This window comes from Lactiplantibacillus sp. 3062 (assembly GCF_055413545.1).
Genome location: NZ_JBVAYE010000012.1, coordinates 1 through 57,671, shown reverse-complemented (window position 1 = coordinate 57,671; position 57,671 = coordinate 1). Strand labels below are relative to the sequence as shown.

Here is a 57,671-nt window from a genome sequence, read left to right as displayed (position 1 = left end):
TGTTATGATTCCCGATTGACAAAGGTTAATTGGCACGGTTTAACGACGATGCTAAACCAAACGTTGTGAACGTCAGTATAGACAAACCCGCTCAAATAGTGCATATTTGAGCGGGTTTGTCGCGTTAGTCTTAATAGTGAACTTGAAAATTAGTCGGTTGCGTTGCGTTGACGACGGGATGTTGCGCAAAGTAGTCGGCAATTAATACGGTCATATCAGTAGGTAAGCGCCGGATAATCTTAGCTGTTTGATACATTGGGTAATTCCCACCGCCATCAGCGCGGTAATGATTCAGAGTGACCGTTAATTTTTGGTCAGCGGTGACTGGGGCCCCATGATAATCGAGTTGAACGACACGTTGACCAAAAGGTTTGGTAAGGTCGAAAGTATAGTCGATGCCACTGTAAATATCATAGACATAGTGGCGCAACTTAGGGTGCATGAACTCGGGATTGACCCGAACGTGACCGTCTTGGAGGAGAAAGTAACTCGCACAACGTTCAAGAGCGGCGCGTAAATCAGCACCAGTAATGGCTTCAACGGCAAGTTTGTTTGGGTAGACGTAACTGTTCATGACTTCCCGCATCGTCACGTGTTGTTTGAGGCCTGGTACGTCGTCATTAAATAATGCTGTTGCGGCAATATCGGTACCGGTTGCGGCCATTTCAACGCGATTAATAAAATCGATGTAAGGATGATTATGCAGCCGTGCTTGAAGATGATCGTGTACGAGCATATTGCCGTTAATTTGGCCAAGTGGTGTGTCTAACCAGTCTTCCATCTGGTCATTGATTGGTCCAACTAGTTGCATTACCTGGGTATTGGGGGTGGCATCTGCGACCGGATAGATTTCCGGATGACTGGTCGTCACTTGATGACTGCGGTCGAGCTCAAGGGTAATCATAGCAACATTAGTACCTTTCATACCAGGTTGTGTCACGGGAACACCGTGAACTGTAACGGCTAATTGTCGATGCTGGTGGCCAGTAATCATGGCATCAATGCCGGGTACTTCAGCTAATAGTGCGGAACCTCGGTTTTCACCATTCATGCGTTCGGTTGGACGGTCAGTTTGGGGATCGCGTTCAAGACCACCGTGGTAGGCGATGACAACGACGTCAGCCAGTTGGCGCAATTTGGGCACCCAATGTTTAGCAGTTGCAACCACGTCCTCAAAGTGCAGGCCGGCAATGTGATGTGGTTGTTCCCAGTGGGCAACGAATTGCGTCGTTAGACCCAAAATTGCCACTTTAACTCCGGCGCGTTCCAGAATTGTGTATGGTTTGGAGAATAAGGTGCGGTGCAGGTCATCATGAATATTAGCGGCCAGCATCGGATATTGGCGGCTTGATTCACACAGGTCGAGGTAGTCGAGCCCGTAGTTGAATTCATGGTTACCGAAAATACCGGCTTGAACGTGGTTGCAATTTGCAAGGCGCGAGTATAACGGTGCAGCTTCTTGGTGGTGGCGAGCAATGAAATAGGTCAACGGTGATCCCTGTACGTAGTCGCCATTATCAATCACGATTGGCCAGACATCAGCCGTATCTTCACGTGACAGTTGATGAATAACAGTAGCGGCACGACTAAGACTAAATGGTGCGATGTTATCACGACGACTGTAGTCAGTTGGCGCGAGGTAACCGTGCACATCACTAGTTGAGATTAATTTGATTTTCATAACGTGCCTCCAAGGAATATTTGTGTTCTATTATAACAATATTCATGGCTGGTAACTTGATTTTAGTCATAAATTGAACAGTTTTTTGATGATGACCTGTGGTTAATGTTTAATGGCTGCTTTAATTGTACGTTCTAATCTTCACGACTTTTTCACAATTTGTACGTAAAACGACAAAATGTTTCCGCTATCATTAATAGTGACGAATGACAACGATAATCGAATTACGGAGGAATAAACGATGCAGAATTATCAGAATGCACCATTCAAACCTACCCCCGAGTCCGGTTTAACGACCACAGCGGTGACGACCCAGCTAACTAAATTCGGCAAAAATGAATTAGTAGCTGCGCGCCCCGTACCGTTATGGCGTAAAATTTGGCAACATATGAGCGACGTTTCATCGCTAGTGTTATTATTTGCAGTTGGTTTAGCCACGTACTTGGCTCTTGCCCAGAATGGGGGCTGGACAAAGACCATTGTGATTGGCGCCATTTTAGTTATTAATGTCTGTATTGGTTTGTACCAAGAAGCTTCCGCAGAAAAGTCGTTGGCGGCACTGAAGTCAATGAGTTTACCCACAGCTAATGTTCGACGGGATGGGAAGGTACAAACGATTGCGGCACCAGAAATCGTTCCCGGTGATTTAGTGCTACTAAAAGCGGGTGACCAGGTTCCAGCCGATGCGGTCGTGTTAGAGGCCACGAACTTAGCCGTTGATGAGGCAGTTTTGACAGGTGAAAGTGAAGCTGTTGAAAAAAGTATTTATCAGGACACCGGTGAGTTGGATGATAACTGTCAAGTGTATGCGGGAACGGCCGTCACAGCCGGTACTGCATTGATTCAGGTCTTAACGACCGGAATGGCCACAGAGTTAGGTCAAATTGCAGGTTTGTTGAACAAGACGAAGCAACGGGCCACGCCATTACAGGGGCGGCTTAATCGGCTATCAAGCTGGTTAACGACATTTGCCGTCTTAGGTGGTATTACGATTTTTGCGCTGAGTGTTTGGGTGCAAAACCAAGGTTTGGCCGATAGCTTGATGATTGGGGTTTCATTAGCGGTCGCGGCCGTGCCAGAGACTCTGCCGATCATCGTGACCATTAGTCTTTCACACGGTGTTCGACGGATGGCAGACAGAAATGCCATCATGCGCCGAGTTAGTGCCGTTGAAACGATTGGGAGTGTCGATGTAATCGCGTCTGACAAGACCGGAACCTTGACGCAAAATCGAATGACAATTACAAAGTATTGGACGCCGACCACGGGCATTATGACGACCGAACATCCCTTGCCATCAGCGGGACAAACATTGATGCGTTACTTAGGATTAGCGACGAATGCCGAGATCAACCACGTTGACGGTGAAGAACAAGCTATTGGGGACGCAACGGAATTAGCCGTTATTCGTTGGCTGGCTCAGTATGATTTAGATCGGCCCAGCTTGGAGGCGCAGACCCCACGAATTGCGGAAGACCCGTTTGACTCAACTAAGAAGATGATGACGACGGTGCATGAATTAGCGCATGGTCGACGGTTAGTTATCGTCAAAGGGGCTTGGGATCGGTTACCACTGAAGCCTGACCAAGCTAGCCTAGCTGCTGGACAAGTGGCCCATGATGAATTTGGGCAGGCGGCGCTGCGCGTTTTAGCTGTTGGCTATCGCATCATTCCCGCGGATGTCCAAACTACTGACTGGGACGACCTGACAGCTGACCTCCAATTGGCAGGATTGATTGGTTTGATTGATCCACCACGACCAGAAGTGATTCCGGCCATTCGAGCAGCCAAACAGGCGGGTATTTTTCCAGTTATGATCACGGGAGATCATTTGGTTACTGCGAAGGCTATCGCTGAGGAAATTGGCATTTTAACCCCTGGGCTGCAAGCAATTAGCGGTGATGAGTTACGCCAATTGAGCGATGAAGAATTGACGGCTCAAATCGATCAGATTGCAGTGTACGCCCGAGTGTCGCCGAGTGACAAAATTAGAATCGTTCAGGCTTGGCAAAGTCTTGGTAAGACGGTTGCGATGACCGGTGATGGTGTCAACGATGCGCCGGCATTGAAAGCGGCGGATGTTGGCATTGCAATGGGAATTACGGGTACCGAAGTATCTAAAGAAGCCGCTGACATGGTGTTAACGGATGATAATTTTGCGACGATCATGGCAGCAGTTAAGGAAGGTCGGACAGTTTATCAGAATATCATTAAAGCCGTTGAATTCTTGGTAGGTGTCAACTTTGCACAAATCTTCTTGATGGTTGGTGCAGTCCTCTTCGGTTGGGGGGCGCCACTGTTAGCAGAACAATTGCTGATTATTAACGTACTTGCTGATGGGATTCCAGGATTCTTTATTAGCCAAGAGCCAGGTGAACCCCAAGCTATGCAACAACCACCAGTATCCAATGACGAAAGTATTTTAGCTCGGGGCCTTGGTCAACGGTTGTTTATCCGGGCAGCTACTTTTACCGTACTAACCCTCGGAATTTACGCGTTTGGCCGCTTTGGCTTAACAAATGGTGAAGCCCCAGTCGGGATGACGATGGTCTTTCTAGTATTGGCATTAGGATCAATGATCGACATCTATGCAATTAAGGATCGCCGACCACTCAGCTGGTCAAGCATGATGCGTAATCCAATGCTGAACCGAGGATTGCTGTTAGGAATTCTGGTGGTCTTGGCAATTGCAGTGATACCACCGTTCCGTAGTTTCTTTAGCTTAGTGACACTACCAGCGTTAGGGTGGTTAACGGTGCTAGTAGCTACGCTGATTCCAACATTCGTGCTGGAATTGAATAAGCGCTGGCAGGCGCGGCGACAGTCACGATTAGTCGTGAATACTGCTGAATAAGGATGATCAATTCAAGTTAGTTAAAATGCTGCTTACAAACGTTATTCGTTTGCAAGCAGCATTTTTTCGTGTCATTAAGTTGTGTGCCTAAAATACTGGCCGGTGAGCGGGCTTAGAACGTAAGTCATCACAATTGTAGGCAGATAATTCTTTCAGACCATCTTTACTAGCATCGAAATAGGCCGTTAATCCTTGGGCAATCATTAAATTGAGTTCTTTATTCGCATCAAACTGAACGATGATGACGGGTGTCTTTTCAGCCACGGCCGCACCGATTTCAAACATTGTGCCAGAATCTGGCTCATTGGTTGCACTAGTCATGTCGAAGTCAAGAATGGCAACAACGACATCGGCCCGATGAACTTGACGCATATCGGATGCGTAGACGTATTGTTGCCAAGCACGGCTACCAAAAGGTTCTTCTTCAAATTGATGTTCTTCTGGGATGAAGATACCATCGGGGTTGATCGTCGGGTTAGCCAACAGCGCCGACTTCACTTGTTGGATGCGTTCCTTCTGAGCCTCGTCAAAAAACGGTGCAGCTAGGTAAACGTTATTCATAATGATTTCCTTTCTGGATAACAAAATTTGGATAAGCCTATTTTAGCGGAAATATGGGGTGGCTTTCAAGCCTTGATTTGGCGTGAATCATTATTAAAAGATCCTTATTTTGAAAGTTCAAAAATAGCCAGCTTAGGCCCGCTGGAAAAAGTTCGAATCAGCGTAAACTTGTTTAGTTGGTTGGTCCTACACCGACTTCCAGGCATTTCTGCCAATTGCCGGAACGTGGTGGGCACAGATTTGAGCCGAAAAATCACGTCTCAAATACTGGCCTTTCACTAACCAAGCACAAGACGCTTGCTAAGTGAAATTTCACCACTGGGCATTGTCAGAAACGCCTTCCAGTCGGGAGAGTATTCGAATGGCAGACGAAGCTGTACTTAACTTTTGATGAATTTGCCGTTGCTTTTCGTAAACGGTAATTTTGTTAATCAACTGTCAAACTGAAAATGATATTGAGGTAGCTCATTAATCCTGAATCGGCATAGTAAGATTCAAACTCCTGACAGAGTGCCTAGTGCACCCTAACCCTTTGTCTTTGTTTAATATCAAAATAGTCAACGATAAATTGTGCTAAGTTAAGTGGCCGTTCATCAGCCATTCGAGTGGCTTCCCGAAACGTGTTCGGTGCCACTAAAGCCTGTGCTTGCTACGCCAATGGATTAATGCCAAAACCGCATTAATCCGTTGGCTAGGCAATGCTCGGCTTCAACCCGTGGCCCCTCGCAGGCTTGAGACTGGAGGGGCTGGGTGACAATGCTCAGTAGCCAAATTATTCTTAGTCGGAAGTGGTCTGCTTCCGGCTTAGAATAAGGCTCAAATCGACGTCGGCTTACGTTCCAGTAATTGTCACCCAGCCCCGGAGGTCGGAATAGGACGATCATTGCTGACGAACAGCAATCCAAAAATAAGCATCTTTTAATAATTTTTGAAGCGAATAATAATTAGCAGAGTGGGTATATAGATTATAATTCTATTTATAATAAGGTAACAATTAGATATTGTTGAATTGAAATCTAAATTGGGCTAAATTAAATAGGGTAGTGAGGAGGATTGGATGATGGAGGAAATTGGATCAACTAGTAACTATTTACTTTCGTGGGAAGAGTTGCCCGCGGTGCCCGTTTATATGGAACAGTTGTTGCAACTTGTTAATGAAACAATTCAGCCGCTGGGGTTACCTGCCGTAACGAAGACGATGATTAATAGTTACGTGAAACAACATTTTTTCAGTCGGCCGGTTGGACATCGGTATACCCGGAATCAGATTGTGGCGGTACTAGTCGTTTCAATTTTGAAGACTGATTTTTCATTACCAGTAATTAGTAAAGCGATTTTGCAAATTCGTGATTCGCGTCAGATTGAGCTGCGGTACCAGCAATTTCGGCAAGCATTCGAGTCTACGCTTGCTGGACAACCGGTCGTCTTGTCGACGGTTGACCCGTTAGCACGGGCAATTCAATTAGCAGCTCAAACGGTGGCGGCACATTTATTAACGATCCGAGCGCTTAACGAATTGGTAGATTGAGTTGAGATAGGCACATAATTGAGAATAGCGTTTGATAATATCGCTATGGCTGCTTGTAGCGTATTCGAATTAAAGCGAATTAGGCTTAGCAGATATGATTAGGTATGAAAGAGAGAAAGAGAATATGACAACACGCAAAAAATGGACAATTGCGCTCATTGCATTCTTGACCGTGATCGTCATTGGGGTCGCGGGCGGTAGTTTTTATTTATATCACTTTGCATTTGAACCCACCCCGAAAGTTTTGAACCATAGTTCTAGTAAGAGTAAAAGTAAGTTGAAGCAGAACCAAGCGTGGCTGAAACGGGTCAACAAGCAGACCTGGCATGAGACGTCCGCAACGGATCATTTGAAGTTAGTTGCGGACTATGTACCAGCTGCGCACCGAACCACCAAAACGATTATTGTGGCGCATGGTTACATGGGTAACAAGGAGCAGATGGCGAGCTATATTCGATTGTGGCATCGCCAAGGATATAATGTGCTGGCGCCGGATGATCGTGGCAATGGTCAGAGTCAGGGGGATTACTATGGTTTTGGTTGGCCTGACCGGTTGGACTATCTAAAGTGGACGCGACAGGTGATTCGCCGCGTAGGCCAAAATAGTCAGATTGGACTCTTTGGCGTTTCAATGGGTGGTGCGACTGTCATGATGATGAGTGGCGAGAAACTCCCATCACAAGTTAAAGCGATTATTGAAGATTGTGGCTATACCAGTGTTGGTGATGAATTGGGGTATGAGTTGAATCAACTATATCACTTACCGAAGTTTCCACTGCTGTATACGGCAAGCTGGGTAGCTCAAGCGAAGGCTCACTTCAACTTTATGACGGCTAGTTCAGTAAACCAGCTCAAGAAGAATAAGTTGCCAATCTTCTTTATTCATGGTGCTAAGGATACTTTTGTCCCCACGAAGATGGTATATCAGAACTACCGCGCTACGACGGTCAAGTCAAAGCAATTATGGGTGGCTCCAGGAGCTGGTCACGCGGAATCATACACGCGTTATCCGCAACTATATCAACAAAAAGTAAGCCAGTTCATGGCAAAATATTTGAAGTAAGAGCTAACGGAATAGAATAACTAATAAAGGTCACCAAGCAACGATTGCTGATTGGTGACCTTTATTATGGTTAAAATATGCTAGTCGGATTCCTGTTTGTCAGCCGGTCCGCGTCCTGGTCCGATCTCCGGGACTAAGCTGATAGCTTTTGAACTTGATAAATAGCGCGGTTAATCAACCGAGTGTTTTGCAAATGGGTGCCGCATACTTGGTATAAAGATCAGTACGCCGATGAAGTTGAGCAGTAATGACAAGGCGGTGAAGATAAAGACACCGTTGTAATCGAACCAGCCGGAGACGGCGCCACCAAGTAAGGAGCCGAGCATGCTGCCAGCCGCTTGGAAAGATTGATTCCAACTGAAAATAGTGCCTGTTAACTCGCGGGGTGTATTTTTGGATAATAATGTTTGCACCGTTGGAAAGAGGGCCCCGTCAGAGATCCCAATCATGAAGCGCAAGAGCCCTAATGTCCACACACTGGAGACGAAGCCTTGTGGAAAGTACATCAGGATGGCAAAGACGAAACCAAAGACAAGGATACGGTCAGCCCCCCGGTGATCACCGAGCCGTCCGAGTCGCGGCGCCGATAATAGCGTCGAAATTCCGGGTAGAGCGGCAATGATTCCAGCAACGACGGTGATTGGGCCGACGTTATGCATCAGTTCTTTGACATATAGACTAATAATGGGCGTGATGGAATTATTCCCCATTTGAATAATCATCGTGGAGACGAGCAGTGTGATAATCAACGTTGGATTTTTAAATTGGCTGAGTAGACCGCCGTCACGTTTAGCAATCGGCGCGTCGCTGGGTTTAAAGCTTTCGTGGACGAGTGTCAGACTCAATACGAAGACGATCAGTAGCAAAATTCCGGTGATAATGAAAGTCAAACGAATAGAGAAAACTTGGGCGAGTACGCCACCGAGAATCGGGCCGATCAAGTTACCAGACACGTAGCCAGTTGTTAGGATACCGATTGCGGTCCCACTACTTTCCTTGGGAGTTTCGGTGGCGATTAGGGCGCTAGCATTGGGAATGTAGCCGGCACACAGGCCTTGTAAGAACCGAAGTAGAATGAGTATCCAAATGTTATGGACAAATCCCATCGCACCGATAACAAAGGCCATCCCAAGCGAAGAACGCAGCAGCATGATTTTGCGACCACGCCGGTCAGCGAGTTTACCCCATAATGGTGAGACAACAGCGACGACAAAAAAAGTCACTGCGTATGTAATACCACTATACATCGTGAGTTCGTTTTTGGAGAAATCCCCCATTTGACCAACGTATAATGATAAGAATGGCATGACTTCAGAAAATCCCATTCCGGCGATAAATGTTCCTAGCCAGAGAACAGCGAGATTCCGGCGCCAGCCTGTCAATGCGCCCTTCACAATCTGTCACTTCCTTAATTAACTTATTAAGATTATTTTAATGCGAATTTAAGTTTTGTGCAATTAACTAACTTAGTTAAATAGACTTGACCAAGCGTCACTAAAAAAACTACAATGGAAAACATTGTAGAAAGGGTGAACGATGTGCAGCAAGAGTCAAAGTATCAAATAGAAATGGTGGCGCCTAAGCACCGACACATGTCTAATTGGGACATGTTTGCAACTTGGATTGGCGCCAATGCCAATAATGGCACGTGGTACGTTGGTGGTGTATTGGCTGCGTGTGGTTTATTGACGGCGCTTAAAGTGATTGTAGCATCGTCCACGCTATCGTATTTATGTTTATCGTTAGTCGGCTTCATGGGGTATAAGACCGGGGCGGCGACGATGAGCTTGATTCGTGGTTCCTTTGGTGTGCGGGGCAGTTACGTTCCGTCCTTTGTGAACTTGACCCAGTATATTGGCTGGACAGCGGTAAACACGTTCATTGCAGCAACTTCTGTCAGCTATTTATTACACGATCTAGTTGGCTGGCCAGTCTATGGTAAACCCGGTGGGGCTAAAGGACTGATCCTCGGAATTATTGTCATGAGTGTGTTGCATTTATTGAGTGTTTCGGTCGGTCAACGGTCGGTTCAGATGATTGAACGTTTAGGTATTATTCTTGTCATCTTATTTGTTTTATGGGAGACGGTCGTCGTGTTCCAGACGGTCTCAGTGCATGATTTGTTAACGTGGCAGGCGCCGACACATTTACATATGACGGCGGGGGCTGGGATGGATACGCTAGCGGCGTTCAATTTGTCTTGGGTGACAGCGGGTGCTGATTTTACGCGGTTTACGCGCAAAAAGAGTGGCGCGACTGGCATGCCATTTTTAGGGGCCTTTACCGGCTTGTTCTGGTTCGCCTTTATCGGGCTTGCCGCGACGATCAGTATCGCGATTACTTCTGGAACTTATGATCCTAATAACTCTGACCCGAGTACCATTGCGAGTCGACTAGGCTTGGGGGTATTAGCACTACTGGTGATTGTCTTAACGAGTATGACGGCGAACGCGGTAAACTTATTGGCGGCTGGTTCGGCGCTGTCGAATATCTTCCCACGGATTCGGTTACGACCAGCACTGTGGGCCGTGACAATCATTGCCACGTTAGTCACACTGATTCCATTAATCATGGGGAGTTTTTTAGCTGCATTCACGGCGTTCCTAGATTATATTGGGATGGTGCTTGGACCGATGATCAGCGTGATGTTAGTCGATTACTATTGGCGGCATCGTCAGCACTATGATATCAACGAACTGGCGAGCTCTAAGGGGCAGTATTGGTATCATCATGGGGTGAACTGGATTGCGCTATTATGTTGGGTACTAGGTGTGGCCATCTTCTTGTTATTGAAGCACGTTGTTTGGATTGCGACGGTGACTGGTGCAACTTTCATTGACATGGCGCTTATCGGGGTCATTTACGTGGCTTTAATGCGAATTTTCTACCCGTTACCTGCCAAACGTGTCTAATTGGATTACAATAGATAAGTAAACGAAATTAGAACGAGGGGTGTCATGATGTTTAAATTAACTGAGATCGATGACGTATTAAATAATTTAGGTGACCACGCAGACTTTGCCACGATTGCCAAAAAAGAAGCCGATTTGGGCGTTCAACATTTTCAATATGATGTTGCTACTGGTGCCACAACTTACTTTGGTGAGAACGGTTATCTCGTGGAACGGCGGACGAATGGCTTAGCAGTCCGGGTCGCTCGTGAAGAAGATGCCGCGGCAGTTGAACAAATCGCGAAGCAATATATTGCTGGCCAGCTGGCTCTAGCAGACGCTGTCAAGCAGTTTGCCAAGGCTGGGTGTCAAGCTTGGACTGCTAACTTAAAACGCCACATCGTCGATTTTAGCGGCGATGAAGGTAAAATCATGGCAGCTGTAACATTCTAAATCAATAATAAAGTGCAAAAATGCAGACTAACCACTTTTAACCGGGTAGCCTGCATTTTTGCGTTCCATTAAGTTTAATAGCCAGCTTGATGATATTGCTTGCTTAACTGGCGTTCTAAGCTAAGTAAAGTCAGCGGACTTAGCCGACGTAACTGATCAGAGTGATAGCGCATGACTAATTGTTCGGGACTATTGATTGTAATACTAGTGACGCCGTTTAGGCCTTGAAAAGCGCTTTGAATGGCCTGCTGGAGCTCGGGATGTTGGGGCCAGACAGGGGAGGTCAGCATAACTAGACCATGTTCAGGATGTTGATACGTGATCTGATATTTGTTGAGATAACGTTGAAACATGTCTTCTGGGTTCATGAGCAATTCCTCCTCGGATTGGTTACTAGTAACGGTGAGCCGCAGTTTAGTTTATAACCCAAACCAGACGACCCAAACAAAAAAGCCAGCCAGGCACAATAGCGCAATACCAATGAGTGCCCAGATCGTACCGTTCAGCTTTTTGGTGTGGTGATAGTAGTAAATACTGAGTATGCCACACAGTATGGCAAGAATGATGCTGGTGCCAATAATTAAACCAATTGTCAATTCCATAAATTACTTTCGACTCCTCATATTATCATTTTAATTGTGCATTAAAATGCGATAAAGTGCAATTATTTATCAGGATTCTTAGTGTGGTAAGAACGCTAAGCATTGCATGGTGACTGAGTAGTCTTGGGTGGCTTGCTGATGAGAAGCCACCCAAGACTACTTCAATGATAATCGATCGTAAAATAAAAAAACTAGGCTGCTTATGATTAACAGCGCTAGTTTTGATTAATGACAGTTAGTTAGTCGTTTTTTTAGACAAACGGGTTGCAAGCAACAAACCGGCGAGCGCTAAAATAAACGTAAAGTAGAACCCGTAATGGGCACCGTTGACGAACGCGCTAGAAGCTTGATGACCCCCATTGGCGTAGTAAGAAGCTTGGCCAATGCCTAATAAGCTCGTTGCAATTGCGGTTGAAATGGCACCAACGACTTGCTGTAGTGTGTTCATGATTGTACTACCATCGGCGGCAATTGGTCCCGTTAAGGAATTTAAACCATGCGTCTGTGAAGGGGACATCGCTAATGGCGCCCCAATCATTAAGATAACGTGGGCCAAAATAACGTACCACGTTGCACTCTGCGTGGTTGTCAGTGCCAACATGAGGGCACCAACCATTGAAATCAAGAACCCCAGCATTGCTGGAGTGCGGGCGCCAATCGAGTCATATAAGCGACCCGAGACGGCCGATACAATTGCGTTCATCAAGCCACCGGGTAACATGATGACCCCAGTCAAGGCAACGGGAATCAACAGCCCCTTTTGAATGTACATTGGGAGTAAATACATGGCTGATAAGATAATCCCAAAGTTAATCATAACGAGGCAAGCGCCAACCCGAAAACCAGGGATAGCAAATGTCTTAAGGTTCAGAATTGGCGATTCCATGGTGAGTTGTCGATGGGCATACCAAGCCAGAATAACCAGTCCCAAAATTAAGGCACCTAGTACAGCGGGCGACCCCCAACCTTGATCACTAGCAAGACTAACGCCAACAACAAGGCTACCAAAGCCAACCATTGAAAGTAAAATGGATAAGAAGTCCACTTTCGGCCGGGTTACTTTCGCAATGTTTTTAAGTGAAGTGACGGCAAAGATAAAGGCAATAATCAAGAATGGGATAAAGAGCCAAAAAATCCACCGCCATGAAGCTAGTCCTAAGATGGCTCCAGCAATCGTTGGACCCACGGCCGGTGCGAACATGATGACTAAACCGACCATCCCCATAGCTGCCCCTAATTTGTAGGGTGGAAAAATCTGCATAGCCACGGTAAACATGAGTGGTAAGATCAGGCCAGTTGCGATACCTTGAATCATTCGACCGAATAATAACACGCCAAAGCCAGGCGCTGAAGCCGAAATAATCGCACCAACGGCGAAGTCAATCAGGGCAAATAAAATCACTTGGCGGGTCGTAAACCATTTGGTAATTAAGCTTGAAAGTGGAAGGACAATCCCAATCATAAGCATGTAACCGGTTACTAGCCATTGCACAGTTGCCGTTGACACGTGTGGCTGAGCCATCAATTGGGGGAGGGCAATGTTCAGTGATGTTTCACTAAACATCCCAACAAAACCACCAATTAACATCCCCATCATGGCTAGCATGGGATGGGCAACGGGAACGCGGGCCCGTTGTTTAGCTTGCGGGCTACTTTGTACTGAATCCATTATATTGTTCACACTCACTTTCCTGAATACAATGGGTTAGCATACCAGAAAATTATTTTTTTCGTAAGTGTTTTTTCTGAAAAAAGAGGATTGATTTACGGTAGTTTGAAAACCATCACTCAACTAGTACGTCTGTGACTGCAATTGTCGGCAGTTTCATTGAGCGAGAAAGGTAGCACGTAATGGTTGTTAAAATAGTGTTTTTGTATGTAAATAGGCCACCTCAGTGTCAAACTAAGGTGGCCTATTATAGGTGGTTGCTAAGCAAAATCAGGTCTGCAGGCGGATCAGTTATGTTCAACAATCGTTATGTTTTCATCCAAGCACGATGGTTACACTTTAGCTTCGAATTGGTGTCCACATTGGGGGCAAGTTATCCGAACGCGACCATGATGACGCGGAATCCGAATCCGTTGGTGACACTGTGAACAGCGGAAAAAGCGGTATTGCCAATGCTGCTTGACCTGGTATTTTAAACGGCTGAATGGGCGAATAATCGGTGACCAAAAGCGCTGAAAGCCGCGATTGATCGCAACTTGCTGATAAATCTTTTTAGAGAACAAACGCCAGTAACTAATACCGATGAGCATCACGGCAATTAAGAGTAGCCACCCGGTGCGAATGAAAAAACTGATGACGATCAATAGTAAAGCGAGATTGTTTAAAAAGCGGTTTAACGTATCGTTTTGACCGTACCGCCCACGCATCCATGATCGTAGTCGCTGTAATAGTTTTGAGTTTGGTTTCAAATGCTGAACCCCCGTCACTAAAATAATTAATATTTAGTAGCATAACATAGTTTTTCAACAGATAAATAATACCTGTTTGTGACACTAACGGTGTATACTTAAGCATATTACAGTAAATAGAGGGAAAAACATGTCAACACAATCACAAATCACGCAAACGCAGGTTCTCGATGCTATCAGCCGTGCGGCACTGATGTTGGAGCGCCAAGACGCAGCGCAAAGCGGGTTACAACTGTTGCTCAATGAATTTCGGCGGAGTTTATTGCAGACGAGCGGACAGGCCGCCACGACGGTATTGTATCACGGCAAAATCAAGAGTTACCTATTACAACATCCGAGCAATTATCCAGATAGCGTCGCGGCGTTATCATCATTATTAGATCATTTTGTTGCGGCTCAGTAATTAGGGCCGTTTTTTTGCGCCAATCAAGTTATTAACCTAACTAGTGATGATTTGGGTAGTGGTTAATGGCAGTCAATGTTGTTATTAGAAAGAAAATTGCGCTATGCTAGATGGTGAACCATGCGAGAGTGATAGTTGCTTTTTTACGTTTACGGTTGTAAACTACAGTTAATTTAATTCGAAGGGTGGTCAAACCATTGGAAGCACAAACTAAAATTGAAATCAGTGATGCCGAATGGGAAGTCATGCGGGTTGCTTGGACGTTGGGCAATGTCACGAGTAGTCAGGTCGCTGAAATCATGGCGGATAAGATGGGATGGAAGACAGCAACGGTCAAGACACTGCTTGGACGGCTCGTCAAAAAAGGTGCATTACGTGCTGAAAAGAATGGTCGAGCGTTCAATTATTATCCAATGGTTGAGGAACAGCCATCGATGGATGAAGCCGTGGACACCCTCTTCGGTCATTTATGTCAGATGCGCGTTGGTCAAACGCTGGTGGACCTTGTTAACCAAACGGAATTGAGTCAAACGGATATCGCCGCCTTACAGGCAGTATTGGCTGAAAAAGCCAAGGATGCGCCAGAAATGGTGGACTGCGATTGTGTGCCGGGGACGCGGTGTTAATGTGGTTATAAACGAATATTGAAGTAACACTGAGTGTCATGTTTGGATTTTCTTAATCTGAACATGACATTTTTTGAGGAGAATGATTTTAAAGATACTTGGCTAACTGATCATGGGGCATTCGTGCAGGCCTTAATCGGAACCATCAGTTATAGTGCGTCTAATGGAAGGGACTTACTTTCAAGATAGGATACTCAGGAAACAGATGAATGGCGACAAAAAGTCAAGAAAGTGTTTTTCTTGACTTTTATCGTCTACAATCGTAAACTTTAGCCATAAATTACAGATGTAGACAATCCGACTAGGGGAGGTCGCTATTATGAAAGACATGGATATGCAACACATGGCGCACCATGATTCAAATGACATGGGCGATATGGATATGGGTAACGGTGAGATGATGCACATGGGCAATCTCAAGTTGAAGTTTTGGGTAGCGTTAGTTCTGACGATTCCGATTATCATTATGAGTCCGATGATGGGGGTCAATTTACCATTTCAAATCGTTTTTCGGCCATGGTCCGATTATATCGTCGCAATTTTAGGCACAATCCTGTTTCTATACGGTGGGCAACCGTTTTTCAGCGGTGCCAAGGCGGAGGTCAAAAATCATAAGCCTGCCATGATGACGTTGATTACAATGGGTATCAGTGTGGCGTACGTTTACAGTATCTATGCTGTGGTTGCCAATGACTTGTTAAATGCAAAACCAATGGTGACCGATTTCTTCTGGGAACTAGCGACTTTGATCGTCATCATGTTGTTAGGCCACTGGATCGAGATGAATACGGTCATGAATGCGGGATCGGCGGTAGATAAACTAGCAAAACTGTTACCAAGTACGGCACATAAGTTAGTTGATGGGCAGGTCCATGACGTGGCAATTGCTGATCTAGCTAATGGTGATCAAGTTCAGGTCCGGGCTGGTGAACAAATTCCAGCTGACGGCACAGTGTTAAATGGTGCGACTAGTGTGAATGAAGCGATGGTTACTGGTGAAGCTAAGTTAGTTGAAAAACGCGCTAAGGATCAAGTTGTGGGTGGTTCAGTCAATGGTGATGGGACGTTTGAGATGAAAGTCACCGGGACTGGTGAATCCGGATACTTAGCCCAAGTCATGAAGTTAGTCAGTGACGCACAGGCGGCCAAATCGTCGCAAGAAAATATGGCGGATAAAGTGGCCGGACTCTTGTTCTACGCTGCCTTGACCGTTGCAATCGTTGCCTTTATCGTCTGGTTACTCGTGGGCAATCTGGCGTTAGCACTATCAATTGCGGTGACAGTGCTCGTGATTGCTTGTCCTCACGCTTTAGGATTGGCAATTCCATTGGTAGTGGCACGGAGTACGGCGATTGCGGCCAGCCACGGGTTACTGATTCGTAATCGGGATGCGATGGAACAAGTCAAAAAGTTGAACTACGCGTTGATGGATAAGACCGGGACATTGACAGCTGGTAACTTTAAGGTCGCTGATTATCAAAGTAGCGCCGACCGGCTAACTGCGGACGCAGTCTTGGCGATGATGGCCGGTTTGGAAAATGGCTCTAGTCATCCCTTAGCTGTCGGAATTCTTGCTGCCGCTAAGGAACATCAGTTAACCCCTAAGGTTAGTCAGGATGTTCATCAGATTACTGGTGTCGGGTTAAGCGGCACGATTGATGGGCAGACGTATCAGATCGTTTCGGCAGCTTACTTGGATAAACAAAATTTAGCCTATGACCAGCAAACGTTCAATCGACTGGCAAGTGCCGGTAACTCAGTCAGTTTTTTGATTCAGGAGCAGACAGTCTTAGGTTTTGTCGCTCAGGGTGACCAGATCAAGCCGGAAGCCAAGAACTTGATCGATAGTTTGAAGGCCCAAAACATTACCCCAGTAATGCTAACCGGTGATAATCCGCAGAGCGCCCAAGTCGTTGCTAAGCAGCTCGGAATTACAGAAGTGCATGCGGGTTTATTGCCTGAAGATAAGGCTAAGCTCGTTCAACAGTATCAGGCTGATGGTAGCCACGTTATGATGATTGGCGATGGTGTTAACGATGCCCCTAGTCTGGCCCGGGCAGATATTGGCGTTGCCATTGGGTCTGGGACTGACGTTGCTATTGATTCTGCTGATATCGTTCTCGTTAAGAGTAATCCAAATGATGTGGTCGATTTCTTGGCTCTGGCCCGGCGAACGACCCGGAAGATGGCGCAAAATTTATGGTGGGGTGCTGGATACAATGTCATCACAATCCCCTTGGCTGCTGGTATTCTCGCACCACTCGGCTTTATTTTGAACCCGATGTTTGGTGCGGTAGTGATGTCATTAAGCACGGTAATCGTGGCAATTAATGCGATGACGTTACGATTAAAAGACTAAGATAAACTGATTGGCGTAAATTAATTTGTGCAAATGTGTGTTTATAATGGGTTTAGATGCTAGAATAATAGTATTTAAATCAAGGATGTGAAACCCATGTGTACTAGTTTAACGATTCAAACCACGGCGGGTGATCAGTTTTTAGCACGCACCATGGACTTTGCTTTTGAACTTGGTGGTCGACCAGTGGCAATCCCACGGAATCACCATTTTGACAGTGTTACCAATGCGGACGGTTTTGATAGCCCGTATAGCTTTGTTGGAACGGGCCGTGACTTAAATGGCTATATCTTTGTCGATGGTGTCAATGAGCACGGGGTCAGTGCTGCTGCACTCTATTTCTCGGGACAAGCTCACTTTACTCAGCAGACTAAGGCTGGCAAGGTTAACTTGGCACCCCACGAAGTTTTAATGTGGATTTTAGGAAACGTGAAGAGCACCGCTGAATTAGGCGAACGGATTGCTGACTTGAACGTGATGGAAGCCGCCGCACCACTATTGAATATTGTGGTACCACTACACTGGATCATTAGTGACAAGAGTGGTTCTACTTACGTCTTAGAATTGGAAAATGACGGTGTTCACTACATGAAGAATCCGGTGGGCGTCATGACGAACACACCAGATTTTGAATGGCATCTCAAGAATTTGAGTAATTACGTCAACTTACAACCCGGCCCTCATCCTAGTCGTCAATACGGTGACATGACGGTGAATCCTTTCGGTCCTGGAACTGGGGCGTTGGGAATGCCTGGTGACTATACGTCAGTTGCACGCTTCGTTCGGACGGTCTTCATGCGTGAACATACGGATGCAGTAACGACTGATGCAGAAGCTGTCAACGCATTATCACACATGCTGAACTCAGTGGAGATTCCTAAGGGCGTTAAGATGCAAGATAACGGGACGCCAGATTATACCCAGTACCGCGCCTATATGAGCATGAATGAACCAGCATTTTACATGCAACCATACGCGGATCAGACGATTACGCGGGTCGAATTGACACCAGCTTTAATGACGGCCGCGCAACCGACTGAATTTGAATTAAAGACAACCCAACAGTTCCGGTTAGCAAACTAAGTTGGAATATATTAGGGTCAAAATATGAAAGCAGCACCGTTAGCATAAAATGCTAACGGTGCTGCTTTTTTTGATTCTAGGCAGAATAGCACTTTCAATGACCTATAATAATTATTCAAATTAACTTTAATAATTAAATGGTGGTACACTATATTATAGTTTAGGGATACATAACTTATACTCGATAATGATTACAAATAAGCCTTGCATTTTCTTTCTGAAAGATATAATATTTACTAGGTAATAATGATTATAAAGTATTTACGGAGGCGGCAAACATGAAAAAAAGGATGTCTTTGGCACAGCGGGTTAATATTTTGCGAGCAAGTGTCATGGGAGCGAATGATGGAATTCTATCAGTTGCCGGCATTGTTGTTGGCGTTGCGGGGGCAACCACCAATAGTTTTTCGATTTTAATATCTGGACTAGCCGGGATGTTGGCTGGGACGATTTCAATGGCCATGGGTGAATACGTCTCCGTGAATACGCAAAAAGATTCACAAAAAATGGCGATTACTAAGCAGAAGGCAGCACTTGCCGATGATTATGAAGCAGAAGCGTCGCTAGTCGTACAAAAATATGTCAATCAAGGAATCAGTAAACCGTTGGCGCAACAAGCAACCCGGGAAATGATGGCGGAAGATGCGCTGACTACGACGGTGCGTGAGCGCTATGGTTTCAATCCGAACCAGTTCATCAGTCCGTATGCGGCTGGTATTGCGTCGATGATTGCTTTTCCCACTGGCTCAATTTTGCCATTAGTTTCGATCACCTTTTTCCCACCACGGGTGAAGGTGTTAGCAACGGTGTTGGCTGTCGGAATTGCATTAATGATTACGGGATACGTAGCGGCGATGCTGGGTAATGCTAATCGTCGGCGTGGAATGGTTCGTAACGTCGTTGCCGGGTTATTGACGATGATCGTAACGTACTTTATTGGTCACTTATTTGCTTAATTAAAGGGTCAAGGGGAGCGAGCTTATGCAACTGACAAGGACAAAGTCTGAGAAGACCAAACAAACGATGGATGAGAAGTTAAACTCATTACGAGCAGGTGTCTTAGGTTCTAATGATGGTATTTTAACCGTTGTGGGGGTGCTGTTTAGTGTGGCGGCCGCCACGACTAATCAGTTCACGATTTTTATTGCTGGATTATCTGATTTATTAGCCTGTGCTTTTTCGATGGCGTCAGGAGAATATGCTTCGGTCAGCACGCAGAAGGATACTGAAAAAGCCGTGGTTGAAAAGGAGCGGCAATTGCTGAAGACGGATTTTGAGGGTGAATTGCATGCTGTTCAACGCCACTATATGACTCTTGGCGTAACGGAAGAGACGGCGATGGCGATTGCACGCGATTTATTAACTAAAAAACCATTGGCAACCGTTGTCAGCATCAAATATGATATGCAACTAGGACACTATATGAATCCTTGGGATGCAGCGTTTGCATCGCTATTCTCAGCGTCAGCAGGAGGCGTCTTCCCGTTGCTCGCGATGACGTTTGCACCGGCTCATTGGCAGTGGCCGGCAACAATTATCGCGGTGTCCGTTGCCGTGGCCTTAACAGGATATTTATCGGCCGTATTAGGTAAGGGCAATGTGAAGACGGCGGTGATTCGCAACGTGCTCGTTGGGATCGTGACGATGTTCATTCACTACTACGTTGGGACGCTCTTTTAAGCACTTCTGTCCTGGTCAGTTCGGACTAGGGATTGTCAACAGTGAAACAATAGCTGACCAAACGGCACTTGAAGTACGGTGTGCTGGAAACGGCATCAGTATGGGCGCAAATTGTTAGGATCGGTACGAACTTAAATAGCACTGGGGCGGGCAATTACTGTAGTTACCCGCCCCAGTGCTATTTAGTTGAGGGCGGTTTCCGTGTAATTGCGCACAATTAGTAATAAAAGTTCGGATTTATCGTTGCTTATAGATGATAGAACTTGATTATGATAAAGATTACTGAATCTTCCTAAAAAACAACGCTCGATTTTCAGTGAGTTTTAATTAAGTCTCGGTATAATATTGCCATTAATTAAATTGAGGTAGAGCGAAATTGAAAAATATGACAACTAACCGTTATATGAAGGGCATCATGTGGGCGATGTTGGCCTCGACCCTGTGGGGAGTCTCAGGTACAGTGATGCAGTTCGTATCACAAAACCAAGCCATCCCGGCTGATTGGTTCTTATCTGTAAGGACGTTATCTGCTGGAATCATTCTGTTAGCGATTGGATTTGTGCAACAGGGTACCAAAATCTTCAAAGTCTTTAGATCTTGGGCGTCGGTTGGACAATTAGTGGCATACGCGACAGTGGGATTGATGGCGAATATGTATACTTTTTACATCAGTATTGAGCGCGGAACAGCCGCTGCCGCCACTATTTTACAATACTTAAGTCCTTTGTTTATTGTACTAGGAACGTTGCTGTTTAAACGGGAACTGCCTTTACGGACTGATTTAATTGCGTTTGCGGTCTCCTTGTTGGGGGTGTTTTTAGCAATCACTAAGGGTAATATTCATGAGTTGGCGATTCCGATGGATGCACTCGTCTGGGGAATCCTTTCGGGGGTAACAGCGGCCTTGTACGTAGTCTTGCCGCGAAAGATTGTAGCCGAAAATTCACCGGTCGTGATTCTTGGTTGGGGGACATTGATTGCGGGAATCCTATTTAATTTATATCACCCAATTTGGATCGGTGCACCAAAAATTACACCAACGCTAGTGACTTCAATTGGCGCCATCGTTTTAATCGGGACGATTTTTGCTTTCTTATCGTTGCTACATAGTCTACAGTACGCGCCGTCTGCGGTGGTCAGTATTGTTGATGCCGTCCAACCAGTAGTGACTTTTGTACTAAGTATTATTTTCTTAGGCTTACAAGTGACATGGGTCGAAATCCTCGGCTCGTTATTGGTGATTGTCGCGATTTATATCTTGCAGCAGTATCGGAGTGATCCGGCTAGTGATTAGTTGTAATGATAGTTATCATTTTTGTTTAGTTAGGGCCCTTGAATAAGGGCTCAGCAGGACTTGACCATTTGTGAAATGACCAAAAATAAAAGCTGCGTGTCAGAATTTTAACATTCTGATGCGCAGCTTTAATCATAATTTGAGTAGATTAAAGTTATCTTGGGGGACGATGGTTGGTAAGTTGTGCTACGCCAACACCAGTTTCCGGGCGGGGGCGTGCATTTTAATAACTTCGGCACCTAGGTCAATATAAGGCTGACCTTCCGCAATCAATCCGAACTTCTCGTAAAACTTCTGGGCGTGCGTTTGGGCATCGATTTCAATGGTGGCGGCGCTGTAATGCACTTTAAGAATTGCCATGACGTGATTCATGAGTTGCTTGCCAAGGCCCGTCCCACGATAGCAACTGTCAGTCGTTATCCGGCCGAACGAAACGACCCCAGCATGTTCGTAAATTCGTGCATAAGCGACGAGTTGCCCCTGATCGTAGGCGAAGACGTGACGCGCGTCCAAGTCAGTATCATCAGGGTCTTGGTAAGACCGATCTTGTTCTTTAATAAAGGTCTTGGCACGAAGTTGATAAATATCGTGCAGTTGGGTGGTGGTTAGACCATTAAATTGCTTAACGTACCATTTCAAATTCAAGTGAAAGCCTCCTTGAAAACTGAAGAATATCGCCAGTTATTTTCAAATTGAGTCTATAATTTAACACTTGTATTTTTGACCGTCAATTGCAAAGACCCGCGATTTATCAATGGTTACAGGTATTGCTTTTGATGAAAAAAACATGAGAACGGATTGCTGGTTATACCAGTGAATTGATAGCTTGATTATCAGTCATCGTTAGTTAACTGTCTAGATATTATCATTTTTCTCATAATTTGATGGATAATAAAAGAACCACCACGCATTGCCTATTGTGGTGATTCTGGTTGATCTTTAAATTGTTTTTTTGACGGCCTGGTAATTAATTAATACCAAGCAGGTTTGTCACCATCGGTATTAGGTTTGTTAACGCCTAAAGACGTGCGAATGTTACTTGTGGGATCTTGGGTTAATTTAACGACGAGTGCCGCAATGCTCTTACGAGAAACTTCAGTTCCCTTAAACGGATCGTGTCGCTGGGTTATTTCGTAGTCGATTTCGTCCTTATTAGTCAACCACGCAGGGCGAATGATTGTGTAGTCGAGATCGGAATTTTCTAGGACTTCAGCCGCGGCGTAGTAGCGCGTCAGGTAACTACCCAACGTTGCGTTGTTCCATTGACCGAACTTGCCGGGAACTTCGTCATAGATCCCTAAAGTTGAGATCCAAATGAGCCGTTTGAGGCCGCTGGTATGCATGGCTTTTAACACTGTTTCAGCCTGCTGCTTGATGTTTTGACCAGCCAAATTAGCATAAACGACATCTTGTCCCGTCATCGCCTGGGTTAATTTGGCTTCATCAGTCGTGTCACCATCGATAATCGTCACCCGGTCAGATTGTTGGTCTGCGACCCGGCTACTATTACGTAAGTAAAGTGTCAAATTATCAGTTGTGTTGGCTAAAAATTGCTGTTCGGCTAAACGAGCAATTTGGCCCGCAGCCCCTAAGATCAATACATTTGTCATATAATCCCCTCCTGAACATCTTAACTGTAAACTTAATTATTACAGAATTCAAGTAAGCAGTTTCAAAAAAGTTAAGCAAATTTGTGCCACTTTTTGAATTTAGACTTATAATGAACATGTAGCGAAGTTGTACTTCGCTGTCCAAGATAAAAGAGGCGATAATCATGGCACAAAAGCTTAGCAAGGAACAAAAAAAGGCTATGATTCAAAAAGCCGAAGAAGAACGTGCAAAGCATCCAAAGAAGAAGAGTGGCGTTTCCGGTTTCGAAACGATCGATGAAGATGCTAAAAAGTTATCTAATAACTAATAATTAGCGTGATTCTTCAGTTAGGGCGAGACATTGGTCGCGCCCTTTTATTTTGTCCAAAATGAGTGCACGGGATCGCCTGGTGATGATTGACTGGTTCGAGCAAAATTGCAGTTGGCACGGAGACTGATGGTCGGTTGTTAGCAATGCTATGACAGCCATCCATTTGAATAGCTGTCACATCAGTCTTGCAGTATAATAGCGGTAATTAATGATGGGGGTGACGCAAATGGATCAATTTACAGCGTTTATGGCGCAGCTTGATAAGACGTTGGCACAAGAGCAATTATCGTCTACTGATCTGGTGTACGTGCCAGTAACCTTTAGCTTCCATAATCAGCGCTTACAGGTTGCCATTAATATGCTCCAAACTTCATTTAATCAGGGTAATAATGTATTTGGGGTGCCTGATATTCTGGATCGAATCAGAATGTTGGTCGGTTTGGAATTAGCTGATCGCCCGCAGTCTCGCTGGCCTACGAAGATGACGACCCAGCAACTAACAATCACGCCACATAAAATGGTCAGGGTGATCCCAGTTGATATGCGGGCATATCAAGTGGAGTGATTTAGCACTCTGATACGGAGAGTGCTAAATTGTTGCAATCTTGATGAAAGTGCTTATTATTAATGATGTAAACAAATTGAAAGGGTGATTTCATAATGGCTAACGATATGATGAATTGGCACAATGATTTATTTGATCGGTTGAATGACTGGACTAAGATGGACGATTTGGTTAATGGATTCGGTCGGACATTCTTAAATGCTGGTAGTCATGGGTCGGTCCTAAAGACTGATATTAAAGAAAATGACGATCAGTACACGATGAAAGTCGATATTCCTGGAATCGATAAACAGAATATTGCCTTGAAGTATCGGGATGGCACATTATCGATTGCTGTAAAACGCGATAGTATTAGTGATGAAAGCGATAAAGATGGTAATATTATCGCGAGTGAACGTCAAACTGGTCGCTTTGGCCGGCAATATTCTTTACCCGACGTTGATGTTGACAAGATCGAAGCACGATATGAAAATGGTGTGTTGCAGTTAACTTTGCCAAAGAAGGCAGCTGCGGATACCCATCATATTGAAATTCAGTAATGGTTTATATGACGACTTGCCGCGATTGGTGGTAGGGCGTCTTTTTATTGTATTTATAGCGGATGAAACGGTTACAAAAATTTGTAAATTTTTGATGAAATCTGGAGTCAGATACTCACATCTTTGCTGGATTTCTGGTACAATTTAATCCTATCGATATATCAATTGAACTGAATATTGATAATGATAGGATATGTTTGTTGTCGGATTTGTAAGAAAGTAGGAATGCGTGATGACGGAAGGTTTTAGACCGAGTCACCCTAAGATTGAGATTGACGATGACCCTGGAATACGGGCTCAAATCGAAGCTTTGACTGGTGAACTCTCACAACAACAATTGGCTAAATGGGCGTTAATTATCGCCAAGAAAGCCTTGCAGTATGTTGATAACCAACAGAAATATGATCGACAATTGCGACTCGCAATTGATGCTAATGAATTGTGGCAAGTTAATCTTGTTAGTGGCTACCAGGTACGGCAGGCACTGGCACGATTGACTAAGTTAAGTGCAACGACGACGAGTTCCATTGGTGCGGCGGCACTGGACTGCGTTCGCTGGGCCGTAGCTTCCGCAGATGCGGATGAAAATGCGCTGCGGGCCTCGGACCAAGCAATTAAATTGGTTAATTTAACGCAACCAAATGACATGGTTGCGGTCACTGCCGAGCGTCAGTGGCAGTACGATCAGTTAGCTGGATTAGCAGCTAACATTCAGCAGGGGTTACGCCGTATGCTATAATCTTCACAGAGATTAAATTAGGTGGGGATATTTTATGGCAACGGTACATGCAGAAGCAAAGGCGGAGTTGTTACGTCAGTATCAAGAAATTGTAACGAAGTATTTAACGAATATTTCGGAAACAGTGGACGTGAAGGCGCATTTTGAATTAAAAAACGAACCAGGATTTAATTATTTTGTGGATTATTTGTTTTTAGCCAATGTTTGTTACCAAGCGAGTCTGGATATTTTGAATAATGAAGATCAAAAATATCCAGATATTAATAAGCGGCTGGCAGCGGTCATCTTAAAATACCCCGAGTATTTGACATTGGCCGTTTTCAATGCCGATTTCCAGGATGAAAGTGTGACGGATCACTACGAAAAAACACTCGTAGATTTGGCTAACACTTTGGATTAATTTGTAAATAAGGTGGTCACGAACTTCGGATAGACGAAGCCTCGTGGCCTTTTTTGGAGGGTTAGTAATGATTGAATGGGATGCGGCAACAATTAAAGATTTTCAGACGACGCTATTAGATTGGTTTGATCACGAAGGCCGCGATTTACCATGGCGACATGACCATGAGCCTTACCACGTCTGGGTCTCTGAAATTATGTTACAGCAGACGCAGGTTCAAACTGTGATTCCTTATTATCAGCGCTTTATGGCACTTTTTCCAACGGTAGCGGACCTAGCTGCCGCACCTGAGTCACAGTTGTTAAAGGCGTGGGAGGGCCTGGGTTATTATTCACGTGTCCGCAATATGCAACGGTGTGCCAAACAATTGTTAACCGATTACGATGGACAGTGGCCTCAAACTGCCGCTGAGCTGACGGAGTTGATTGGGATTGGCCCGTACACTGCAGGAGCGATTGCCAGCATTGCGTTCAATGAACCAGTTCCAGCTGTGGATGGTAATGCCTATCGCGTCTTTAGCCGGTTGCTCAAGATTGATGCGGATATTGCGAAGCCCCAGACCCGCGCTGTTTTTGAACGGGTAATCAGTCAGATTATTTCACAAGAGCGACCTGGAGATTTTAACCAGGCGATTATGGACCTCGGTTCAAGCTACATGACAGCGCGGCAACCAGATACGGCCCATTCGCCGGTCAAACGCTTTAATCAGGCTTATTTGGATGGGGATGAGTTAGCCTATCCGGTCAAGACGAAGAAACCGCGGCCCAAGCCGGTTGCTTACGTGGCGGTATTAGCTAAGATGCAGGATCAGTGGTTGATGACGAAGCGACCGAGTAACGGGATGTTGGCTAATTTATGGACGGTTCCCTTGATTCCGATTGCAGATTTAGACTTAGATGATGATTACCAACCTGAAGAACTAGTTACGGCGGTAGAAAATTATTTTAAACGTGAATATCAGCTCCAGCTAACGGCCCATTATCTGACCGGGCGGCCTGTGACCCATACGTTTACGCATCAGAAGTGGACCATTCAAGGTTTGAGTGGTCAAGTTGGGTTAAGTGACTTAGCCTACTTTGCTGGTCAGACCTTTACGTTGATTGAGCGGCAGAAACTTCCAATGCCTAAGGTTCAAGAAAAAATTTTTGCACGCTATTCAATTGATTAATTCAGTCAACATTAAATACTTTTCACCCTCCAGATGTGCTATGGTTGTGGTAGAATATAGCAAATCAATATTGTGACGGAGGGTCGCGCATGTTAAATGTATTTGATATCGTTAAGTTAACAAAGATAGACCATAAAGAAGTCGACAGTAATCAAGTGGTTGTTACAGATGGTAACGGTAAGCCCAATGCGATTTTGACAGAATTATTGAATGATGTTGTGGGAAATATGCGGATCTTTATTAACATGGAAGATGTTTATTCGGTCGATGACTTAATGCGCGCATTGGCCGCCCATACGCCATTGCCACAAGATGTCTTAGAAGAATATGAAAAGGTATTGCGGGAACCGATTTATAACATTAACTTTGTGCCGAAAAGGGGCCAAGTTGAAGTTGTGATCGGTGAAGGCTAACGTAATTGTCATAATCATGATAAGATGTTAGTCAACTCATTGTGATGAAAATCAGGGCCATTCGTGGGACCTGATTTTTTTGTGCTGAATTGATGATAGTGGCTGTCATGAGGTCTGATCAATATGTGGTTGCGGGAAAGTGTTGGTTCGATTTAACGATACCGGCACCTGCGTTATAATGGAGTCAACTTATGGTCATGAAATGTGATAGGTTATTGTAAATGGTCATAGATTGTTTACCGCAGCGTACGATAGGAGGAGTGTTCATTATGCAATTAAAATTAGAACGGATTTACACGAAACCAGTTGATACGGATGGTTATCGGGTGTTGGTAGATCGCTTGTGGCCCCGGGGTATTTCGAAGGTTAACGCTCAGTTGGACAATTGGGTAAAGGAAATTGGCCCATCGACCACGTTACGTAAGTGGTTCAATCATGAACCGGCGAAATATCCCGAATTTGTCGATCGTTACCGGGCTGAATTGGATGAGAATCCCCTGACGGCCAGCTTTATTAGTCAAGTTGCTGAACAACTGACGAAGACGAATGTGATCTTATTGTTCGGTGCCAAGGACGAACAACATAATCAGGCAGTGGTACTGCGTGATTACCTGAAGGATAGTGGTCAATTACCAACCGCTTAATATAAATTGCGTAATATTGGTATAGATGAAATTGGGATTAGGCCTGCAATAAACTGCGCCCATCAAATTATTTTAATTATTTTTTGAAAACGCTAGCAATTAGCTGCGAATTTTGCTATGATTATGTTGTTAATTAATGACGTCAACTATTACAGTGCACAATAATGGGGGCTGCATTGTTAGGCAAGCAAGATTGGGGATAATTTTATGATAAACTTATGTGTGTTACCAAGTACCGCAAGTTGTCGCAAGGCCCACCGGTGGTTACTCGAACACCGGATCCCGTTTCATGAACGTAATATGAATGCACAGCCGTTAACGGAGACTGAAATCAAGCACCTGCTACAGTACACGTACAATGGCATTGATGATTTGATCAGTACTAAGTCCAATGCTTATCACCAACTGAGTAAGACGACACCGATTGAAGATATGCCATTAAGCGAAGCTGTTCGGGTATTAAGCCAAACACCGCAATTATTGCGGCGACCAATTATTTTTGACGATCACCGACTTCTGTGCGGCTTTAACCAAGATGAGATTCGGATGTTTATTCCACGTGAACAGCGCGTACTCAAGATGCAAGCAATGTCAGAACATCAGATGGCTTAAAATGATCGGCTTATGAGTTGATGCCGTGTTTTTGGGGCGAAACATTATAAAACAGTACTACTTACTTGCCAGTATAAACTGATTGGCACAGTTAAGCGGTGCTGTTTTGTGTGTAAATTGACAAATTACAGCTATTTAGTTAGTATACTAACTAAATAGTGGAGGATGAAATGGATAATATTGGTTATTTACTAATGCAGTTTTCCAAACAGTTACGTTATCAGCTAAATCAACGGCTAATTGCTAACGGATTGACGATTCAACAATGGGCTGTGATGCAACAAATCAGTCTTTGGGTCGAAAGAACGGCGCAACAGCCGACTGCCAACCAGCTGTGCCACGTTCTCGATATGGACCGGCCGACGATGTCAGGAATTCTTCGACGCTTAGCTGCCAAGCGATTGGTTGAACAGGAAGTTAATCCAGCGGACCAGCGAGCAAAGCTACTACGCTTGACCCAAGTTGGCATACAAGAATTGCAGGCCGGCCAGCGTATTAGCGATCAGGTTGTTGCGACGGGGCTTCAGAAATTGACGGCTGCTGAAAAACAGTCTTTAAGACAACTGTTAAAAAAACTAGGGAGCAATTAATAAAATGAAAATACTGGTGATAGGTGGGACGGGAAATATTGGCTTACCGTTAATTCAATATCTAGATCAACAGGTGGGGGTGCAAGTTGTTGCTGGTGCCCACAACTTACATAAAGACGAGCAACTATTGGCTGCGTATCCGAACGTCGAAATTCGACGTTTTGATTTTTTAGACGAGACGACCTTTGATGCGGCGTTACGGGGAATCCAAAAGGTGTTTTTCGTGCGGCCACCACAACTTGCTAAACCCAAGCAAGATATGTGGCCCTTTCTCAAATGCTTACAAGCACACCACATTGAACAGGTCGTATTTGTTTCGTTGATGGGTGTTGAGCATAATCCAATGACGCCACATCATCAAATCGAGCAGATGATTGAACAGTTACAGTTACCGTACACATTCATTCGACCGAGCTTCTTTATGCAAAATTTGAATACCACGCATCGCGTCGACATTCAGCAAAATCACGATTTGTTTATCCCAGCCGGGCGGTCGAAGACGAGTTTTATTGATACACGTGATATTGGTGAGATTGCGGGCGTGGCGTTACTAGATACACAATATTTACAACAGAAATTGACTGTGACTGGTCCAGAAGCGTTGACTTATCAGCAAATTGCGGCGCTAATGACTGAATCCTTTGGTCACCCGGTAACGTATCATCGACCGAGCTTATGGCGGTTTCGCCGCGTGATGTTGAAGCGGGGAATCAAGAAGGACTATGTTAATGTCATGGTAATGCTGTATTTGATTACCCAGTTGGGCAACGCTAAACGCGTGACCGATACGGCTGAAAAAGTGCTGGGTCACGCTCCGCATACGATGACAACTTACTTACGAGATTATGCGGATCAGTTACAGTAGTTAGGTCGAGGAGTAGACATGTCATTTGACAGTTGTGGGTTAATTCAGTGGTGAGCATGGTCAACAAAAAAACAGTTACCTCATTTTGAGGTAACTGTTTTTTAGCGGACATATCCAGTACAGACTAGCTAATTCAAGCAAACAGGCATTGAAGTAGGATGCCTGCTGATTTTTATAAGCGATAACGACTAGCAAATACAATGCTTAGGCATACTTATGTGCAATTTTAGCCGCAACGGCCGCAGCAATCGCACCAACTAGGTCATCAATAAACGTGTTAACAACGCCTGACTTATCAGTATCTAACTTCTTAATGACGCCTTCTTTAACTTTATCCACGTAACCATAATTAGTGACGCCGATGGTGCCGTAAATATTCGCCATATTAAGTGCTAAGCCTTCATCAACACCGAAGACGCCGGCGTCACTGGCAATGATAGATTGGAGCGGCTCGTTTAGCTGGCCTTCTGTGGCAAGTCGGTCGAGTTCTAACGCAACCATCGCATTGTTCAATAGTTCGCGCTTGTGCAGTACTTCTTGCGTCTCCATTTCGCACTCTTCGATCGTTAAGTTAGGGACGTATTTTGTTTGTAAGTTATAAGTGATATGCGCAATTTCATGATAAGTAATCCCTTTTGCGGCTAAGGCTTGAATGACGAACTCATACGCAGCCTTATCAGGATATTTAAACGTTGGTTTTTCCATAGTTACCCTCCAGAAATAAACAATTTGAGTAGGTTAGTTATTTAACCTAGTAAGTCCATTATAACGAGATGAGTGGCTAAAGAATATGATTTGGGTTCAATATTCGTTGGTGCGGGTTAAAAAGGCGATTGTTGAAAACGATGACTGGTTATTTTAATTGAAACGCGTAAAATAAGACTGTTAAACATAATGAAGGGTAAGATAATTTTGATGAAACGTTGGCGAACGGTGATTCAATTGTTATTGATTGTTTTTGTTATCGGTGCGGCTGTGATTTTAGTTGGGGCCCGGAATCATGATACCAAGATTACGAAAGTAACGAGTCAATTGACACCGCGTTCTGCACGAATATTAAAGAATCAATATGACCAGTCAAAGACAGCGACGGTCTTTTTACATGGCTACAATGGTGGGGCGTATTCGACGAACTATCTGATTCGTAAAGCCGAAAAAGCGGGGGCTGCCCAAAAAGCGTTAGTGGTGCACGTGTACAAGAATGGTGTGATGGCCTTTAAGGGTTATTGGCAAAAGTCAATCAAGAATCCGATGGTTCAAGTTGTTTTTCAAGATAATCACGCCTCACAAAAAGCCCAGATCTATTGGTTACACCAAGTCTTAGTCCAACTAAAAGCGAAGTATGGCGTCAAAGCTTATAATGCGGTTGGTCATTCCCTCGGGGCCAATGATATTGTCAATCAGGCATTGAAGTATGGGCATGACAAACGCTTACCAACGTTGAATAAAATCGTGACGATTGGCGGACCGTTCGATGGCCTGACCGGGTTTCTGAGCACGCAGACGGAAGCAACGGTCCGGCGCTTGGATGTTAAACCAAGTCGTTTCACGAAGCATTTTTCAGAAATGCTCAAGTATCGCCACAATTTTCCAGACAACGTGAAACTACTCAATGTCTATGGAGATACAAACACGGGGTATAACAATGATGGTTTTGTGGGTGTCGCTTCAGCGCGCTCAATTCGGTACTTGTTGCGCGGAAAATTAGCACAGTATCAAGAAGCTTTCTACAGTGGGGAACAGGCGGCGCATTGCGCGTTGAATCAGAATCCAAGTGTCGCTCACAAGATGATTGCCTTTTTGTGGTAAGTGTTATTGTGTCAGGATGGGTGCATTAAATAAATGAGGTCGTTCGAGTAAATACTCGGGCGGCTTTTTTTGTAGCGCCAAATTAGGCGGTCAAACGCAGCAACTACAGCTTTGGTGACGTTTTCGATAAGGAAGACAGCTTTAGAAAACAAAGTATTGCGACCTATTCGTCGTTAAAAACAGGGGTTGATAGTTAAAAATCGCAATTAAGTGAAAGTTAGAGCGTGCTATAATGACACAACATTAAGATTTAACAACAAAGTCATTAAAATTTGTGGAGGGGTCTTATGAAAATAACTAATGCTGATGGCACAATCCGGGCGCTTAGTAACCGGCATGTCCAAATGATTGCAATTGGTGGCACGATTGGGACAGGATTATTTCTTGGTTCAGGGAGTACGATTTCAAAGACGGGACCGTCAGTCATGTGGGTGTACTTGGTGTTGGGCTTCTTCTTCTTTTTAATGATGCGGGCAATTGGTGAGATGTTCTATTCTGATCCTACCCAACACACATTCGTGGCGTTTATTTCCCGCTATTTGGGACCGAGTGTTGGTCATTTTACAGGGTGGACCTATTGGATCGGTTTGATTTTTGTCTGTATGGCTGAGCTGACGGCTACGGCAACGTATGTCAAATTTTGGTTACCAAATGTCCCCGCCTGGCTAATTGAGATTAGCTTCCTGTTAATTTTGGCGGGCGTTAATTTAACGGCTGCACGGTTATTTGGCGAAGCAGAGTTCTGGTTTGCGATGATTAAGATCGTCGCAATCATTGCACTGATTGTCACTGGTATTTTCATGATGGTGGGACATCACCCAACCCCATTAGGCCAGGCTTCAATCGGCAATTTGTTCCATAATTATCAGGTCTTTCCCAATGGGATAGCTAACTTTATCTCGGCATTTCCAATGGCCTTCTTTGCTTTTCAGGGCATTGAATTTGTCAGTATAACGATTGGTGAGGCCAAGAACCCTCACCGCGTTATCAAAAAGGCGGTCAATGAAACTTTGTTGCGGATCTTGTTGTTTTATATTGGTGCGTTAATTGTCATTATGGGCATTATTCCGTGGACATCACTGTCACCCGATAGCAGTCCGTTTGTGCAAGTCTTCAAGTTGGCAGGATACCCAGCAGCGGCCGCCATCATTAACTTTGTCGTCTTAACGTCGGCAGCCTCATCGCTAAATAGTTGTTTGTTCTCAGCTGGACGTCACTTCTATCAGCTAGCCACTGAAATGCCAGTTACGAGTCGCATGCACCAAATCTTTGGTCAGATTTCGAAAAGTGGTGTGCCGGCAGCAGCAATCGTGTTGTCCGCGGTACTAGTGCTAGTGACCCCCATCATGAGTTTAAGTGCTGCAACGACGGCAGTTTTTACCGTCGTGACCGGGATCTCTAGTGATATGTACCTGATTGTTTACACGCTGGCGATGCTGGCCCACCGGAAGTACCGGCTATCTAATGACTATCTGGCGGATGGGTTTAAGATGCCGGCGTACCGAATCACGAGCCCACTGACGATTGCCTTTTTTGTTCTCATTTTTGCCAGTCTATTCTTCATTCAAGCTGATATTGTCGGTGCAATCGGTGCGATTATTTGGACGTTACTATTTGGTGGCATCACTTTTGCCCACCAAGCGCGCTTGCGAGCTGTAACACGGTCGTAATCTTAAAATGAGAATTATATTATAAAATGGCTTGACGATGATAAAAGATGGTGGTATTGTTAATCACAAGTTAATAACTGTACGATAACGTTACATCAAGTAGACATAGTGGTAGGTGTCAGGAAGCCGGTGGTTGCTGCGAACCGGTCAGCTACTATGATTGAAATACGGTAACCGAGTTTCGACTGAACGGATAATAACTAGAACCGTTATCTTCTAGTGAGTGGTGGATTAAGTGTCAATAATCCGCAACCTGGGTGGTACCGCGACTAGTCTAATCGTCCCTGTTGTTCATATGAACAATGGGGACGATTTTTTTGATGAAGAGGATGAGAATAATGACAAATCAACGCTGTGGTGGGATTGCACGATATTAAAATTTTGATGATGAATATGCGTCACTGGAATTTTATCAATCGAAGGGGTAATAAATTATGAACAAAACAAAAGCACCACAAATTAGTACCTTAGAAGCAGTCATTGTCTTACTGGTCGTCCTCGGAATTATGAGTGCGGGTGTGATTGGTTGGGGATTATCGCCCCAAGTTCCCGTATTACTCGCAATGGGCGTTGTCACTGCTTGGGCGATGTTGCGCGGTTTTCCATGGTCAGCAGTTAATGCTGGGATTAAAGAGGGCATTGATAAAGGGATCGTGCCAATCTTCATCTTTATTCTCATTGGTGCGATGATTTCAACTTGGATTGCGGCGGGAACGATTCCTACGCTCATGGTGATTGGATTCAAAATTATTAATATTCAGTGGTTTTTGCCATCAGTCTTTATTGTTTGTACCCTAGTCGGTGCGGCGGTCGGCAGTGCCTTTACGGTAACATCGACGGTCGGAATTGCCTTTTTCGGCATGGGCGTGACCATGAATCTGAATCCAGCCTTAGTTGCCGGTGCAATTATCAGTGGTGGAATCTTCGGCGATAAATTATCACCATTATCAGAAACCAATAATTTAGCTTCAGCCGTAGTGGATACTGATCTTTTTACGCACATTAAGCATATCTTATGGAGCACGCTACCGGCCGGGCTCATTTCATTAGGCTTGTTTGCTATGCTGGGGCACAGTAATACGGAGACAAGCTTAGCCAAGATCAATCAAACAGTTGCGGTTTTAAATGGTCATTTCAGTATCTCAGCCTTGGCATTGTTACCAATCGTCTTAGTCTTCATTTGTGCCGGGTTTAAAATGCCAGCCATTCCAACGATGCTTTTAAATATTTTTATTTCGGCGGGCTTGATTCTATTTGAACAGCCTGAGTTATCACTGGCGAAGTTAACCGCCATTATTAACACGGGATTTGTTTCGAAGACGGGGAATACGAGTGTTGATACGTTGCTTTCACGGGGCGGAATCGTCAGCATGATGAGTATGGTCGCGTTAATTGTGGTTACGCTATCCTTAGGAGGATTGTTGGTCAAGTTTGGACTGATCAATCAAATTATGACCCCGGTTGCTAAGCACTTGAATAGCGATGGCAAGTTAGTATTGGCGGGTGTATTAACTTGTATTGGTGTCAACGTGTTTGTTGGTGAACAATTTCTTTCGATTATCTTACCAGGGCGCGCTTTTCGCCAGGCATTCAATGATGGTGGCTTATCCGGAAATGCACTGGGGCGGGTCCTTGAAGATGGCGGTACGGTGATCAATTACCTAGTCCCGTGGGGCGTTGGCGGCGTCTTCCTGACGACGACGCTGGGAGTACCAACCGTCCAATACTTACCGTTTGTTTTCTTCAGTTTACTTTGTCCAGTTATCTCGGTAATCAGCGGTTTCACTGGTGTTGGTATGGCGCACTTGAATCAGCGAACTGCAGTGAAAACTAAGCATGTGACTGCGACGGAAGTTTAATCGTTGGTCGATCAGTTCACTTTAGGGAAGGTTGACGAATGGCTGTTAAAATAGTTACTTTATGTGGGTCTAGAAAATATGCGGCAGTATTTGAAACGGTTGAGCTGGCTCTGAGTAAACAAGGTGTTATTGTTTTAAAGCCAGCTTTCAGTGATGAAGTATTAACACCGATTGAGCTTCAGAATTTACGCCAGACACATTTGAAAAAAATCGACTTGGCAGATGAAGTAGTGGTCATTAATGTTGCTGGCTACATTGGTGAGCGGACTAGGCAAGAAATTGGCTATGCACAGCGTCAACATAAGAGAATTCGGTATTACGCAGTTACGGAAAACGAGCATTAATTAAAATGACCAGTATCGAAGAATATCGATACTGGTCATTTTGCGTTGATTTAGTAATCTTTACTTGAGTTTAGTAGCCGCTTGAAAATCTGCGTACATGGGATGGTTCAAATTGATCCCGCGTGATTTGGCAATGAACCAAGCTAAGACTTGGAACGGGATAATCGCAAGTAGTGGGGCTTTATACGGATCAGCAACGGCTTCGAGCTGGAGGGTTTGATCATCATTGACGGTCGGTTGGTCACCAGTGAGACTGATGGTATAAATGTGGGGCGTTAATCGCGATTCGTACGTCTTGACGGCCTGTAATTGGGTCATGACAGCCGGGTCTGTATTGATTTCAAGATAGAACTGACAGTGATCTTCATGCGTCCCCATAAAGCCACCGTGGGTAAATGAGGCTAATGAGTAACCATGCGTTGGTACCCGGAGGATTTCGGTGAATTTGGCTTGCATTTCAGTTAGTGTTCCAGCTAGGACGTTAGCACCGATAGCTGTAAATTGAGGGGCGTTAGTGAAATCAATAGTGAACTTACGGTAGAAGTCGTTCGCCCGTTGAACAGTTGGATTCATGCTTTCAATCGGAAAACTGAACTCGTCTAATTCTTGATTGACTGCTAATTCGGTTAACCGTGCTTGAAGGGCAGCACTGCGGACGGCAAGCAACATTAAAGTGAGCACGATGGCTTGAAAGCTTAGTGTAATATAGGGCACTGATTCTTTGCCAGTTAGTAAGTCACAAGTTGCATCGGCCATTGCGGTCAGAGCAGTCGATTTTTGATTAGTCACGATAATGACATGAGCTTGACTGGCCGTGTGGGCTTTTTCGATTGCCGCTTGCATGGTTGGATCATCATCTTTTAGAGAAATCCCGATAACAACATCGACACTGGGATCAGCTTCCTCATAAGTGACGTAGAGGTCGGCCGCAGCAATGGTCACTTGGAGGGCGGCCGTCTTTTGCATGTATAAGCGGGCGGTGTTGGCGGCGTTGAGTCTTGAACCAGTTGCGAGGATCAACCAGTGTTGTGGATGATCAGGGGTGGCAGTCAAGGCCGCCGTAATCTGTTTGGGATAATTGGTTAACAACCGCTCTAGTACTGGCTGTTCCCGACGAATGTATGAGAGCATGGTCGGATTATTCATCATCATCAAAATCATCAGCTCCTAAAAAATAGTTATGTATATTAATATTAATTTAGCTTTATTGTAAACGTAAATGAACTTATAGTCAGCAAAAGAATGTTTAAAAATATGACTGTTGATTAATCGTAGTGGGTCCGCTTTAAATCAAAGGCGACTGCTCGCAAATCATTATAAAAGACGACTTAACGGCCGACGGTTTTATTCACGGGCTTGCCATTATCGGAACATGTTGCGTTTCAATGTACGCAGAACAACATCCTAATCAGCATTCTGGTTAGATGGCGTCACCAGTAAGGGACCTTGTCGCAAATCGTATGCCGTTCATTTAAAATGCCAGCGCTGTTTGTGGCAGACCCGACATTGATTTAGGTGAATATTCATGTCTAGTTCTAAGTTCATTGTACCAATCATTTATGATAATTAGGGCTTGCATGTAACTGAAAAGGCTGGTAAAGTAAGGAACAATTTATCAATACAACTAATTGCCTATATAATGCCATGATATGGATGGCGAGTTTCTACCCAGTGCCGTAAACACTGGACTATAAGCGAATTGAGTCGACGGGTCTACACTGCTTAATTTGCCGTGTGGACCCGTTTGCTTTCTCCGTAGGCAGACTGACTAGTGAGGAGAAAATAACGATGACGAAGACAGTTGAAATGGTGATTACTGGTGCACAAGTGTTAAACGTTTATACCCGTGAATTTGAAGCCACCAGTTTGTGGATCGATCACGGCCGGATTATTAGTAACTTGCGTGACGAGCCGTACATAGCGGCCCAGCATGTCGATGCGACCGGTCAGTGGATCGTTCCCGGCATGATCGATGCACATGTGCATATGGAGAGTTCGATGGTGGCACCTAGCGAGTTGGGAAAAGTCTTACTACAGCACGGCGTCACGACAATTGCGACTGATCCACATGAACTTGCCAATGTTGCGGGTATTGCTGGCATTCAGTACCTAATTGATGATGCGCGCCAAACACCACTAGATGTCTGTTTTATGCTACCGTCATCGGTACCGTGTGTTCCCTTTGATGATAACGGGGCAACGCTACATGCTGCTGACTTGCGCCCACTTTACCAACAGTCGGAGGTTCGGGGACTGGCGGAAGTAATGGACTATGGGGCCGTTGCGCGTGGTGATACTGACACCCTGGCTAAAATTAGTGATGCCTATGCGTATGGCTATCATGCGGATGGTCACGCTGCCGGTTTGAATGCGCATCAGCTCAATGTGATGCGCAATGCGGGACTGGATACTGATCATGAATGTATGACAGTGGCGGAAGCACAGGATCGTGTGCGGGCTGGTATGGCTGTTTTCTTGCGTGAAGGGACGGTTGAACGCGATGTTTTGCCGACGATTGGTGCAGTGACCGAAGCTAATGCTAGCCGGTTTGCTTTTTGTACGGATGATAAGACGATTAGTGACTTGCTCACAGAAGGGTCGATCGATTATAACGTGCGCCTAGCTATGCAGAGCGGGATGCGTCCTGAACTAGCCTACACATTGGCTAGTCTCAACGGCGCGATGGCGCATCGTTTAAGTGATCGGGGTAGTCTGTCAGCCGGGCAGTTGGCAGATTTAGTGGTCTTAGATGATCTCGAACACGTTAGGATTGCGCGGACGATGAAGCGGGGACAGTGGATATTACCAAGCACGACAAAACCATTGCCGTTTACTGCAACGCGTGTTCAGCACCATGCACAACTAGCCGACTTCCAATTACCACTAGCGACCGGGTTGGCAAATGTAATTGGTGTGCAGCCGAACCATATCGAGACGGATCACTTAACACTCCCGATTGATGCAACGCAGAATTTTGAAGCGGATTGCCAACGTGATATTCTCAAAATGGTTGTCATTGAGCGCCATCATAACACGGGCAAGGTGGGCGTCGGCTTAGTTCATGGCTTCGCACTTAAACAGGGAGCTATCGCTGGTACGGTGGCACATGATGCTCATAATATTGTTGCGGTCGGAACGTCGGATGCCGCAATCTTACGGGCGGTAGCCCAGATTACCCAAGATAACGGGGGAATTGCGGTCGTTGACAATGAACAAGTGCTAGCGACCATGCCGCTTGCCATTGGGGGCTTGCTGTCTGCAGCGAGCTATCAAAAAGTTGCTGAACAGTTGGCCGAACTTAAACGAGCGTATGAGGTCATTAGCGAGCGGCCACTTAGCTTTGATCCGTTCATTACGCTATCGTTTTTGACATTACCCGTGATTCCAACGTTGAAGTTAACGGCACGGGGGTTATTCGATTACGCGACCTTTGACTTTATTCCAGTTGCGATTCAGGATAACCAGCGCCAAACAGTTTAAGTACAATCGTTCGGTGATTGAAATTAGGCTATGATGTGTCTGCTACTGAACAACGATGTAGTTTAAGGCTTGTGCCGAAATATGTTTAAAGCCCCGCAATAGCTAAACGTTTTAGTTAGCTGCTGCGGGGCTTTTACTGTGGTTTTAATGGGCTAAATGGCTGCTACTGTGAAGCGTCATTAATGCGGGGGTAGCTAATGGGATTGCCACTCTCATAAGCGGGAAGATCAGCGATTCCGCGGTAAACGGCTCGTTCAATCTGCTGCAGCCCGCCGCCATCAGCAATCGTCATTTTAATACCGTAATGCTTGACAGCTTTATTCAGTGTTTTGGAAGTGGCGTGTTTATTCTGATTCTGAATCATGACCACGAGGTCTGCTTGACCGATTTGCCGGTAATAGAAGTTGGTGCTATTACTGTGTTTAAAAGCATCAATCAATAAGGTGTGCCCGTTGTGCTCATCAATGAGTTGCGTGATCTGTGTTCGGCGCGTACCAACGTCGCCCATGACGATGGCAACTGTTTTTTCGTGCAGATCAAAGTCTAAGGTGCGCAGCGTCACTGGCACGGTGGTTGTGTGGATAGTGGCCTTTTTAGCTGGTTTGGCTGCTTTATTCGAGGTCGGTTGACTCGAGCTATGATGAACGTAACGAATAACCACCTTCTCAGGCCGCTCCTTATACCAAGCTAGGTCGACTAATTGACCATTACTGATGCGCTGATACTGCGCTTCTTGACTAGTGAACGTAACATCGTTTATTGCCGGATTGAGCGACGATAAGGTTGTGCCGTTATAATCTTGTTCGATGTGATAAGTATCATCGGTGTCTTGATAATGAACAACGAAAAATGTTGCGACAGTAATCGGATCCGCTGTAGTAGCGTGACTAACGATTTTATCAATATAAGGTTGTCGATGTTGCCGTAAATTTTGTTCTAACAGGACCTGATCATCGTGGTGAATCACCAGTTGTCGGGCCAAAATTTCATCGTAGTGGTAGCGTGGTGTGACGGTCGGATCATTGGGGTCGACTAAATCAAAACCCTTTAAATCGCGCTTTACTTGCATGATTGTTTGCCCATTGGATTGTGCAGAAGTTGTTTTGACGGATGATGATGAATCTTCCGCGTTTGCTTGCGTAGCGTGGCCGCTGGTCTCATTGTGTGCGTTACTAGTGGCTAGTCTAGCTATGCGTGTATTATCCGAATCTACGATGGTATCAGGATCAAGCGCCAGGTTTAAGATTTCCTGAATCGCTTTGGCACCCTTGGCGAGGCCTTCATCGGTAGGTTGAATCATGGTCAATGTTCGGGCAATGGCGGTACGATAATCGCGATATTTTTTCAAATTAGGACCTCCGTTATTATTTAGTAAATTGGTCAGCGCAGACATGGTTCTGTGCTGACCAAAAAGATATTTGGTACAGGGTCAGGTCATAACCAACGATATGTATGTGTTAATACCACGAGCCAAAATGATTGTGTTATGCTGGTTTAAAGAACCAAGTAGGTCATCAATTGCCAGTACTTATCAACTATTGTGCCATAGATTGTGGCTGGACGGGTATAAAAAAACAATAAAAACGAGTTAGTGAAGTCTTTTCAAGATTAGCTGAGCTTTAGCGCAAGTATTGGCTGATTGGAACAATGGTAATTGTTGTGAAAGGTCGGCTTACTAACACAGCAATGGTCAATTGAATTGGCCTTACGGGTGATTACTTATAAAATGATATAGCGGCTATCAAACGACAACGAGTGCGTTGACTTGTTTGTGGATTGCAATAGTCGAGCATCACATTCAGGATAAGTGGGAATGAAGTTGGAGGCGCAGCAGATGGCAAGAGTTAGATTTGAGAATAAACGGGTCAATATGAGCAAACTCAGTCAGTTTGGATTTGAACCCAATCAGAATGGTCAGTATCAGTTCCGAATTTTAATTATGCAAGGCCAATTTGAAATGATAATCGAGTTGAACACTGATGGCAGTCTGAACACGACATTAACGGATACGACGACTAGTGAAGTATATGTTTTACACCTGACATCCCAAGCCCATGGTCAGTTTGTAGGTCAAGTAGCGCAGGCCTATCAAGATGTTTTATACAACATCGAACAGCATTGTTACGATAATGACGTCTTCCAATCGACCCCGGAGCGTAAGCTGATTGCGCAAGTCAAAGCTGTTTATGGTGACGATCTTGAGTTCTTGTGGCCTAAATTTCCACAAAACGCGGTTTGGCGACGCTCAGACACGCACAAATGGTATGGCGCATTATTGACGGTAACTTCCGATAAACTGGCGTTGCCGGGCGCAACACATGTTGTGACGGTATTAGATTTGCGAGCGCGCCCAGAAGACTTATCTATGCTGATTGATGGACAACATTATTTACCGGGCTATCATATGAATAAGAAACATTGGTATTCAATTTTGCTTGATGATGTGGTACCACTTGCCACGATTATGGACGACGTAAAAGTTAGTTATATGTTGGCCAAGTAAGGCTTGAATGTAAGTGGACGGTCTCACCCTAAACCGAAGCATTGAGCATTAACTAAAAAAATCGTTCCCAAGAAGACATCTGGGAACGATTTTTTTGATTAATGCTTGGTAAAACCATCGTTAGTGACTATTAGATTGAATAATTAGCGCGAGGCATGGTGCCGACTGCGGTACCAATCGAAGGCGAGCGTTAATAGCATGTAAGCAAAATCAACGAGAATTGCTTCTTTTAGTGGTACGTTGAGTAAAACGACTGAAACGAACGTTAAAACAACGACAAAAGTCAGTGCCGATTGTGCCCATCGTAAGAGCCATTCTGGCATGGTTAGCTCACATCCTTTGTTATGGGAGTTGTGGTTGTTGATGAGACTGATGATTGTGGCCGATCCCGTAATGCACGTAGCGCCCAAAGAATTGAGACCGTATCAACAACTTCTTGAAGCATAGCGCCAAAGAGTGCCGGAATGATACCAGTGCTGGCAATCAACATCAAGATCGTACAGATAGCAATCCCAATCCAAACGGCTTGTTTAGCCACTTGCATGGTATCTTTAGCAATGCGCACCGCCGTGACCACGCGACTGAGATCGTCTTTTAAGATGACGACGTCGGCCGATTCACTAGCAGCAGTTGAGCCATGGGCGCCCATGGCAATGCCGACGTCAGCAACAGCCAAGGAAGGCGCGTCATTAACACCATCACCAACCATGATAACGGGGCGTTCGGCCGCTGGTACAGCCTTTAAGTGGGCAATCTTATCTGCGGGTAGGAGGTCGGCAGCAACGGTATCGATACCGACATCGGCGGCAATATGATCAGCAATTGCCTGTTGGTCACCAGTAAGCATCATGACGTTTTGAACGCCCTCAGCGTGGAGTGCTTGAAGCGTGGCGGCTGCTTCGGGGCGGACATTGTCGATAAACGTGATGTAACCCGCGTACTGGTCATCAATGCCGACGTAGATAGCAGTGGTAGCAAGTGGCTTGGCGGTTGTAGTCGGTGCGACGAATTTAAGTTTGCCCACTTTGACCTGTTGCTGCTCAATCGTTGCCGTGACCCCATTACCCGTTACTTCTGCTAATTGTGTTGCCGGGCTGAGGCTAGTGGCACTCGCATACTTGACGAGTGAGCGGGCCAGGATATGACTTGAGTTTTGTTCAGCGCTCGCTGCGAGGTGCAAGATTTGTTCGGCAGTAAAACCAGGCTGAGGAACAATTTGGTTGACTGTTAATTGACCACTGGTAATGGTCCCCGTCTTATCAAACGCGGCGGACTTAGCCGTAGATAACTTCTCCAACATGTCCCCAGTCTTGACCACGATTCCGTTTCGACTAGTTCGGCTCATCCCTGAGACGAGTGCAACGGGTGCGGCGAGAATCAGCGGGCAAGGTGAAGCCACTACGAGGACTTCTGCAAATCGGTGGGGATCACCGCTGAATGCCCAAGCTACTCCGGCAATGACGTATGCTACCAAGGTGAATGGGACTGCATAGCGATCGGCCAGCCGTACGAATTTGGCTGGTCGTGATTCGGATTCTTTAACCAATTTGACTAACTGTTGGTATTGACTATCAATGGCTAATTTATCAACAACCATTGTAACGGCACTATCGCCGTTGACCGCACCAGACATAATGTCATCGCCAACGTGCTTGTCGACTGGTTTAGATTCACCCGTCAATGAAGATTCATCAAAGAGTGCCGTTCCTTGAATAAGGTGACCGTCTACTGGAACTAGCTCACCAGGTTTGACGACTAGCTGATCACCAATTTGGACATCTTCAACGGCAATATCTGTTAATTGGCCGGCGACTGAGCGGTGGGCAATACGTGGTGAATTATCGAGCAAGGCTTTCAATTCGGTATTCGCTCGTTTGGCCGCATAATCTTCTAACGAGTCACCCCCAGTGAGCATAATTAGAACGACAAGGCTAGCCCAATATTCGCCGACAGCTAGTGTTGCCACAATCGCCGTAATTGCTAATAAATCAACCCCGTACTTACCTGAACGTAAGGTTTTGATCATCTCAACTAACATTGATAAGGCCATAAGTGACCCCATTAATGTAATGATGATTTGTGCTGCCAATTGGTAGTGCAAACCAAACTGTAAAATAACCGCAATGATACCGACGCTGACCGTTAAAATTAATTTATAGTAGTGCCGCATGCAGTTCCCCTCCTTTTAGATGATAACGTTTTTTTACTTGTTACAAGAATAACATGAAATCGGTTTAATTGAAACAGATAAGAATGATTCTAAACTAAAAACTAATTATTACGAAAACTTTTAAAAAGTTTCAAAAAAAATATGGGTGTAAAACTCGTCTAATCCTTGACGGGTTAGGCCTCGACGGCTCAAAATGGTTGATTTTACTTCTGATTTAATACTAGTATACTTATAAACGAACATCAGATATCAGAAAATACTGAAATCAGCATTTGTATAAGCCAACGTGCGCTGTGCAGGTGGTAACTTGTTACCCGGTACTAAGCGCTTTTTTGGTGCACCAAGCAATTAATCTAACAGTTGTGCGGTGGGCTTATCTGGTGATTCAAGGGGGTTATCTATTAGCAAGAGCAGTGTAACCATTAATCGTTACGTGGTGTGACGACGGTCGTGTGCTAAAGGCACGATGGTAATAGAAACACTAGCTAAACAAGATGAACACCAACGTCGATTAAGCAATTAAAAATCATTTGTCAGTATGGCGTTGTCCGGATTCAACCAACGGAAAGAAGGAAATTCTGCTACTGATTTTGAGTTAGCACAAACAGAATGCGGATGACAATGCCGGTCAAACCTGATACAGTCAGGGTGCTGAGTGCTCCGAGGATTAACTCGGAGGGGTGTACCGATTGCTAGTCGGAAATTTACGCGTGGGGACTACCATTGCTGGTAGGAAGAACCACGAATTTGATCTAAATATAGAGAGTATATGCTCAGTAGCAGGTTTATTATTTTAAAAAGTAAGAATATTGATTGGTGGGTCTATTTACCAACAATTGGGCTCTTTGCGGCGGCTTCCGTTGTTTTATTAATGGGGGGCCATTCGCTGGAGACGAGTTTAAGTGGCATCTTGAACTGGCTCACAAATAACATGAGCTGGCTTTATATGTCGGTATATGTGATCACTTTTATCTTTTTCATTTACTTAGGGTTTAGTAAGTTAGGGAAAACCAAACTTGGTGATCCTGATGACAAACCAGAATTTTCAACGTATCACTGGGGCAGTATGGTTTACGCGACCGGGATCGATGCCAGCATTTTAATGTTGAGCATGGTTGACCCGTTACGGTACCTCCAAAGCCCTTCATTCGGCGTCAAGCCGTTTTCAACTTCTGCATATAATTATGCGCACATGCTGGGACAATTTAATTGGGGACCAATGGCGTGGATGATGTTTGCGCCAGCCACGATTGCAATTGCCTATGCAATGTATGTTAAACACATCAAGGTTCAGCGGCTCAGTGCCGCAATTTCAGTACTACAAGGTCCTGGTAAGGGTAAGCAAATTGCCCGGAATACGATTGATTTTCTCGTTATTATTGGGATTATGGGTGGTGTTGGTACTTCAGTCGGGATGGAAATCCCCGTCATTTCAAAAGTTTTGAGTGCCGTTACCGGGATTGCCGATACGATGACTTTAAAGTTAGGGTTATTTGCCTTATTATTCGTAATTTTCGCCATGGCTGTTTTTAATGGCTTGAAGAAGGGAATCGGTCGGCTAAGTGCTGCCCATGTTTGGTTAGCGATTGGCTTCCTAATCGTTGTTTTAATTGTTGGCCCAACTTTGTATATTTTAAACTCAGAAACTAATAGTATTGGCTTGTTTGTCAATAAGTTTATTACGTTGAGCACGAATACTGCACCAAATGGTCACGCAACGGCCATGCAACGGCAGACGATCTTCTACTGGGGCTGGTGGTTATCCTTTATGCCAGTCATGGGCTTATTCATTGCCCGGATTTCTCGGGGCCGGACGATTCGTCAGGTACTCGGTGGTATGTTGCTATGGGGCTCATTAGGTTGTGTCAGTTTCTACGCCATCTTGGGTGGTTATGCCTTATACTTGCAACGGATGGGCATCGTTAACTTAGTTCATATCTTAAATACGCAAGGACAAGCCGCTGTGATTGCAGCAGTATTGTCGACCTTACCATTGAAGATGATTATGCTGGCTTTGTACTGCCTATCTTGCTTTATTTTCTTAGCAACGACGGTATCTTCATTTGCCTTCATTACCTCGTCATTTACTAGTAAAAAGTTGGCCGCGGGGGAACAACCAAGTCGTTTCAATCGGATGAGCTGGGTCGTTATCTTCCTAGTCTTCTCATTGGGGCTTGTCACGGTCGGTGGCTTTGAATCGATTCAGTCCATCTGTGCGATGTCTGGCTTCCCATTAACGATTGTCGCGCTCGTCTTACTGTACTCGATCCATCACGACTTAACGACTGATCCAGTCAAGGAAGCTGCGAAAGCCAATGCCAAAGCAGCTGAATTAGCACGCCGGAAACGGCTAGCACGTGACGTTGAAATCACAACTAAAACTGACTACGCACGCGAACGGCGTACTGCACGGAAACGTGAAACGGAAGCCGATTAGCGCTACTCAGTTGAACTAAATATATCAATTAAACTAGGCTCGTATTATGGATTTCCATAATACGAGCCTTTTAAGATTGGCCCACCTGTTTGAAATAATGGTAGAAAGATGCCTTTATTTAAAGTCAACAGCCACCAGCTTAGGCCCGCTGGAAACAGTTCCGGTTAGCGTAAACCTGCTTAGTTCGTTCGTCCTACGCCGCTCTCCAGGCATTTCTGCCAATTGCTGGAACGCGGTGGACACAGATTTAAGCCGAAGACCACGTCTTAAATACTGGTCTTCTACTAACCAATCCAAGGACGCTTGCTAAGTGGAATTTCACCGCTGAGCATTGGCCGAAACGCCTTCCATTCGGGACAGTATTCGAATGGTGGACGAAGATATACCCAACTTTTGATGAATTTGTCATTGTTCTCCATAAACAGTAATTTTATTAATCAACTGTTAGGTCGAAAAGATATTGGGATAGCTCGCTATTTCGGAATTACTATAGTAATAATAGAACACCTCAACAAAGTGGTTAGGGTAACCCTAACGTCTCGTTTAAAGTTCCGGTATCAAAATAGCCAACGACCAATTGCACCAAGTTAAGTGGCCGTTCATCAGCCATTCGGGCGGCTTACCGAAACGTGTTCGGTGCCACTAAAGTCTGTGCTTGCTATGCCAACGGACAAATGTCCAAACCGCATTAATCCGTTGGCTAGACAATGCTCGGCTTCAACCCGTGGCTTGAGACTGGAGGGGCTGGGTGACAATGCTCAGTAGCCAAATTATTCTTAGTCGGAAGTGATTTCCTTCCGGCTTAGAATAAGACTCGTATTTGAGATGACGCGGGTTATGCGTTAGCTCAAATCGATGTCGGCTGCGTTCCAGCAATTGTCACCCAGCCCCGGAGGTCGGAATAGGACGCTCACCGGCTGACGAACAGAAAACCAACCCTAAAAGGCATCTTTCTACCATAATTCAGGTGGGATGGATTAGAATGATAGCGATGATAGTAAAGGGAGGATTGGCTATGGCGATTAGTAATGGGCATGTTAGTTTTAAGCGGCCGGCGTGGTTGGGAGATTCGATTACGGCGAATAATGGGTTGGCGACGGTGCATTATCATGATATTTTGGCGGCTGATTGGGATGTCGAGCGGAGCGATAATTTGGGAATCTCTGGTTCAACGATTGGGAGTCGCTACGATGCGATGGCGGTGCGCTATCAAGCTATTCCTGAAGATGCTGATTTTATTGCTGTCTTTGGGGGCGTCAATGACTATGGTCGGGATCAGCCGTTAGGGCAATACGGTGATTGCGATATGACGACATTTTATGGCGCGTTAATGATGTTACTGACGGGATTACAGACGAATTGGCCGACCGTGCCGAAATTATTTATTTCAGCAATTCATATTGGCTCTGATTTTGGGGGCAGTTTTAGTGCGGTGACTAATGGTCTCGGGTATCGTCAGTCAGATTATGAAGCAGCGATTGCCCAGATGACTGCAGACTATGGCGTCCCACATTTGAGCTTGTACCGTGATGCGGGAATGACGTTTGCGATTCCCGCTCAAGCGGCCATTTATTCGGTGGATACTTTGCATCCGAACAATGCCGGTCATCGCGTGATTGCACGCAAGCTGCAGTCGTTTTTGGATAGCCACTTTTAGGTTGGCCTAGTCAGTAATGAATGGCACAGTTGATCGTAAATAAAAGCAGCAGCACGCTAATGAGCGTACTGCTGCTTATCTGAATCTAGGTGTCAAAACGGGCTACTTGGCTTTTTTCTTAGTCTTGGGCCCTTGTTTATGCTTCTGCTCGCGCAGCAAGTCTTTGAAGGTTTCGATTTCCGTAGTGTGCTTAGCCATCCATTCCTTGTAGTTAGAATGGGAGTCGGTATCGCTGATTTTAAGGCCGGTTTCTAACCAGAATAAAGCTTCGGTTAGGGAACCGAAATTATGAAACCAGAGTGTGTGGCCGTTGTCAGAGTCCATGGCAACGTAAGACTTGTAGTGGGGCGTTAAAAAGGTATGTTTAACAATTTTGAATGCGGCCCGGCGACGAGTTAATTTGTAATCCGGCAAGATATAGCGGCCAGGATGGGCCAGATGTGGGACAGAGTTCTTACGTTGTTCTTTATATTCAGTCAACATCGCTTTAGCGCGTTCGGGACTGATGAGGGTGATATCAAATTTTGGCATAGCAGGGCTCCCCTTGGTGAATAGCAGTATGGTTAATTATAGTAGTCAAATAATAATACTTATACTATAATGATAGCGCAATTTTATGAAAATTCGAAATATAAAAACCTGAAAATTAGGGATTTTCCCTTTCTTACAGTAAATTTAAGTAAAACTAATCGGAGGTTTGATTATGAGTACAGCACCCCTCAGTTCATTTGAAAAAAATATTCCGGCGGTAACCGAATTGTTAGCGGTTGATGCTGAATTGCAAACGTTCTTTGTGGCTTTGACACCTGGTTATCAGCGCGAATGGGCCCGCTTTATTTTTGGAACTAAGGCACAAGCAACTAAGGAACGGCACATTGAAGTTATGAAGACGGTTTTTCGAGCTGGCTATAAATCTAAGCGAGCGTATGATAGTCGGCCGGATAAATAGGTGGATTTTGGCAATTTGAAATACGGTGACGGATTGCGATTAAGAATTGGGGTGTAGCCACCAAGATCTAAGCGGGTCTGGGTCCTGATTTGGTCTAATTGCTGTCAATTCTGTGGCTAGCAGGCCTTGTGAGTGCCTCTAAAGCCTGCAATTCTGCTTCCCGAGCATTAAGCGTGGCCTCAATTGCTACGCTGAGCGTGCGCTTCAACCGGCTTAAACGGGGAATGTCTAGACTGACATCATCACCATAAATTGTTTCCAGCGGTGTCCACCAGACGGGACCGGGGTTGGGCGTATCACCGTTATGGCGAGGAAATAAGTGCCAATGAACATGCGCGTCACCATTCCCGAGTAGTTCAATGTTCATTTTGTCTGCATGAAAGGCCTGCGCACAAGCTTCCTGGACGATACTCATCTCTTCAAGGTATCGTAACTTCTCGTGTGCCGGTAAATGATGTAATTCGGTAACGTGATGTTTGGCTAAAAAGAGCGTGTAGCCTTCAAAGTACTGGCTATCAGCAAGGACCACGTAGCCCGTTGTGAGTTCGTAAACGAAATAAGGATTCTGATGTGCCTGAATTAGTTTGATTCGTTCACAGATCGTGCAAGTGGATGTCATTCGCTCGCCTCCTGAGTCTTGATAAGATTAAGTATACGCGTAGATGTGGTGAGTACATCAAAAATGTTAGTGAAACGTCTAAAAAACGACGACCTGAAAATCAATCCTGATTTGGGGTCGTCGTTTTGATTGTAAAAACTAATCGTCAATTCTGTTAGGTCGATCGTGATTAAGGTAAATCGTTGCCAGCTGCAAAGTAAATGTCGTACCATTCTTGCCGAGAAAGCGTAACGTCTGCTCCAGCAGCATTTTGAGCTAGATGTTCCGGATTCATCGTACCAAGGACGACTTGGAAGTGGGCTGGGTGCCGGAGAATCCATGCGGTCGCAATAGCTGATTTAGTGACCTGTTTCTCATCGGCGAGTGCTTGCATGGCATTATTAAGTTCTGGAAACTTCGGATTGTCTAAGAAGATACCCGCGAAGTTACCGTATTGATAAGGCGACCAAGCTTGAATCGTCATCTTATGGAGCCGTGAGTATTCGATCATCTCGCCGTCGTGGTTAAGACTACGTTCGTCCTGCATGTTCGTGTGCAAGCCAAAGTCGATCGCACCGGTATGCATGATACCAAATTGGAGTTGGTTGATGATGAGCCGTTGGTTTAGTGCCGCTTGAAGCATGTCAACTTGCATGGGATTGAAGTTAGAGACGCCAAAGTGGCGCACCTTGCCGCTAGTTTGCAACTTGTCAAAAGCGGCAGCAACTTCTTCGGGTTCCATCAGGGCGTCCGGTCGATGGAGGAGGAAGGTGTCGAGATAATCAACACCTAAGCGTTGAAGCTCGCCATCCACGGCTGCCAGTATGTGCTGTTTGGAAAAGTCGTAACGCTTGCCAGGAACAATGCCGCCTTTTGACTGAATATAGAGCTGATCACGCGATACGTGAGCCTGCTTGAGTGCTTGACCGAAGATGGTCGATGATTGACCACCACCGTAGATATCAGCTGAATCAACGTAATTGATGCCTAAATCAGCAGCGGTATCGATAACCTTGGTGGCTTGAGCGACATCCAAGGCGTCCATGCGCATGATGCCAAGCGCCACGCTGGAAGCTTGAATATTGCTGTGACCTAAATTAATCGTTTTCAAAACTAAAGTCCTCCTCAATGTGCAACTTGATTTAAATTCAGTATACGGTTTTCGTAAGAGGATGTAAACGGTTACGTCTGGTGCCGACTGTTGGTAAATCTGATTTTAGAGCAAAAAAAATAGAACCCAAGGCTTCTCTACTTGAGTTCTACTTATGAGGAATAATCCTGATTAGCAATGAAAAATTGTTCAGTGTTAATATGATACACCTTCATGCTATTCAATTTTACGCGTGTCCAACTTCTAACGGACTAACCCGTATTTATTGTAACTATCTGCTATAGTCGATCTAAAGTAAGGTTGTTACTTGATTGCGACTCGTTAGACGGGTTTTAACGAAAGTCAAACTCGCGTTTAAAACTTGGGAATGTCTTCGTAACAGACATGCACCTCCGTTTAAACTTTGTAATACCTGAGTCTACAAATGGAACTGGTAATGTGGAACTAACAACTGGTCATCGGAGACACCTGTTTCCAACTAAAACTTAGTTAAAATCTGTTCGTCATTCTAATGCCAATTAATTCTTTGCGGTTATCGTTTATCTAAGGGTCAACGTTCAGTCATCCAACGTAAATCTCACGACACTCGCTAGACCGATAACGCTTCACGGCGCTTAAAACGGTTTCGATAACGACCCAAACTGTGATACTAGCTGTCTAACATTACAGCGACAGCCAAACTCTTTTGAGAAGCTTTGCTAATCGAGGATTAATTCCTTTCCTCACTTAGTATAATAGCATAAACCGCAAACGCTTACAACAAAAACAACCGCGAATTCGCAATAAAAATCAATAGTGACTCAAAACGCTGCTATATCGGGGATTATAGTAAATTTTTTCGAGAAATAGTCGCATAATTTGCTGATTGACCGATCGTTTGAAAAGTCGGCTAATTAGCGCTAATAATTGATTGAATATGGGCTGACATACGGTACAATAGAAGTAGACAAGAAAGCGCTTTATATAACGATGACGTGTATCAAGTGTGGTGGCACTTATACCGCGAAACGTTGGCGTGATTAATCAGTGAATTCAAGCTGGTATGGAAGGACGAGATACGATGACAACAACGTTTAAAGACCGGGCCTTCGAGGCGCTAGGACATGTCATTGACCCTGAATTAGGAATTGATCTAGTTAACTTGGGGTTGATCTATGATGCACAATTGACGGCGGAGGGGACCGCTGAAATTACCATGACGTTGACCATTGCGGGCTGTCCTTTGACCGAATGGTTGGCTAAGGACATTCACGATGAACTGATCAAATTACCAGAAGTTAACAATATCGAGATTGAGATTGTGTGGGAACCTGCTTGGAACGAAAGTATGATGTCCCGCGAAGCTCGAATGGAACTAGGCATTCATAGTTAGTGGCCGGCCTGTTCGCAGCTAGTTCAAGGGCTGACGGTCATTGGATAGGGCATGATTAAGGAAAGACGTTGCTGGTTTAGGCTTGCGGCGCCTTTTTTGCGTGCCACTGTACTAATTCCAGCCAGCAATACGTGCATGCGTCGAGCCAGCAAAAAAACACCAGTGACACAACCATCCGTAGACGATTGTATCGCTGGTGTTTTAGTCATGCTAGAAATGCCGATTTAAAGTTTTGGCAATGGCATCCATGTCTTGTACCCGTTGTAATCAGCGGTGTGCAGTAGTTTTTCGGCATTTGCCACCCGATCTTGGGTTGGAGACTCGATTCCTTCAAGCCGGTACTTGATCTTCATTTCATGATATTTTTTAACGCCCAAAGTATGGTACGGCAATACTTCGACTTTTTGAACGACGTCGTTTGGAATCTTAGCAATGTAATCGCCGAGTTTCTTCAAGTCTTCATCGTAATCAGTCCGTTGGGGAACCAGGACGTGACGAATCCACATATCATCGTGGTGTTGGGCCATGTACTGAATCATATCCAAGATATTTTCGTTCCCATACTGGGTCAACTGCTTGTGTTTGGCAGAATCGATGTGCTTAATGTCGACCAACGAAATGTCCGTGACCTTCATTAGACGTTCGAACTTGTCAAAGAAAGGTTGTTCTCGGGTAAAAGGCTGTCCAGAGGTATCCAGACAAGTACTGATATTCATCGCCTTGGCTTTTTCGAATAAGTCTAAGATGAAGTCGATTTGTACCAGTGATTCACCACCACTGACTGTGATGCCACCCGTCTTGCCCCAGAAAGCCCGGTATTTAGCCGCGTCTTCGAGAATCTCGTCGGCCGTCATTTGATCGCCAACGTTGAGTTTCCAAGTATCAGGGTTGTGACAGTATTGGCAACGCATGTGGCATCCTTGAAGGAATGCCACGTAACGGATACCTGGTCCGTCAACGGAGCCAAACGTTTCGATGGAGTGAACGTAGCCTATCAAAGGCTCCTTTGCCGCCGCTTGCGTTGTTGAAACTTGTTTGTTTTCCATGAGCCTTTCGCCTTCTTAACTATTAAAGATTAAATGTTACATTGATTCGAAGAATGTCCGTGAAATAACGTCATCTTGTTGTTCCTTGGTTAAATCTGCGAAGTAGACACAGTAGCCAGAAACCCGAACCGTTAATGTTGGGTATTCTTCAGGGTGTTTCTGAGCATCAATCAAAGTGTCTTTATTGAAGACGTTGATGTTCAAGTGCATCCCATCGTTCTTCATGTAACCGTCTAACATGTTTACTAACGTGTCTTTCCGTGATTCGAGGTCATGGCCTAACGTGTTAGGGGTAACGCCGAACGTGTTGGAAATCCCGTCAGTTGCGTAACGGTATGGTAATTTTGCAGTTGAAAGAAGTGAAGCTAATGCACCACTCTTTTCAGCACCGTATGCAGGGTTAGCACCTGGTGAGAATGGTTCGCCTTTTTGACGGCCATTTGGTGTGGTACCAGTGTTCTTACCATACACAACGTTGGAAGTAATCGTCAAAACAGAAGTTGAAAGTTTGGCATTCCGATAGAGGTGATGCGTGTTCATCTTGCTGTATAATTCTTTGACTAACCATTTAGCAATGTCATCAGCGCGATCGTCATTGTTCCCATAACGTGGGTAGTCATTGTCGGCTTTGAAGTCAACGGCGATACCACGTTCGTCACGAATTACTTTAACGTGACCATACTTGATAGCTGAGATTGAATCCGCGGCATGTGATAAGCCAGAAATCCCAGTTGCAAAGGTCCGATCAAGATCAGTATTCTTCAAAGCTAATTGGGCAGCTTCATAGTAGTACTTATCATGCATATAATGAATTGCATTCAGTGAGTTAACGTAAGTGTCAGCTAACCAATCCATTTGCTTGTCTAATTTCTTCATGAATTCGTCGTAATCGATGTATTCTGAAGTAATTGGTTCGTAAGCAGGGCCAACTTGATCTCCAGCAATTTCGTCGCGGCCACCATTGATGGCATAAAGAATCGCTTTGGCTAAGTTTGCCCGGGCACCGAAGTACTGGATTCCATCAGCAATTGGTTGTGCGGAAACACAGCAAGCAATACCATAATAATCGGTACCCCATTGTACCCGCATCAAGTCATCATTTTCATACTGAATGGTTGAACTGTCGATTGAAACTTCAGTTGCGTAACGTTTGAAGTCTTCTGGTAAGCGGTCTGACCATAAAATCGTGATGTTTGGTTCTGGTGCGGCGCCCATGTTGTCCAAAGTCTTTAAGATCCGGAAAGCGGTCTTAGTCACATGGTGTTGACCGTCGACGCCTAAACCACACATTGATAAGGTTGCCCAGATTGGGTCACCAGAGAAGAGAGAATTGTATTCTTCAGTACGGATGAACCGAACCATCCGTAGTTTCATGACGAATTGATCAATTAATTCTTGAGCTTGGCTTTCGTCCAGAACACCATTGTCCAAGTCACGTTGGATGAAGATGTCCATCGTTGTATCAATCCGGCCAACGGACATTGCAGCACCGTTTTGGGTCTTGATAGCAGCTAAGTAAGCGAAGTACATCCATTGAATAGCTTCTTGAGCATTAGTTGCAGGCTTGCTAATATCGTAGCCATAACTGGCAGCCATCTTCTTCATATCTGCTAAAGCACGGTATTGATCTTGAACTTCTTCACGGAGGCGAATAACATCATCAGTCAATTCACCATCACCAATGTGGGCAAAGTCATTAGCTTTGTCTTCCATTAAACGATCGATCCCATAAACAGCGACCCGTGGAAGATCAGGAATGAGACGGCCACGTGCGTATGCATCTGGTAGTCCGGTGATGATCTTGTAGTGACGTGCTTTCCGCATGTCAGGAGTATAAACGTCGAAGACGCCTTGGTTATGAGTCTTGCGATATTCAGTGAAAATCTTGTCGTTTTCTTCATCAGGGGTATAACCGTATGATTTCAAAGCGTCATCAGCCATTCGAATACCACCAAATGGCATGAAGGCCCGCTTCAAAGGCTTGTCAGTCTGGAGACCAACAATCTTTTCGAGATCTTTTTGAATATAACCAGGGCCGTGTGAAGTAATCGTTGCAACGACTTTAGTATCAGCATCCAACACACCACCAGCGGCACGTTCTTGTTTCTTTAATTCTAAGACTTTGTCATTCAAGGTCTTAGTAGCGGCTGTTGGTCCGGCCAGGAAGCTTTCGTCGCCATTGTACTGTGTGAAGTTATTTTGAATAAAATCACGAATGTTGATTTCTTCCTGCCAGTGCCCGCCTTTGAAACCTTTCCAAGCTGCTGGTTTTGTTGTCTTTTCTGATGTAATCATTTTCTCGCCTCCATAATTTGAATCCAATCAAATGATTGATAAAATTCTATATTTGAATCATAACATTTTTTGCTGGATTTGTAACCGCTTTCAGGTGATTTATTTCACGTTTGGGTTATTTTTTTGCAATCTATTATTGAAAAGTTGACTATTAACGTTGATATAACAGTACTTACATAGCTAGATAGGCATTGGTAATTCACTTAATTATATTTAGAAAACGGCTAAAAACAAGACTTGTTTTGATATATAAGTGGAATATTGTCCATAATGTAACAAGTGTTTAACTAGTTAATTAATAAAAAGTGCAACGAGGTGTGGAGGGTGTTAAAAGCGTTTGCCGTTGATTTTATGAGGAAGTTCGTTATCATAAAGAAGATAAGCAGAAACTAGTGAATGTAGTGAAAGGTGGGCGTAATGCGGATGCTCGAAAAAATTGAACAATATATTGACAGTTGTATTGAAGCTGGCGACATTTATGGGGCGTCGTTTAGCTTGATCACCCCTAAAGGTATCAATCAATACTATCATGGTAAGCAGGGCCGCGATGAGTTTGCCGTGAGCTTAGATCCTGCGATGATTTATGACCTAGCATCGGTAACTAAGGTTGTAGGGACCACGACGAGGATTTTTCAGTTGTTATCGGACCACACGATTCATTTAACGGACTCGGTTGCCCGGTTTTTACCTGGGTTCACTCATCCTGAAATAACGATTAAAAACTTGTTACTTCATAATAGTGGGCTACCGGCAGATATTGATAACCTGGATAAGATGCAACGTGAAGATCTGATCAAAGCGGTTTATGATGCGCCACTCGTCACGGCACCAGGGACAACGTATGTCTATTCAGACCTGGGATTTATTTTATTGGGATGGATTATTCGTGCGGTTGACGGCTCATTGGCTCGGAGTATTCAAGACCACGTTTGCTATCCACTAGCGATGACCAATACGGGTTATAACTTAAATCGTCCGAAGATTCGGTTTGTGCCGACGGAGTTTGATCCGCGGCGGGGTCAGATTCAAGGACAGGTGCATGATTATAAAGCCTTTTTGTTGAATGGTGAGAGTGGTCATGCAGGCTTGTTCTCAACGCTGACGGATTTATCCGTATTTATTGAAATGATGTTAAACTTTGGTGAATATCAAGGCAAACGGGTGCTGGATGAAAATGTCTTTGACTGGTTAGGCGAGTATGACGAAAATGGCCGGACGTTAGGTTGGGAACGACGTGCGGGACGACATCAATATTTCCATACTGGTTTTACTGGCCCGGCAGTTGCTTTTGATTTGGATCGTCAAATTGGGCTGGTTGTGTTAACAAATCGAGTTTATCCAACTAGTGACAATCAGGTCTGGAACCAAGATCGTAAGCGAGTATTCGATCTGTTTTTTGAATCCTGATGATGGCAGCTTCATTAATAGTTAGTAGTTAAATTAAATAAGCGTCGCAGCCACTTAAGGCTGCGACGCTTATTTAATTACGATTTCATGACAGCTAGACCGCTGAAGTGTTTGGCACTTGTGGGTGCTAAACAAACGCTATTTTGCTTTTTGCTTCTATATATACGTTATTTTTGCAACCAGCGAAGTCCGGGAACATGACGTGCAATTTTATAACCAGCGGCACCGATAATGACACCAGCCCAATTTGTGATGACATCATCGATATCAACCCAACGTTTGAGGTTAACCAACCAGTCAAGGATGAATTGTCCCAGCTCGAGTGTTAGCCCCGTAAGAAATCCCAACCAAATAAAACGACGCCAAGGCAAGTCGGGAAAATTCCATGCCAGTAAACCGCCCAATGGAACAGTGAGGAGAACGTTGAGCCAAAATTCAATGTCAAGTTGTTGGAAAGGAATCACGTTCAGCTTAACGGGTCCCCATTGAATATATTGAATAACGAGTTGGGTACCAAAATTGTAACTGGTAGGTGTATAGCAAAAAGCAGTTAAGACCCAGAGAAAGGCAATTAAACTGAGTTGCTTAAAACGCTGGATATTTGTGCGCGCTGATCGCGCACAAGCGTATAGTAGAACAATAAACATTAATGAAATCAAAAAGAATGGTAGCCAAGCTAGCATAATTTAGTCGCTCCTTTAATTAAATAGTATAGAGAAAGAAAGCTGGTTTGACTATTAATAAAAAGAAATTCAGAAAAAGTATTGACACTTTTTACTTCAATTGGTATATTAGTAAACGTTGCTGCTACGGCAGATGCATCTCACCACCAAATAATTATTGAAATTAGTTGTTGACAATTTCTTCAGTAATTGGTAAGATAGTTTCTGTTGTCGCAACGGCAACTATGACAAATTAATCAAGTTACTTCTTAAAAAAGTTGTTGACAAGATATTGATTAAGATGTTATGATGATTAAGTTGTGTTAAGCGATTAACACACGGAATTAGAT

Annotated in this window: 54 protein-coding genes and 1 riboswitch; of the genes, 34 read left to right on the top strand and 20 right to left on the bottom strand. The window is 44.8% G+C overall.

The features are described from left to right. Positions 1-130: 130 nt before the first annotated feature. Complete coding sequence (locus tag ACWQAU_RS13385; protein ID WP_027821651.1) at positions 131-1,681, bottom strand: bifunctional metallophosphatase/5'-nucleotidase; 1,551 nt, start codon at positions 1,679-1,681, stop codon at positions 131-133. A 241-nt stretch (positions 1,682-1,922) separates the two neighbouring features. Between ACWQAU_RS13385 and ACWQAU_RS13380 the strand changes: the two genes are divergently transcribed. Beyond that, positions 1,923-4,535 carry a cation-translocating P-type ATPase gene (locus ACWQAU_RS13380; protein ID WP_027821652.1) on the top strand — a complete coding sequence of 871 codons (2,613 nt, stop codon included), beginning with the start codon at positions 1,923-1,925 and terminating at the stop codon, positions 4,533-4,535. An 87-nt stretch (positions 4,536-4,622) separates the two neighbouring features. On the opposite strand, the gene ACWQAU_RS13375 is transcribed toward ACWQAU_RS13380, so the two are convergent. Continuing rightward, on the bottom strand, positions 4,623-5,096 hold the full coding sequence (locus tag ACWQAU_RS13375) for a nucleoside 2-deoxyribosyltransferase (protein WP_003642986.1): 474 nt from the start codon (positions 5,094-5,096) through the stop codon (positions 4,623-4,625). 1,057 nt (positions 5,097-6,153) lie between these two features. Here ACWQAU_RS13375 and ACWQAU_RS13370 point away from each other — a divergent pair. Then, entirely contained in the window at positions 6,154-6,624 is a 471-nt protein-coding gene (locus ACWQAU_RS13370; protein ID WP_027821653.1) for a DUF1836 domain-containing protein, read from the top strand. A 124-nt stretch (positions 6,625-6,748) separates the two neighbouring features. After that, entirely contained in the window at positions 6,749-7,687 is a 939-nt protein-coding gene (locus tag ACWQAU_RS13365; protein ID WP_003643518.1) for an alpha/beta hydrolase, read from the top strand. Positions 7,688-7,857: 170 nt separating this feature from the next. On the opposite strand, the gene ACWQAU_RS13360 is transcribed toward ACWQAU_RS13365, so the two are convergent. Further along, the gene (locus ACWQAU_RS13360) at positions 7,858-9,081 is read right to left on the bottom strand and encodes an MFS transporter (RefSeq protein WP_003642980.1); all 1,224 of its coding nucleotides are present in this window, start codon (positions 9,079-9,081) and stop codon (positions 7,858-7,860) included. Positions 9,082-9,225: 144 nt separating this feature from the next. Between ACWQAU_RS13360 and ACWQAU_RS13355 the strand changes: the two genes are divergently transcribed. Beyond that, positions 9,226-10,599, top strand: coding sequence for a cytosine permease (locus ACWQAU_RS13355; protein WP_024002263.1), 1,374 nt, complete (start codon positions 9,226-9,228; stop codon positions 10,597-10,599). Positions 10,600-10,647: 48 nt separating this feature from the next. After that, on the top strand, positions 10,648-11,031 hold the full coding sequence (locus ACWQAU_RS13350) for a DUF1398 family protein (protein ID WP_003643516.1): 384 nt from the start codon (positions 10,648-10,650) through the stop codon (positions 11,029-11,031). Positions 11,032-11,105: 74 nt separating this feature from the next. On the opposite strand, the gene ACWQAU_RS13345 is transcribed toward ACWQAU_RS13350, so the two are convergent. The 4 genes from ACWQAU_RS13345 to ACWQAU_RS13330 all read right to left on the bottom strand — a co-directional run bounded on the left by ACWQAU_RS13345 (position 11,106) and on the right by ACWQAU_RS13330 (position 14,051). Then, positions 11,106-11,399 (bottom strand): hypothetical protein, encoded by a 294-nt coding sequence (locus tag ACWQAU_RS13345; protein ID WP_003642977.1) that lies wholly within the window; start codon positions 11,397-11,399, stop codon positions 11,106-11,108. Between the two features lie 51 nt (positions 11,400-11,450). Next, a complete protein-coding gene (locus ACWQAU_RS13340) occupies positions 11,451-11,633 on the bottom strand; it encodes a hypothetical protein (RefSeq protein WP_003642976.1) in 183 nt (60 codons plus the stop codon). Positions 11,634-11,868: 235 nt separating this feature from the next. Next, a complete protein-coding gene (locus ACWQAU_RS13335) occupies positions 11,869-13,302 on the bottom strand; it encodes a DHA2 family efflux MFS transporter permease subunit (RefSeq protein WP_027821654.1) in 1,434 nt (477 codons plus the stop codon). 332 nt (positions 13,303-13,634) lie between these two features. After that, the gene (locus ACWQAU_RS13330) at positions 13,635-14,051 is read right to left on the bottom strand and encodes a hypothetical protein (protein WP_003645549.1); all 417 of its coding nucleotides are present in this window, start codon (positions 14,049-14,051) and stop codon (positions 13,635-13,637) included. Between the two features lie 130 nt (positions 14,052-14,181). On the opposite strand from ACWQAU_RS13330, the gene ACWQAU_RS13325 reads away from it, so the two are divergent. The 7 genes from ACWQAU_RS13325 to ACWQAU_RS13295 all read left to right on the top strand — a co-directional run bounded on the left by ACWQAU_RS13325 (position 14,182) and on the right by ACWQAU_RS13295 (position 21,496). Beyond that, positions 14,182-14,454 carry a hypothetical protein gene (locus tag ACWQAU_RS13325; RefSeq protein WP_003642973.1) on the top strand — a complete coding sequence of 91 codons (273 nt, stop codon included), beginning with the start codon at positions 14,182-14,184 and terminating at the stop codon, positions 14,452-14,454. Positions 14,455-14,651: 197 nt separating this feature from the next. Then, a complete protein-coding gene (locus ACWQAU_RS13320) occupies positions 14,652-15,080 on the top strand; it encodes a CopY/TcrY family copper transport repressor (protein WP_003643512.1) in 429 nt (142 codons plus the stop codon). Positions 15,081-15,399: 319 nt separating this feature from the next. Further along, positions 15,400-17,439: a heavy metal translocating P-type ATPase gene (locus ACWQAU_RS13315; protein WP_003642971.1), complete on the top strand. Its 2,040-nt coding sequence runs from the start codon at positions 15,400-15,402 to the stop codon at positions 17,437-17,439. A 96-nt stretch (positions 17,440-17,535) separates the two neighbouring features. Next, the gene (locus ACWQAU_RS13310; RefSeq protein WP_003643511.1) at positions 17,536-18,522 is read left to right on the top strand and encodes a choloylglycine hydrolase family protein; all 987 of its coding nucleotides are present in this window, start codon (positions 17,536-17,538) and stop codon (positions 18,520-18,522) included. A gap of 278 nt (positions 18,523-18,800) precedes the next feature. Continuing rightward, on the top strand, positions 18,801-19,478 hold the full coding sequence (locus ACWQAU_RS13305) for a VIT1/CCC1 transporter family protein (RefSeq protein ID WP_003642969.1): 678 nt from the start codon (positions 18,801-18,803) through the stop codon (positions 19,476-19,478). Between the two features lie 25 nt (positions 19,479-19,503). Then, positions 19,504-20,202 (top strand): VIT1/CCC1 transporter family protein, encoded by a 699-nt coding sequence (locus tag ACWQAU_RS13300; RefSeq protein ID WP_003642968.1) that lies wholly within the window; start codon positions 19,504-19,506, stop codon positions 20,200-20,202. Between the two features lie 385 nt (positions 20,203-20,587). Continuing rightward, positions 20,588-21,496 carry a DMT family transporter gene (locus tag ACWQAU_RS13295; protein ID WP_011102124.1) on the top strand — a complete coding sequence of 303 codons (909 nt, stop codon included), beginning with the start codon at positions 20,588-20,590 and terminating at the stop codon, positions 21,494-21,496. Between the two features lie 186 nt (positions 21,497-21,682). On the opposite strand, the gene ACWQAU_RS13290 is transcribed toward ACWQAU_RS13295, so the two are convergent. Together ACWQAU_RS13290 and ACWQAU_RS13285 are read right to left on the bottom strand one after the other, a co-directional pair. Continuing rightward, positions 21,683-22,141, bottom strand: a complete 459-nt coding sequence (locus ACWQAU_RS13290; protein WP_003642966.1) for a GNAT family N-acetyltransferase — start codon at positions 22,139-22,141, stop codon at positions 21,683-21,685. A gap of 326 nt (positions 22,142-22,467) precedes the next feature. Continuing rightward, entirely contained in the window at positions 22,468-23,106 is a 639-nt protein-coding gene (locus tag ACWQAU_RS13285; protein ID WP_003642965.1) for an SDR family oxidoreductase, read from the bottom strand. A gap of 164 nt (positions 23,107-23,270) precedes the next feature. Between ACWQAU_RS13285 and ACWQAU_RS13280 the strand changes: the two genes are divergently transcribed. From ACWQAU_RS13280 to ACWQAU_RS13230, 11 genes are all read left to right on the top strand, one after another. Then, complete coding sequence (locus ACWQAU_RS13280; protein ID WP_003642964.1) at positions 23,271-23,414, top strand: hypothetical protein; 144 nt, start codon at positions 23,271-23,273, stop codon at positions 23,412-23,414. A gap of 211 nt (positions 23,415-23,625) precedes the next feature. After that, a complete protein-coding gene (locus tag ACWQAU_RS13275; RefSeq protein WP_003642963.1) occupies positions 23,626-23,982 on the top strand; it encodes a hypothetical protein in 357 nt (118 codons plus the stop codon). Positions 23,983-24,077: 95 nt separating this feature from the next. After that, positions 24,078-24,521: an Hsp20/alpha crystallin family protein gene (locus ACWQAU_RS13270; protein ID WP_003643508.1), complete on the top strand. Its 444-nt coding sequence runs from the start codon at positions 24,078-24,080 to the stop codon at positions 24,519-24,521. Positions 24,522-24,753: 232 nt separating this feature from the next. Next, on the top strand, positions 24,754-25,260 hold the full coding sequence (locus ACWQAU_RS13265; RefSeq protein WP_003643507.1) for a putative immunity protein: 507 nt from the start codon (positions 24,754-24,756) through the stop codon (positions 25,258-25,260). A 34-nt stretch (positions 25,261-25,294) separates the two neighbouring features. Beyond that, positions 25,295-25,660: a hypothetical protein gene (locus ACWQAU_RS13260; RefSeq protein ID WP_003642960.1), complete on the top strand. Its 366-nt coding sequence runs from the start codon at positions 25,295-25,297 to the stop codon at positions 25,658-25,660. A 67-nt stretch (positions 25,661-25,727) separates the two neighbouring features. Then, positions 25,728-26,828 carry an A/G-specific adenine glycosylase gene (mutY, locus tag ACWQAU_RS13255; RefSeq protein ID WP_003643506.1) on the top strand — a complete coding sequence of 367 codons (1,101 nt, stop codon included), beginning with the start codon at positions 25,728-25,730 and terminating at the stop codon, positions 26,826-26,828. 89 nt (positions 26,829-26,917) lie between these two features. Next, on the top strand, positions 26,918-27,241 hold the full coding sequence (locus ACWQAU_RS13250) for a hypothetical protein (protein WP_003642958.1): 324 nt from the start codon (positions 26,918-26,920) through the stop codon (positions 27,239-27,241). 269 nt (positions 27,242-27,510) lie between these two features. Continuing rightward, positions 27,511-27,885 (top strand): DUF488 domain-containing protein, encoded by a 375-nt coding sequence (locus tag ACWQAU_RS13245; RefSeq protein ID WP_003643505.1) that lies wholly within the window; start codon positions 27,511-27,513, stop codon positions 27,883-27,885. A gap of 207 nt (positions 27,886-28,092) precedes the next feature. Continuing rightward, positions 28,093-28,497 carry a Spx/MgsR family RNA polymerase-binding regulatory protein gene (locus ACWQAU_RS13240; RefSeq protein WP_003643504.1) on the top strand — a complete coding sequence of 135 codons (405 nt, stop codon included), beginning with the start codon at positions 28,093-28,095 and terminating at the stop codon, positions 28,495-28,497. A gap of 170 nt (positions 28,498-28,667) precedes the next feature. Further along, entirely contained in the window at positions 28,668-29,087 is a 420-nt protein-coding gene (locus ACWQAU_RS13235; RefSeq protein WP_003643503.1) for a MarR family winged helix-turn-helix transcriptional regulator, read from the top strand. Between the two features lie 4 nt (positions 29,088-29,091). After that, a complete protein-coding gene (locus ACWQAU_RS13230; RefSeq protein WP_003642954.1) occupies positions 29,092-29,952 on the top strand; it encodes an NmrA family NAD(P)-binding protein in 861 nt (286 codons plus the stop codon). Positions 29,953-30,156: 204 nt separating this feature from the next. On the opposite strand, the gene ACWQAU_RS13225 is transcribed toward ACWQAU_RS13230, so the two are convergent. Further along, positions 30,157-30,657 carry a phosphatidylglycerophosphatase A family protein gene (locus ACWQAU_RS13225; RefSeq protein ID WP_003642953.1) on the bottom strand — a complete coding sequence of 167 codons (501 nt, stop codon included), beginning with the start codon at positions 30,655-30,657 and terminating at the stop codon, positions 30,157-30,159. A 189-nt stretch (positions 30,658-30,846) separates the two neighbouring features. Here ACWQAU_RS13225 and ACWQAU_RS13220 point away from each other — a divergent pair, with 189 nt between their 5' ends. The 4 genes from ACWQAU_RS13220 to ACWQAU_RS13205 all read left to right on the top strand — a co-directional run bounded on the left by ACWQAU_RS13220 (position 30,847) and on the right by ACWQAU_RS13205 (position 35,634). Further along, positions 30,847-31,761 (top strand): alpha/beta hydrolase, encoded by a 915-nt coding sequence (locus ACWQAU_RS13220; protein ID WP_003642952.1) that lies wholly within the window; start codon positions 30,847-30,849, stop codon positions 31,759-31,761. A gap of 287 nt (positions 31,762-32,048) precedes the next feature. Further along, a complete protein-coding gene (locus ACWQAU_RS13215; RefSeq protein ID WP_027821655.1) occupies positions 32,049-33,431 on the top strand; it encodes an amino acid permease in 1,383 nt (460 codons plus the stop codon). 434 nt (positions 33,432-33,865) lie between these two features. Continuing rightward, positions 33,866-35,290 (top strand): Na+/H+ antiporter NhaC, encoded by a 1,425-nt coding sequence (gene nhaC / locus ACWQAU_RS13210; protein WP_003643500.1) that lies wholly within the window; start codon positions 33,866-33,868, stop codon positions 35,288-35,290. A gap of 38 nt (positions 35,291-35,328) precedes the next feature. Continuing rightward, the gene (locus tag ACWQAU_RS13205; RefSeq protein ID WP_013355995.1) at positions 35,329-35,634 is read left to right on the top strand and encodes a hypothetical protein; all 306 of its coding nucleotides are present in this window, start codon (positions 35,329-35,331) and stop codon (positions 35,632-35,634) included. Positions 35,635-35,694: 60 nt separating this feature from the next. Here ACWQAU_RS13205 and ACWQAU_RS13200 read toward each other — a convergent pair whose 3' ends face one another. Then, on the bottom strand, positions 35,695-36,795 hold the full coding sequence (locus ACWQAU_RS13200; RefSeq protein WP_027821656.1) for an SIS domain-containing protein: 1,101 nt from the start codon (positions 36,793-36,795) through the stop codon (positions 35,695-35,697). A 451-nt stretch (positions 36,796-37,246) separates the two neighbouring features. Continuing rightward, positions 37,247-37,345, top strand: a riboswitch (purine riboswitch). A 77-nt stretch (positions 37,346-37,422) separates the two neighbouring features. Between ACWQAU_RS13200 and ade the strand changes: the two genes are divergently transcribed. Next, positions 37,423-39,114, top strand: a complete 1,692-nt coding sequence (gene ade / locus ACWQAU_RS13195) for an adenine deaminase (RefSeq protein ID WP_003645562.1) — start codon at positions 37,423-37,425, stop codon at positions 39,112-39,114. Between the two features lie 163 nt (positions 39,115-39,277). On the opposite strand, the gene ACWQAU_RS13190 is transcribed toward ade, so the two are convergent. Beyond that, positions 39,278-40,462, bottom strand: a complete 1,185-nt coding sequence (locus tag ACWQAU_RS13190; RefSeq protein ID WP_027821657.1) for a DUF2325 domain-containing protein — start codon at positions 40,460-40,462, stop codon at positions 39,278-39,280. Positions 40,463-40,948: 486 nt separating this feature from the next. Between ACWQAU_RS13190 and ACWQAU_RS13185 the strand changes: the two genes are divergently transcribed. After that, entirely contained in the window at positions 40,949-41,617 is a 669-nt protein-coding gene (locus tag ACWQAU_RS13185) for an MmcQ/YjbR family DNA-binding protein (protein WP_003643496.1), read from the top strand. A gap of 143 nt (positions 41,618-41,760) precedes the next feature. On the opposite strand, the gene ACWQAU_RS13180 is transcribed toward ACWQAU_RS13185, so the two are convergent. Next, positions 41,761-41,940 (bottom strand): hypothetical protein, encoded by a 180-nt coding sequence (locus ACWQAU_RS13180; RefSeq protein ID WP_003642849.1) that lies wholly within the window; start codon positions 41,938-41,940, stop codon positions 41,761-41,763. A 2-nt stretch (positions 41,941-41,942) separates the two neighbouring features. Next, entirely contained in the window at positions 41,943-43,787 is a 1,845-nt protein-coding gene (locus ACWQAU_RS13175) for a heavy metal translocating P-type ATPase (protein WP_015381041.1), read from the bottom strand. Between the two features lie 769 nt (positions 43,788-44,556). Between ACWQAU_RS13175 and ACWQAU_RS13170 the strand changes: the two genes are divergently transcribed. Together ACWQAU_RS13170 and ACWQAU_RS13165 are read left to right on the top strand one after the other, a co-directional pair. After that, positions 44,557-46,224: a BCCT family transporter gene (locus tag ACWQAU_RS13170; RefSeq protein ID WP_003642847.1), complete on the top strand. Its 1,668-nt coding sequence runs from the start codon at positions 44,557-44,559 to the stop codon at positions 46,222-46,224. A 1,015-nt stretch (positions 46,225-47,239) separates the two neighbouring features. Next, positions 47,240-47,881, top strand: a complete 642-nt coding sequence (locus ACWQAU_RS13165; protein WP_011102108.1) for an SGNH/GDSL hydrolase family protein — start codon at positions 47,240-47,242, stop codon at positions 47,879-47,881. Between the two features lie 102 nt (positions 47,882-47,983). On the opposite strand, the gene ACWQAU_RS13160 is transcribed toward ACWQAU_RS13165, so the two are convergent. Then, positions 47,984-48,412, bottom strand: a complete 429-nt coding sequence (locus ACWQAU_RS13160; RefSeq protein WP_003642842.1) for a hypothetical protein — start codon at positions 48,410-48,412, stop codon at positions 47,984-47,986. 172 nt (positions 48,413-48,584) lie between these two features. Between ACWQAU_RS13160 and ACWQAU_RS13155 the strand changes: the two genes are divergently transcribed. Beyond that, positions 48,585-48,830 carry a YdeI/OmpD-associated family protein gene (locus tag ACWQAU_RS13155; RefSeq protein WP_003642841.1) on the top strand — a complete coding sequence of 82 codons (246 nt, stop codon included), beginning with the start codon at positions 48,585-48,587 and terminating at the stop codon, positions 48,828-48,830. Positions 48,831-48,924: 94 nt separating this feature from the next. On the opposite strand, the gene ACWQAU_RS13150 is transcribed toward ACWQAU_RS13155, so the two are convergent. Both ACWQAU_RS13150 and ACWQAU_RS13145 read right to left on the bottom strand, forming a co-directional pair. Next, a complete protein-coding gene (locus tag ACWQAU_RS13150; RefSeq protein WP_003643491.1) occupies positions 48,925-49,449 on the bottom strand; it encodes an HIT family protein in 525 nt (174 codons plus the stop codon). 169 nt (positions 49,450-49,618) lie between these two features. Then, a complete protein-coding gene (locus ACWQAU_RS13145) occupies positions 49,619-50,539 on the bottom strand; it encodes an aldo/keto reductase (RefSeq protein ID WP_003642839.1) in 921 nt (306 codons plus the stop codon). A 1,060-nt stretch (positions 50,540-51,599) separates the two neighbouring features. On the opposite strand from ACWQAU_RS13145, the gene ACWQAU_RS13140 reads away from it, so the two are divergent. After that, on the top strand, positions 51,600-51,911 hold the full coding sequence (locus ACWQAU_RS13140; protein ID WP_003643490.1) for a metal-sulfur cluster assembly factor: 312 nt from the start codon (positions 51,600-51,602) through the stop codon (positions 51,909-51,911). A gap of 224 nt (positions 51,912-52,135) precedes the next feature. Here ACWQAU_RS13140 and pflA read toward each other — a convergent pair whose 3' ends face one another. Both pflA and pflB read right to left on the bottom strand, forming a co-directional pair. Further along, on the bottom strand, positions 52,136-52,957 hold the full coding sequence (gene pflA, locus ACWQAU_RS13135) for a pyruvate formate-lyase-activating protein (RefSeq protein ID WP_003642837.1): 822 nt from the start codon (positions 52,955-52,957) through the stop codon (positions 52,136-52,138). 36 nt (positions 52,958-52,993) lie between these two features. Further along, a complete protein-coding gene (pflB, locus tag ACWQAU_RS13130) occupies positions 52,994-55,252 on the bottom strand; it encodes a formate C-acetyltransferase (protein WP_003642836.1) in 2,259 nt (752 codons plus the stop codon). A gap of 417 nt (positions 55,253-55,669) precedes the next feature. Here pflB and ACWQAU_RS13125 point away from each other — a divergent pair, with 417 nt between their 5' ends. Further along, positions 55,670-56,659: a serine hydrolase domain-containing protein gene (locus ACWQAU_RS13125; protein ID WP_027821658.1), complete on the top strand. Its 990-nt coding sequence runs from the start codon at positions 55,670-55,672 to the stop codon at positions 56,657-56,659. 167 nt (positions 56,660-56,826) lie between these two features. Here ACWQAU_RS13125 and ACWQAU_RS13120 read toward each other — a convergent pair whose 3' ends face one another. Beyond that, positions 56,827-57,342 (bottom strand): VanZ family protein, encoded by a 516-nt coding sequence (locus ACWQAU_RS13120; RefSeq protein WP_003643489.1) that lies wholly within the window; start codon positions 57,340-57,342, stop codon positions 56,827-56,829. Positions 57,343-57,671 lie beyond the last annotated feature (329 nt).

What these genes read in the sequence shown, in the direction of transcription:
- ACWQAU_RS13280 (WP_003642964.1), top strand. Translation starts at nt 23,271, where the DNA reads ATGGCACAAAAGCTTAGCAAGGAACAAAAAAAGGCTATGATTCAAAAA.
- ACWQAU_RS13185 (WP_003643496.1), top strand. Translation starts at nt 40,949, where the DNA reads ATGGCAAGAGTTAGATTTGAGAATAAACGGGTCAATATGAGCAAACTC.
- ACWQAU_RS13305 (WP_003642969.1), top strand. Translation starts at nt 18,801, where the DNA reads ATGAAAAAAAGGATGTCTTTGGCACAGCGGGTTAATATTTTGCGAGCA.
- ACWQAU_RS13170 (WP_003642847.1), top strand. Translation starts at nt 44,557, where the DNA reads ATGCTCAGTAGCAGGTTTATTATTTTAAAAAGTAAGAATATTGATTGG.
- ACWQAU_RS13340 (WP_003642976.1), bottom strand. Translation starts at nt 11,633, where the DNA reads ATGGAATTGACAATTGGTTTAATTATTGGCACCAGCATCATTCTTGCC.
- ACWQAU_RS13140 (WP_003643490.1), top strand. Translation starts at nt 51,600, where the DNA reads ATGACAACAACGTTTAAAGACCGGGCCTTCGAGGCGCTAGGACATGTC.
- pflA (WP_003642837.1), bottom strand. Translation starts at nt 52,957, where the DNA reads ATGGAAAACAAACAAGTTTCAACAACGCAAGCGGCGGCAAAGGAGCCT.
- ACWQAU_RS13370 (WP_027821653.1), top strand. Translation starts at nt 6,154, where the DNA reads ATGATGGAGGAAATTGGATCAACTAGTAACTATTTACTTTCGTGGGAA.
- ACWQAU_RS13235 (WP_003643503.1), top strand. Translation starts at nt 28,668, where the DNA reads ATGGATAATATTGGTTATTTACTAATGCAGTTTTCCAAACAGTTACGT.
- ACWQAU_RS13245 (WP_003643505.1), top strand. Translation starts at nt 27,511, where the DNA reads ATGCAATTAAAATTAGAACGGATTTACACGAAACCAGTTGATACGGAT.
- ACWQAU_RS13160 (WP_003642842.1), bottom strand. Translation starts at nt 48,412, where the DNA reads ATGCCAAAATTTGATATCACCCTCATCAGTCCCGAACGCGCTAAAGCG.
- ACWQAU_RS13310 (WP_003643511.1), top strand. Translation starts at nt 17,536, where the DNA reads ATGTGTACTAGTTTAACGATTCAAACCACGGCGGGTGATCAGTTTTTA.
- ACWQAU_RS13350 (WP_003643516.1), top strand. Translation starts at nt 10,648, where the DNA reads ATGTTTAAATTAACTGAGATCGATGACGTATTAAATAATTTAGGTGAC.
- ACWQAU_RS13375 (WP_003642986.1), bottom strand. Translation starts at nt 5,096, where the DNA reads ATGAATAACGTTTACCTAGCTGCACCGTTTTTTGACGAGGCTCAGAAG.
- ACWQAU_RS13165 (WP_011102108.1), top strand. Translation starts at nt 47,240, where the DNA reads ATGGCGATTAGTAATGGGCATGTTAGTTTTAAGCGGCCGGCGTGGTTG.
- ACWQAU_RS13365 (WP_003643518.1), top strand. Translation starts at nt 6,749, where the DNA reads ATGACAACACGCAAAAAATGGACAATTGCGCTCATTGCATTCTTGACC.
- pflB (WP_003642836.1), bottom strand. Translation starts at nt 55,252, where the DNA reads ATGATTACATCAGAAAAGACAACAAAACCAGCAGCTTGGAAAGGTTTC.
- ACWQAU_RS13285 (WP_003642965.1), bottom strand. Translation starts at nt 23,106, where the DNA reads ATGACAAATGTATTGATCTTAGGGGCTGCGGGCCAAATTGCTCGTTTA.
- ACWQAU_RS13325 (WP_003642973.1), top strand. Translation starts at nt 14,182, where the DNA reads ATGTCAACACAATCACAAATCACGCAAACGCAGGTTCTCGATGCTATC.
- ACWQAU_RS13385 (WP_027821651.1), bottom strand. Translation starts at nt 1,681, where the DNA reads ATGAAAATCAAATTAATCTCAACTAGTGATGTGCACGGTTACCTCGCG.
- ACWQAU_RS13345 (WP_003642977.1), bottom strand. Translation starts at nt 11,399, where the DNA reads ATGAACCCAGAAGACATGTTTCAACGTTATCTCAACAAATATCAGATC.
- nhaC (WP_003643500.1), top strand. Translation starts at nt 33,866, where the DNA reads ATGAACAAAACAAAAGCACCACAAATTAGTACCTTAGAAGCAGTCATT.
- ACWQAU_RS13240 (WP_003643504.1), top strand. Translation starts at nt 28,093, where the DNA reads ATGATAAACTTATGTGTGTTACCAAGTACCGCAAGTTGTCGCAAGGCC.
- ACWQAU_RS13180 (WP_003642849.1), bottom strand. Translation starts at nt 41,940, where the DNA reads ATGCCAGAATGGCTCTTACGATGGGCACAATCGGCACTGACTTTTGTC.
- ACWQAU_RS13265 (WP_003643507.1), top strand. Translation starts at nt 24,754, where the DNA reads ATGACGGAAGGTTTTAGACCGAGTCACCCTAAGATTGAGATTGACGAT.
- ACWQAU_RS13220 (WP_003642952.1), top strand. Translation starts at nt 30,847, where the DNA reads ATGAAGGGTAAGATAATTTTGATGAAACGTTGGCGAACGGTGATTCAA.
- ACWQAU_RS13250 (WP_003642958.1), top strand. Translation starts at nt 26,918, where the DNA reads ATGTTAAATGTATTTGATATCGTTAAGTTAACAAAGATAGACCATAAA.
- ACWQAU_RS13150 (WP_003643491.1), bottom strand. Translation starts at nt 49,449, where the DNA reads ATGACATCCACTTGCACGATCTGTGAACGAATCAAACTAATTCAGGCA.
- mutY (WP_003643506.1), top strand. Translation starts at nt 25,728, where the DNA reads ATGATTGAATGGGATGCGGCAACAATTAAAGATTTTCAGACGACGCTA.
- ACWQAU_RS13120 (WP_003643489.1), bottom strand. Translation starts at nt 57,342, where the DNA reads ATGCTAGCTTGGCTACCATTCTTTTTGATTTCATTAATGTTTATTGTT.
- ACWQAU_RS13335 (WP_027821654.1), bottom strand. Translation starts at nt 13,302, where the DNA reads ATGGATTCAGTACAAAGTAGCCCGCAAGCTAAACAACGGGCCCGCGTT.
- ACWQAU_RS13225 (WP_003642953.1), bottom strand. Translation starts at nt 30,657, where the DNA reads ATGGAAAAACCAACGTTTAAATATCCTGATAAGGCTGCGTATGAGTTC.
- ACWQAU_RS13300 (WP_003642968.1), top strand. Translation starts at nt 19,504, where the DNA reads ATGCAACTGACAAGGACAAAGTCTGAGAAGACCAAACAAACGATGGAT.
- ACWQAU_RS13295 (WP_011102124.1), top strand. Translation starts at nt 20,588, where the DNA reads ATGACAACTAACCGTTATATGAAGGGCATCATGTGGGCGATGTTGGCC.
- ACWQAU_RS13200 (WP_027821656.1), bottom strand. Translation starts at nt 36,795, where the DNA reads ATGATTTTGATGATGATGAATAATCCGACCATGCTCTCATACATTCGT.
- ACWQAU_RS13155 (WP_003642841.1), top strand. Translation starts at nt 48,585, where the DNA reads ATGAGTACAGCACCCCTCAGTTCATTTGAAAAAAATATTCCGGCGGTA.
- ACWQAU_RS13205 (WP_013355995.1), top strand. Translation starts at nt 35,329, where the DNA reads ATGGCTGTTAAAATAGTTACTTTATGTGGGTCTAGAAAATATGCGGCA.
- ACWQAU_RS13270 (WP_003643508.1), top strand. Translation starts at nt 24,078, where the DNA reads ATGGCTAACGATATGATGAATTGGCACAATGATTTATTTGATCGGTTG.
- ACWQAU_RS13215 (WP_027821655.1), top strand. Translation starts at nt 32,049, where the DNA reads ATGAAAATAACTAATGCTGATGGCACAATCCGGGCGCTTAGTAACCGG.
- ade (WP_003645562.1), top strand. Translation starts at nt 37,423, where the DNA reads ATGACGAAGACAGTTGAAATGGTGATTACTGGTGCACAAGTGTTAAAC.
- ACWQAU_RS13380 (WP_027821652.1), top strand. Translation starts at nt 1,923, where the DNA reads ATGCAGAATTATCAGAATGCACCATTCAAACCTACCCCCGAGTCCGGT.
- ACWQAU_RS13315 (WP_003642971.1), top strand. Translation starts at nt 15,400, where the DNA reads ATGAAAGACATGGATATGCAACACATGGCGCACCATGATTCAAATGAC.
- ACWQAU_RS13125 (WP_027821658.1), top strand. Translation starts at nt 55,670, where the DNA reads ATGCGGATGCTCGAAAAAATTGAACAATATATTGACAGTTGTATTGAA.
- ACWQAU_RS13275 (WP_003642963.1), top strand. Translation starts at nt 23,626, where the DNA reads ATGATGGGGGTGACGCAAATGGATCAATTTACAGCGTTTATGGCGCAG.
- ACWQAU_RS13260 (WP_003642960.1), top strand. Translation starts at nt 25,295, where the DNA reads ATGGCAACGGTACATGCAGAAGCAAAGGCGGAGTTGTTACGTCAGTAT.
- ACWQAU_RS13175 (WP_015381041.1), bottom strand. Translation starts at nt 43,787, where the DNA reads ATGCGGCACTACTATAAATTAATTTTAACGGTCAGCGTCGGTATCATT.
- ACWQAU_RS13230 (WP_003642954.1), top strand. Translation starts at nt 29,092, where the DNA reads ATGAAAATACTGGTGATAGGTGGGACGGGAAATATTGGCTTACCGTTA.